Source organism: Glycomyces terrestris (assembly GCF_003933745.1).
Classification (GTDB): domain Bacteria; phylum Actinomycetota; class Actinomycetes; order Mycobacteriales; family Micromonosporaceae; genus Glycomyces; species Glycomyces terrestris.
This window is the reverse complement of record NZ_RSEB01000001.1, coordinates 671,503-726,821: the sequence shown is the minus strand read 5'-3', so window position 1 is coordinate 726,821 and position 55,319 is coordinate 671,503. Positions and strand designations below refer to the sequence as shown.

The following is a 55,319-nucleotide window of genomic DNA, read 5'->3' as shown; positions in this document are numbered from 1 at the left end:
AGACGTCGAGCGGGTTGTCCCCGCCGGGGACCCGCAGGAACCCGGCGGCCTGCTCGAACGCCTTGGGCCCCAAGCGGGGCACCTTCAGGAGCGCCTTGCGGTCGGGGAAGCGGCCGTGCTCGTCGCGGTAGGCCACGATGTTCGCGGCCACGGACTCGCTCAGGCCCGACACCTGGGACAGCAGCGGCACGGACGCGGTGTTCAGGTCGACGCCGACGGCGTTCACGGCGTCCTCGACGACCGCTTCGAGCGAGCGGGTGAGCTTGGACTCGGTGAGGTCGTGCTGGTACTGGCCGACGCCGATGTGCTTGGGCTCGATCTTGACGAGCTCGGCGAGCGGGTCCTGGAGGCGCCGGGCGATCGAGACGGCGCCGCGCAGCGACACGTCGAGCCCGGGGAGCTCCTTCGTGGCGTACGCGGATGCGGAGTAGATCGAGGCGCCGGCCTCGGAGACGACGATCTTCGCGATCTCGGCCACTCCCGCGAACGCCTTGACGAGGTCGGTCGCGAGCCGGTCGGTCTCGCGCGAGGCGGTGCCGTTGCCGATGGCGATGAGCTGCACGCCGTGCTTCTTGACCAGGGCCCCGAGGACGGCGAGCGCGTCGTCCCAGCGGTTCTGCGGCTGGTGCGGGTAGATCGCGGTGGTGTCGAGGACCTTCCCGGTGGCGTCGACGACGGCGACCTTGACGCCGGTGCGGTAGCCCGGGTCCAGGCCCATGACGGCCTTCGGTCCGGCCGGGGCCGCGAGCAGGAGGTCCTTGAGGTTCGCGGCGAAGACCTTGACGGCCTCGTCCTCGGCGTGCTGCCACAGGCGCATCCGCAGGTCGACGCCGAGTTTGACGAGGATGCGGGTGCGCCAGGCCCACGAGACGGTCTTGGCCAGCCACGCGTCGGCGGGCCGGCCCTCGTTCCTGATCCCGAACTTCGCGGCGATCGCGGCCTCGCAGTCGGCGCCCTCGACCTCGGTCTCGCCCGGTTCGAGCGCGAGCGAGAGGGACTCCTCCTTCTCCCCGCGGAAGAGCGCGAGCACCCGGTGGGACGGAAGCGTGGTGAACGTCTCGGCGAAGTCGAAGTAGTCGGAGAACTTCGCGCCCTTCTCCTCTGCCCCCTCGCGGACCCTGGAGACGATCCGGCCCTTGCGCCACATGCGTTCGCGCAGGTCGCCGATGAGGTCGGCGTCCTCGGAGAACCGCTCGGTGAGGATCGCGCGGGCCCCGGCGAGCGCGGCGGCCGCGTCGGCGACCTCCTTGGCGGGGTCGACGAACGCCGCGGCGGCGGTCTCCGGGTCCTGTGAGGGATCACTCAGCAGGAGGTCGGCGAGCGGCTCCAGGCCGGCCTCGCGGGCGATCTGGGCCTTGGTGCGGCGCTTGACCTTGAAGGGCGCGTAGAGGTCCTCGAGCCGGGCCTTGGTGTCGGCCGCGTCGATCTGCGCCGCCAGCTCGTCGGTGAGCTTCCCCTGCTCGGCGATGGATTCGAGCACCGCCTTGCGGCGGGCCTCCAGCTCCCGCAGGTACCCGAGGCGCTCCTCGAGCGCGCGCAGCTGCTCGTCGGAGAGGCCGCCGGTGGCCTCCTTGCGGTACCGGGCGATGAACGGGACGGTGGAGCCGTCGTCGAGGAGCGCGACGGCCGAGCGGACTTGGTGGGCGCCGACCGAGAGTTCTTCGGCGATGCGTTGATCGATAGCTTGAGCCACGGGAGGATTCTGCCAGAGCGCTGCGACAACGCGCCCCGAAGCCGGAAGGCCCGACCCCCCGGTGGACGCTCCTGTCGGGGTTGGGTAAAGTTCTATCCCGTCGCCGGGGGAACGGAAGAACTCCTGGAAGACATGCGGACGTAGCGCAGTTGGTAGCGCGACACCTTGCCAAGGTGTAGGTCGCCGGTTCGATCCCGGTCGTCCGCTCGGAGCTCGAAAGAGCGCCTCCCGGACGATTAGCTCAGCGGGAGAGCACTCCCCTGACACGGGAGAGGTCACTGGTTCAATCCCAGTATCGTCCACCGAAGTGCGCGAGCCCAGGCTCATAAGGCCTGGGCTTTCGTCACATCAGGGTGGGTTGGCCGAGTGGCGAGGCAGCGGCCTGCAAAGCCGTATACACGGGTTCGACTCCCGTACCCACCTCAATTCGATGGTTCAGCGAAGAAGCCCGGGCGACCGGGCTTCTTCCGTTTCCCCGGGGAATAGCCGCGCGCCCGGCCGCGTTGGGGCCGCTGACCGACACGTCGTCGATCCGGGCCGAAGGAGGGACCGATGACCGACTTCAACGACTTCCTGCCGAGCGGCGAGGCCGCCCCGGACCGCTGGGTGGCCGCGACGCACCTGTTCGACGGGGTCGCGCCCGGCGGCGTCCCGGCGCCCCGCGAGGAGGGGCCCTTCGAGCGCTGGGAGCGCGCGAACGCCCGCTTCGACGCCCGGGACTACATCGGCGCCGCGAACCTCCTGGCCGCGATCGTCGCCGAGGACCCCGGGCCGACCGGGCCCCGGCTCCTGCTCGCCCGCGCCTACTACCACTCCGCGCAGCTGCGCCGCGCCGAGGAGCAGCTGCGCGAGGTCATCGACCGCGACCCGGTCGAGCACTACGCGCACCTCCTGCTGGCCCGCACCCTGGAGCGCCAGGGCCGCCACGACGAGGCCGCGTCCTGGAAGCGCATGGCCGCCGCCTTCGGCGTCACGGCCGCCGAGTAGGGCACGGCGCCCGGCCCGCCCGGGCGCCATGTTCGCCGCCCCGCGACGCGGGTATCCCGCCCCGGACACCGATCGGGGGCGAGGACATGGCACGACGGGCGCCCGGCGCCGAGCACTGGGTGCCGGAGGGCGCCGGGATCGCGGAGCTGCGCCGGGCGGCCCGCGACTGCGAAGGCTGCGACCTGTACCAGGACGCCACCCAGACCGTGTTCGGCGAGGGCCCCGCCGACGCCCGCCTGTTCATGGTCGGCGAGCAGCCCGGCGACGTCGAGGACCGCGAAGGCGAGCCGTTCGTCGGCCCCGCCGGGCGCCTCCTCGACCAGGCCCTCGCGGACGCCGGCATCGACCGCGACCGCATCTACCTCACCAACGCCGTGAAGCACTTCAAGTTCACGTGGTCCGAGCGCAGCGGCCGCCGCCTCCACAAGAAGCCCGGCCGCACCGAGACGGTCGCGTGCCGCCCGTGGCTCACCGCCGAGCTCGCCGCCGTCGCGCCCGCGCTCGTCGTCGCCCTCGGCGCGACCGCCGCCCAGTCGCTCATGGGACCCGACTTCCGCGTCAGCGCCCAGCGCGGCGAATGCTTCGACCTCGACCTCGGCGGCGAGCCGTGCGCGTTCCTGGCGACCGTCCACCCCTCCTCGGTCATCCGCCTCCAGGGCGCCGACCGGGACGAGGCGCTGGCCGCGTTCACCGCCGACCTGCGCAAAGCGGCCGCGAAGGCCGGAGACTGAGGACGCGCGAACGGCCCCGGGGCGACCCGGGGCCGTTCACTGTCGATACGGGCTACTCGGCGTCCGAGGCCTCGATCTCGACCGGCGCGCCCTTGACGGGAATCCGCTGCGCCTCCGGGGCGGGCGTGACCGCTCCGGCGACGCGGACGGTCAGGATGCCGTCGGCGACCTCGGCGCTCAGCTGCTCGGCGGTCGTGCCCTCCGGGAGGGTGAACTCGCGGCGGAACGAACCGGAGGCGAGGCCGCGCACGAGGTAGCGGTCGCCCTCGGCGGACTCGCGGGCCTTGCGCTCGGCGGTGACCGACAGGCGCCGGCCTTCGAGCTCGACCGTCACGTCCTCGGCGCTGACGCCGGGGACCGCGGCGCGGACGACCAGGTCCTCGCCTTCGGTGTAGACGTCGGCGCGCAGCGAGTACTGCACGGCGCGCTGGCCGAAGCCGAGTCGGACGAGGCGCTCGAACTCGCGGTCGAACTGCCGGAACGCCGCATAGGGGTGCTGGTAGCGAACGATCATGGTGGTCTCCTTGTCCCTCACGATTAGCACTCTCGGGTGTTGAGTGCTAACGACTCTAAAGACGCCGGAGCCGCGGCGAATATTTCGGCCGTGACCGGCGTCACTGCTCTATCGGGGTCGCCTCGCGGCCCGAGGAATCCGCAGAAAGCGCCTTACCTGCGACGACGCGCTCCTAGACTGACTTCGTTTCCGATCGGACGGGGTGCGGTCAGCGATGAATCGAACCGGCAGCACGGCCAGGCGCGCCGCCGCGGCACTGATCGCGGCGGCGTTCGCCGCCGTCCTCCTCCCGCCGTCCGCCGCACCCGCCGCCGCCCCGGTGGCCCTGTCCGGCCCCGTCACCGACCAGGTCGACGCGCTCGGCGACCGCCGCGGCGAGGTCGAGGAGGCGATCGCCGACCTCCGCTCCGCCACCGGCATCGGCCTGTACGTCGCCTACGTGGACGGCTTCGACCCGTACTCGCCGCAGACCTGGGCCGACACCAGCGCCGTCGACTCCGGACTCGGCTCCCAGGACCTCCTCCTCGCCGTCGCCACCGGCGAGCGCCGCTACACCTGGTCGGTCGACGCCGCGTTCCCGCTCACCGACGCCCAGCTGAACGAGGTCGCCGCGAGCGTCGTCGAACCGCGGCTCGAGGACGGCGACTGGGCCCAGGCCGCGATCGACGCCGCCGCCGGGTACGAGGCCGCGTACGAAGGCGGCGACGTCGCCGGCTCCGGCTCGGGCGGCGCCAACTGGTTCGGCGTCGTCCTGTGCCTCCTCGTCGTGGCCGCGCTCGCCGTCGGCGCCGTCCTCTGGATGCGCCGCCGCAGGCGGCGGCCCGCCGCGGCCGGCGGCGGGGGAGGAGGAGGCGCCCCGCAGCGGTCCACCGAGGACCTCAACAGCGAGGCCAACCGACTCCTGGTCGAGACCGACGACGCGATCCGCACCAGCGAGCAGGAGCTCGGCTTCGCCGTCGCCGAGTTCGGCGACGAGGCCACCGGCCGGTTCACCGCGGCCCTCGCGGGTGCCAAGGAGCAGCTGACGGCGTCGTTCCGCACCAGGCAGCTCCTCGACGACGACCGGCCCGAGTCCGAGGACGAGCGCCGCCGGATGCTCGCCGACGTCATCGACCGCCTCACCAAGGCCAACGCCGACCTCGACGCCGTCGCCGACGACTTCGACGCGCTCCGCGACCTCGGCCGCCGGGCCCCCGAGGCCGTCGCCGCCCTCAAGCGGCGCGCCGCCGAGGTCGACCTCGACGCGGCCCGGAACGCCTTGGCCGCCATGGGCACCGCCTATCCTGCCTCCGCGGCCGCGCCCGTCAAGGACTTCCCCGGCAACGCCGCCGACCGCCTCCGCTTCGCCGCGGAGCAGCTCGCCGCGGCCGACGAGGCCGTGGCCGCCGACGACGGCGGGAAGGCCGCAGTGCTCCTGCGCGCCGCCGAGGAGGCCGTGGGCCAGGCCGAGCAGATGGCCGCCGCCGTCGTGCGCCGCGCGGGCGAGCTCGACCAGGCCGCCGCCCAGCTTCCCGGCGTCCTCGCCGAGGCCGAGCAGGACGCCGCCGACGCCGAGCGCCTCGCCGCCGCCCAGGGCGGACAGGCCGTCGCCGCGAAGGCCGCGGACCTCAGGTCCGCCATCGCCGGCGTCAGGGCCCAGGCCCACCCGGTCGACCCCCTCGCCGCCACCGGCCGCGTCGAGCAGGCCTCCCTCGACCTCGACCGGGAGGTCCGCGCCCTCGAAGGGGCCGTGGCGAACGCGCAGAAGGCGAAGGCCCAGCTCCAGCAGATGCTCCTGTCCGCGCAGAGCACCGCGGCCGCCGTCGAGGACTACGTGACCACCAACCGCGGCGCGGTCGGCCCCGAGGCCCGCACCCGCCTGAACGAGGCCAAGCAGCAGCTCGCGCAGGCCCGCGCGCTCGCCGACTCGGACCCGGTGCAGGCGCTCGCGCTCGCGCAGCGCGCCGACCAGCTCGCGAACACCGCGTCCCAGCTCGCCCAGCAGGACGTCCAGGGCTACCTGGCCCCCTCGAACCCGAACAAGGGCGGCTCGCCCATGGGCGGCAACGCGGGCGCGATGCTCGGGGGCATCCTGCTCGGCCAGATCCTCGGCGGGGGCGGCGGCCGGGGCCCGGGCGGCTTCGGCGGCGGGTTCAGCGGCGGCGGAGGCCGCCGCGGGCCCGGCTCGTTCGGCGGCGCGGGCACCCGCGGCAGGCGAGGGGGTGGGGGCCGGTTCTGAACCCGGGGCGCAGCCCTCTGACCCAACGCAGCCAGTCTCGAGACAGGAGTGGACCAATGTCGAAGAAGCAGTCGATCTTCGGGCGCATCTCGCAGCTCGTCAAGGCCAACGTCAACGACGCCATCGACAACGCCGAGGACCCCGCGAAGATGCTCGCCCAGATCGAGCGCGACTACAAGAACAGCATCGTGGACGCCGAGAACGCCATCGCCGAGACCATCGGCAACCTGCGGCTGATGGAGGAGGACTACGCCGCCGACCGGCGGGCCGCCGAGGAGTGGGGCGCGAAGGCCAAGAGCGCCAGTCAGAAGGCCGACCGGCTCCGCGCCGAGGGAAGCACCGCCGAGGCCGACCGGTTCGACGACCTCGCCAAGGTCGCCCTCGGCAAGCAGATCGCCGTCGAGAAGGAGATGGCCGGCGAGGAGCCGCTCATCAAGAGCCAGCAGGAGGTCGTCGACCGGCTCAAGACCGGCCTGGGCCAGATGAAGGACAAGCTCGCCGAGCTCCAGTCCAAGCGCACCAGCCTCGCCGCGCGCGCCAAGACCGCCGAGGCCCAGCAGAAGGTCAACGAGGCGATCGGCAGCATCGACGTCATGGACCCGCTCAGCGAGGTCAGCCGCTTCGAGGACAAGGTCCGCCGCGAGGAGGCGAAGGTCCGCGGCCACCAGGAGCTCGCGATGTCCTCCCTCGACAAGCAGTTCGAGGACCTCGAGAGCGTCGGCGACGAGGCCGACATCGAGGCCCGCCTCGCGGCCCTCAAGGCCGGCTGAGCACCCTGCTCCGGTGCGGCGCGGGCCCGCGGGCCCGCGCCGCACCGCGTAAGAACGCGGTTGCGGGAGCGCTCGCCCTGCGGTGAGAATGTCGCCATGTATGAAGTCGCGATCCGCCCCCGCCTCACCCGCGCCGACGTCGAGGCCCTCGTCCGCGCCCACCTCGGCGCCGACCTCGAGTTCACCGCCCACGAGGAGTTCAAGGACGGGTTCTTCAACGCCGCCCACGCCCTCGAGATCGCCGACGGCCGCCACGTCGTCGTCAAGGTCGCCCCCGACAAGGACCTCAAGTTCCTGCGCTACGAGGTCGACCTCATGGCCACCGAGATCGAGTGCTTCGAGCGCGGCCTCGCGGCGGGCGTGCCGATGCCGAAGCTGTGGGCCGCCGACCCCGACGCCGGCGTCATGATCATCGACCGCCTCGCCGGCGTCCCGCTCCCGAAGGTCCGCGCCGAGATCCCCGCGGACCAGCTCCTGGCCCTGCGCAAGGAGATCGGCGCCGCGGCCGCCAAGTACGCGACCGTGACCGGCGAGCACTTCGGCTACCCGCGCCGGAGCGGCCGCACCATGGCCGCCACCTGGTCCGAGTCGTTCCTGGCGATGACCGGCGACGTGCTCGACGACATCGAGGAGAACGGCTCCCCGCTGCCGCGCCCCGCCGCCGAGTTCCGCGCCCTCTTCGCCGCCGAGCGCGACCTCCTCGACGAGGTCACCCGGCCCGCGCTCGTCCACTTCGACCTGTGGGACGGCAACATCTTCGTCAAGCGCGACGGCGCCCGCTGGGCCCTGGAGGCGTTCATCGACGGCGAGCGCGCCTTCTACGGCGACCCGATCGCCGAGCTCGTGTCGCTCCAGATGGTCCCCGAGGAGGAGTTCCCCGCGGCCGTCGACGGGTTCCTGGGCCGGCCCCTGACCGCGGCCGAGGAGCGCCGGCTCGCGCTCTACCGGACGTACATCATGCTCATCCTCGCCGCCGAGTGCAAGGTGCGCGGCTTCGACCCCCAGCAGGAGGCGAACCAGATGAAGTGGGCCACCGACACCCTCGAACGGGACTTCACGGCCCTGCGCGGCTAGGCGCCGCCTACACCGGCTCGTGGCGGTGGTCGTGGTCGTCCGGGTCGGTGCGCGCCGCGTCCTTCTCCCGGGTGGCGCGCGCCAGCCCGTACGGCGGCATGTTGACGTACGACGTCTCGTGCGCCCCCGCCGGCACCTTGTACAGCTCGTGCCACAGGCCCACGTCGCCGTTGCTCTTCACGTTGCGGTTGAACCACTTCCAGAAGCCGCGGTGGGCGTGGGCCTGCGAGTGCGCGTACCGCTCCAGGTGCTCCTCGCTGCGCCAGTACTGGACGACCATGATCACCCTGCCGCCGACCATGGTCCGCGAGTCCAGCAGGCCCAGCTCGGGGTCCCGGAGCTCGCGGAGCATCCGCGGCATCGACGCGAAGACCGGCACCCACTTGCCGAACTTCCAGAACTTGTTGACGCGCATGCCGACCGTGAAGACCACGAGGTCCTCGTCGTAGTCGACCACGACGCGTCCGGGCCTGACCTTCGCCACGTGAGGACCTCCAAGGGGTGAGCGGGAATGCCTCTCCCCCCAGGTTAACGAAGCGTGTTCACGCCGTGTCAAGCCGCCGCGGTCGCGTCTTCCACCATTCGCGTTGCGCGGCAAGCTAACCCGGCCAGCTCCAATCCGAGACCTCGGGAAGGTCCTCGCCGTGCGCGCGCGTGTGCTCGCGGGCCGCGTGGCGGGTGTCGACCATGCGCTGGCGCAGGCCCGCCGCGTTCGCCCCCAGCCCCGGGACGCGGTCGATCACGTCGATCACCAGCCGGTACCGGTCGAGGTCGTTGAGCATGACCATGTCGAACGGCGTCGTCGTGGTGCCCTCCTCCTTGTAGCCGCGCACGTGGAGGTTCGCGTGGTTGGCGCGCCGGTACGTGAGCCGGTGGATGAGCGTCGGGTAGCCGTGGAAGGCGAACAGGACCGGCCGGTCCGCGGTGAACACCGTGTCGAACTCGCGGTCGCTCAGGCCGTGCGGGTGCTCGGAATCGGGCTGGAGCCGCATCAGGTCCACCACGTTCACCACCCGCACCCGCAGGTCGGGCAGCTCGCGTCGCAGCAGGTCCGCCGCGGCCAGGACCTCCAGCGTCGGCACGTCCCCGGCGCACGCCAGGACCACGTCCGGCTCCCGGCCCCCGTCGGTCGAGGCCCACTCCCAGATCCCCAGGCCCCGTTCGCAGTGGCGCACCGCCTCCTCCATGCTCGTGTACTGGAGCGCCGGCTGCTTCCCGGCGACCACCACGTTCACGTACTGGCGGCTCCGCAGGCAGTGGTCCATCGTGGACAACAGGGTGTTGGCGTCCGGAGGCAGGTACACCCGCACGACGTCGGCCTTCTTGGTCATCACGTGGTCGAGGAACCCCGGGTCCTGGTGCGAGAACCCGTTGTGGTCCTGGCGCCACACGTGGCTCGACAGCAGGTAGTTCAGCGACGCCACCGGCCGCCGCCACGGGATGCGGCGCGCGGCGTCGAGCCACTTCGCGTGCTGGTTGAACATCGAGTCGACGATGTGGATGAACGCCTCGTAGCTCGTGAACACCCCGTGCCGGCCCGTCAGCAGGTAGCCCTCCAGCCACCCCTCGCACAGGTGCTCCGAGAGGACCTCCATCACCCGCCCGTGCGGCGCCTGGTGCTCGTCGGTCGGCAGGATCGCCGCCTCCCACTGCCGGTCGGTCGTCTCGAACACCGCGCCCAGCCGGTTCGACGCCACCTCGTCGGGCCCGAACAGCCGGAACCGGTCCGGGTTCGCGTCCATGACGTCCCGCAGCCACGCCCCGAGCGTCCGCGTCGCCTCGGCCACCGTCGCCCCGTGCCCCTCGACCTCGACCCCGTAGTCCCGGTAGTCCGGCAGCACCAGGTCCCGCAGCAGCAGGCCGCCGTTCGCGTGCGGGTTCGCGCTCATCCGCGCCTCGCCCTCCGGCGGCAGGCCCAGCAGCTCCGGCACCGGCGCGCCCGTCGCGTCGAACAGCTCCTCGGGACGGTACGAGCGCATCCACTCCTCCAGCAGCGCCAGGTGCTCCGCGCTCGTGCGCACCTCCGCCAGCGGCACCTGATGCGCCCGCCACGTCCCCTCCACCGGCACCCCGTCCACCTCGGACGGACCCGTCCAGCCCTTCGGCGTGCGCAGCACCACCATCGGCCACCGCGGCCGCACCGGCGCGCCGTTCGCGCGCCCGCGCGCGTCGGCCCGGATCTCCGCGATCCGGTCGAAGCACCGGTCCAGCGCCGCCGCCAGCGCCCGGTGCACCTCCGCCGGATCGTCCCCCTCGACCAGCACCGGGTCGTACCCCGCGCCCCGGAAGAAGTGCTCCCGGTCCTCGTCGGAGATCCGCGCGAACACCGTCTGGTTCGCGATCTTGTACCCGTTCAGATGCAGGATCGGCAGCACCGTGCCGTCCGAGACCGGGTTGAGGAACACGTTCGAGAACCACGACCCCGCCAGCGGCCCCGACTCCGCCTCGCCGTCGCCCACCACGCACGCCACTGTCAGCCCCGGGTTGTCGAACGCCGCCCCGTACGCGTGCGCGAGCGAGTACCCCAGCTCGCCGCCCTCGTGGATCGACCCCGGCACCTCCGCCGCCACATGGGACGGAATCCCGCCGGGGAACGAGAACTGCCGGAACAGCCGCCGCATCCCCTCCTCCGAGTGGTCCACCGACGGGTGCAGCTCCGGGTACGTCCCCTCCAGCCACGTGTTCGCGACCATCGCCGGACCCCCGTGCCCCGGCCCGCACACGTAGATCATGTCGAGCCCCCGCGCCTTGACGCACCGGTTCAGGTGCGCGTAGATCAGGCTCAGACCCGGGCTCGTGCCCCAGTGGCCCAGCAGCCGCGGCTTCACGTGCTCGGGCCGCAGCGGCTCGCGCAGCAGCGGATTGTCCAGCAGGTAGATCTGACCCACCGTCAGGTAGTTCGCGGCCCGCCAGTAGGCGTCGAGGCGCGCGAGCTCCTCATCGGAGAGCGGGTGGGCAGGGCGTTCGGTCTTCGCGGAGTCCATGCGTCAGAGCGTGCCCCATCACGCGCGGATTGACCGCGATTCAAGAGAATTCTTCGCGCCCGCCCGATTCGGCGTCCTTCGCCCGCCGCTCCAGCGACGCCAGCCGCGACTTGATCTCGATCAGCGACGCCTGGATCTCCGTCGCGTCCGTGCTCGCCTTCTCCGCCAGCTCCCGGTACCGCGCCTCCTGCGCCGCCGCCGCCCGCGCCTTCGCCGCCGCCGCCGCGAAGTAGATCCCCGCGATGATGATCGCGGTGACGAGCAGGAACATCCCGAAGACGAACAGCATCCCCGACTGACCCATGTTCATGCCGCGACTCCCTCATCCAAACGCGTCACCGGAAGTCTAAGCGCCCCAGCGCACCGATAACCGATTGCCGTCCGCCCCCGGCCCCCGGAGAATCGGACCATGCTCGCCGACCACCTGCCGATCCACCGGCTCCGCCTGCGCACCGACCGCCTCGAACTGCGCCTGCCGGCCTCCTTCGACGAGATCGCCGCCCTCGCGGACGCCGCCGCCGCGGGCGTCCACGACCCGGACTTCATGCCCTTCTCCATCCCCTGGACCGAAGGCGGACCCGCCAAGGCCGCCCGCAGCGTCGCCCTCTGGTACCACCGCGCCATCGGCCGCTGGGACGAGGACGACTGGGGCTTCCCCTTCACCGTCTTCCGCGACGGCGAGCCCATCGGCGTCCAGGTCATCGCCGGCAAGCGGTTCGCCGTCGTCCGCGAGGTCGACACCGGCTCCTGGATCGGTCGCGCCCATCAGGGCAACGGCTACGGCACCGAGATGCGCGCCGCCGTCCTCCACCTCGCCTTCGCCGAACTCGGCGCCGAGACCGCCCGCAGCGGCTCCTACGACGGCAACGACCCCTCCGAACGCGTCTCCCGCCGCCTCGGCTACCGCCCCGACGGCGAGGAGTTCCACGAGGTCCAAGGGAAGCGCCGCCACCTCCACCGCTGGCGCCTGAGCCGCGACGACTGGGACGCCAATCGCACCCACGACGTCGCCGTCGAGGGCCTCGATGGCGAGGTCCTCGCGATGCTCGGCCTCGGCGACCACGAAAGCGAATGACGATGCTTACCGACTACCTCCCGCACTACCGGATCCGCCTGCGCACCGAGCGCCTCGAACTGCGCCTGCCCGACCTCGACGACCTCGTCGCCCTCGCCGACCAGGCCGCCGGCGGCGTCCACGGACCCGACTTCATGCCCTTCGTCGTCCCCTGGACCGACGCCGAACCGGTCGAACGCGGCCGCGCCACGATCCTCTGGCAGCTGCGCGCCATCGCCTCCTCGACCCCCGAGAACTGGGCGATGCCGTTCGTCGTCGTCCACGACGGCCAGGTCATCGGCATGCAGGAGGTCACCGCCCGGGAGTTCAAGGTGACCCGCGAGGCCACCACCGGCTCCTGGCTCGGCCTCCCGCACCACGGGCAGGGCTTCGGCACCGAGATGCGCGCCGCCGTCCTCGCCCTCATATTCGACGGCCTCGGCGGCGACTACGCGCTCAGCGCCTCCTTCGACGGCAACGGCCCCTCGGCCGGCGTCTCGCGCAAACTCGGGTACCAGGCCGACGGCATCGAGCACAAGACCCTCGGCGACGTGCGCCGCATCGACCGGCGCTGGCGCCTCGACCGCGCCGGCTGGGAGGCGCACCGCACGCACGAGGTCGCCGTCGAAGGGCTCGACGCAGCCGCGCTGGCGATGCTCGGCCTGGACGCGCCGCCGGCGTGAGCTGAGCCCCAATCGGGCCCAAGGCCCGATGAAGCCCGGCTGAACGGTGCGCTACAGTATTGTTCGTTCGCAGGGCAAACCTGCGAGATGCGGACGTAGCGCAGTTGGTAGCGCGACACCTTGCCAAGGTGTAGGTCGCCGGTTCGATCCCGGTCGTCCGCTCAGGTAATGGAAAGGCCCGGCGACACCGCCGGGCTTTTTCGTTGCCCGGGTATTGGGGTTTCCTCGGGGCGGACGTAGCGCAGTTGGCTGTGCCTTCGGCAGCGCTTCGCGCTGGTGCGACACCTTGCCAAGGTGTAGGTCGCCGGTTCGATCCCGGTCGTCCGCTCAACTGAAGAAGGAAAGCCCGGCGGTTTCGCCGGGCATTCCACGTCGGGGCTAGGAAGCCCTCACTGTTCCCAGTTGGCGCCCTTGGGGATCCAGCGGGCGCCCATCTCCTCGTCGGTGACGGGGGTGCCCGGGAGCGGGGCCGAGCCGGGGGCGCGGAGGGCCTGGAGGTACAGCTCCAGGGCCCGCAGGCGGGTCTCGCGGGTGCGGTCGGCGTCGCCGATGGTGATCGAGGAGAGCGACTCGGTGACCATCTGGAGGTCCCCGTTGTCGACGTCCTCGCGGAGCACTCCGGCGGCCTTGAAGCGGGCCAGCATGGCCTTGTTCACCGCGTCGCCCTCCATGGCCGCCTGGAACATCTCCGGGCTCGGCGTGAACGTCCCCGCGAGGCGCACCGTTATCGAGGGCGTGTCGGCGACCACGACCGCGCGCATGAACGCCCGGAACGCCTCCCACGGGTCTCCTTCGGACTCGACCGCTTCGCGCGCGAGCTCGATGTACCGGGCCAGGCCGTCCCCGGCGAGCTTGCGGAGCAGGTCCTCCTTGCTCGGGTAGCGCCGGTACAGGGCGCTGATGCCGACGCCGGCGCGCTTGGCGACCTCGGCGATCGGCGCCTCCGGGTCGTTCACGAACACCTCGTGGGCGGCTTCCAAGATCAGCTTGTCGTTGCGGGCGGCCTGCGCCTTGCGCCCGCTGAGCGGCTTGTCGGTCATGGCACGCATCCTATCTGGAACAGAGCGGTTCATTCTGATGTGCTGTTGTCGGAAGCGCCGCTGCCGGCCGTGCCCGAGGGGCACGACCGGCGCGGCGGTTCACGGCGGATCAGTGCTCGGCCTTCGCCTGCTTCGGCAGGCCGAACGCGACCAGGAAGGCCACCAGGGTCAGGAGGACCGTCAGGCCGGTGACCAGCTGCGCGGCGTGCATCGCCTCGGCCGCGCCGGAGCCGATCGCGAACTGCGCGAAGAACACCGTGCCGAGTCCGGCGACGCCCAGGGCCGAGGCGCCCTGCTGGAAGGATTCGAGCAGGCCCGAGGCCGAGCCGACCTCGTGGTCTTCGAGCTCGCCGGTGATGATCCCGAAGAGCGGCACGAAGATCATGCCCATCCCGATGCCGAAGACCGCGAACGCGGGGGACAGGGCCCAGGTGCCCGGCAGGGTGTCGGCGCCGAACTGGAACCAGATGACGACCAGGCCGGCGGCCATGGTCCCGAGGCCGACGTGCAGGATGCCGCGGCCGAGCTTCGGGGCGAGGGCCGCGCTGGAGCCCGAGCCGACGAAGGCGCCGACGGCCCACGCGGCCATCGCCAGGCTCGCCTGGAGCGGGCCGAAGCCGAGGCCGAGCTGGAGGAACAGGCCCACCGCGAGCGAGAAGCCGGTGACCGCGCCGAAGAAGACGACCACGAAGGCGATGCCGGAGGTGTACGAGCGCTTCTTGAAGACGCTCAGCTCGACCAGGGCGCTGCGACCGGCGCGGGCGCGGCGGGCCTGGGTCCAGGCGAACAGGCCCAGGACCGGGACGGAGGAGACGAGCATCGCGATCGACCACACCGGCCAGCCGAGCTCCTGGCCCTCGACCAGCGGGACCAGCAGGAGGCACATCCCGGCCGCGGCGAGGAGCGCGCCGCCGAGGTCGAGCTTCAGGCCCTTGACGGCCGGGGCGCCGGCGGGCAGGATCTTCGCGCCGAGGGCGATCGCGGCGGCGCCGAGCGGCAGGTTGATCAGGAAGATCGAGCGCCAGCCGGTGCCGAGCAGGTCGGCGTCGACCAGGAGGCCGGCCACGACGGGCCCGGCGATCGTCGCGAGGCCGATGGCCGGGCCGAAGAGCGCGTACGCCTTGCCCATGTCGCGGCCGAACATGTCGCGGATGAGCCCGAAACACTGCGGGACCATCACCGCGGCGAAGACGCCCTGCACGACGCGGGCGGCGAGGAGGACCTCGATCGTCCCGGCGGCGCCGCAGGCGAGCGAGGCGGCGAGGAACCCGACCAGGCCGACCATGAGGACCTTCTTGCGGCCGAACATGTCGCCGAGGCGGCCGCCGGTCAGCAGGCCGATCGCGAGCGCGAGGGTGTAGCCGGCCGAGAGCCACTGGAGGGTCGCGGCGGTGCCGCCGAGCTCGCTGCGGATCGCGGGGGCGGCGACGTTGACGATCGAGGCGTCGAGCAGGTTGAGGAGGGTCGCGGAGAGGATAGCGACGAGGCCGAGCCAGCGGTGCGGGAAGGTCCGCGGCCCGGCCGCGGTCGGTGCGGGGTGCGCCTGCGCGTCGCGGGCGGGGGTCTCGAGAATGGCGGTCACGGTAGCCTCCGGCTGATCCGAGTTCTGTGGAACGGAACGTTTGATTCCACTATAGCAGACCGGAATGATCTGTTCCAGTATCGGGGTAGAAAAAATCCCGCAGCCTCGCTGAGCTGCGGGAATGTACGGAACTCGGGTCCTCAGGCCTCCTGGCCGGCGTTCAGGTAGCCGAAGATGATGATCATCGCGACCGCGACGATCACCAGCCACAGCGTCGCCTTGCGGAACTTGTGGCGCGCGCCGGGGGAGAACCACATGACCGCCGCGATGATGAGCAGGACCCCGACGACCACGCCGGGAGCGGCGCCCAGATTATCTTCCATCTTCTGACCAATCGCTTCAGGTGGTGACCGTTCAGGCACTGTTGTACCGGTCGCCCGCTCCATCATTCAGGGCGGGGCCGCGGCGGTCAACCCGCACCGTCCACTTCACCACCCCGGCTCACGTCACCACCGCGGGGTCACCACTCGCAGGAGGTGCCGCCGCCGTTGTGCTCGTCCTCGTAGTTGTACGTCAGCGTGATCTGGCTCCCGTAGTCCGCGGTCGAGCCGGCCTGCGGGTTCTGGATCCCCACGTCGCAGTGCACCACCGCGTGCTCGCCCACGAAGTACCCCTGGCTCGGCACCACGTTCGTGAAGCCCAGGCCGTACAGGTGGTCGCGGGCCGCGAACGTGGTCATGCCCGTCACATCCGGGACCGTGCCGCTGCCGCTCACCGGCCGCTCCGTCTCGGTGTCCTCGTCCCCGCCGGTGTCGCCGGAGTCCCCTTCGGACCCGCCGCCGTCGTCCTGCCCGCCGTCCTCGCCGTCCCCTCCGCCCTCGGCGGCCGACTCGCCCTCCTGCGCCGCAGCGGACTCCGACGCCGAAGGCGACGCCGGGCCGGTCGTCCCTTCCTCCCCGGGTTCACCGGCCGCGTTCTCGGCGCTGTCCAGTGAGGACTCGCCGTCGGCCTCCGCGCCCGTCGTGCCGTCGCCGCTCCACGGGCTCCACACCACGAACCCGAACACCGCGGCCGCGAGCACCGTCGCGACCACCAAGAGCGCCAAGCGCTTCCGGCTCCGCCGCTCCCCGTCCGGCGCGGCACCGGGCGGCACCGACCCGGGTGCCACCTCGGGCGGCACCGACTCGGCCGGCCCGGGCTCGGCCGGGACGGCGATCTCGCCGGTCGCCGCCGACCGGCACGCCGCCGCGAACGCCTCGCCCGACTCCCAGCGCTCGTCCGGGTCCTTGCGCAGCGACCTGGCGACCACCGCGGCGATCGGCGGCGGCACCGAGCCCGGTAGCGCCGGCGGCTCCTCGTACAGGTGGCTGTGGATGACGGCCATCGGGTCCTGCGCCGGGAACGGCGGCGTCCCGGCCAGGCACTCGTACGCGACCGCGCCGAGCGAGTACAGATCGGACTTCCCGGTCACGTCCTGGTTGCGCAGGCGCTCGGGCGAGACGTACGGGACGGTGCCGAGCACCTCCCTGCTGTCGGTCAGCCGGGTCCGGTCCGCGAGCAGCGAGATCCCGAAGTCCACCACCCGCACCCGGTCCTCGGCGTCCACGAGGAGGTTCGCGGGCTTCACGTCCCGGTGCACGACCCCCTTGCGGTGCGCCGCGTCCAGCGCGTCGGCGGCGTCGGCGACGATCCGCATCGCGCGGGCCGGGTCGAGCCGCTCCTCGCGCGCGAGCAGCCGCGCCAGCGAGACGCCCTCGACCAGCTCCATCACCAGGAACGGGACGGTCCGGTCGCCGTCGACCTCCTCGCCGAAGTCGTAGACCTCGACGTAGTTCGGGCCCTTGAGGCTCGCGAGCGTCTTCGCCTCCCGCTCGAAGCGCTCGCCGTCGTCCTCGACCCCGGGGAGGAGGATCTTCACGGCGACCTCGCGGTCGAGCCGCTCGTCCCGCGCGCTCCAGACCGCGCCCATGGCGCCGGAGTCGATGGGCCGGTCCAGCCGGTAGCGGCCGGAGAGGAGGGTCCCGGAATCCACGTGCAAACCTCGTTCAGCGCGTCCTGCGAAGCCCTGGACCGGAAACGGGCCGAGGGCCGCTCGGGGGAAGCAGTTCCGCTCCAGTCTGACCGCCGCGCGTCCGGCGCGGGTCCCCGGGTCCGCGTTCGGACCCCTCGGGCCCGAAATCCCGTAGGCTGTCAAGCGAACCGAGCGGAGGAGGACCCAATGCCCGAATTCATCGAAGTCCCCAAGGGCCTCGACCGCGTCATCGTCGCCGACACCGAGATCGGCGACGTCCGCGGCGAGGAGGGCTTCTACCACTACCGGCAGTACAACGCCGTCGAACTCGCGAAGCACTGCTCCTTCGAGCAGGTCTGGTACCTCATGACCCACGCCGAGCTGCCCACCCGCGAGCAGCTCGACGCCTTCAAGGCCCAGGTCGCCCCCTACCGCACCCTCACTCCGGAGCTGCGCGCACTGCTCCCGCACCTGGCCGCGGCCTCCCCGCTCGACGGCCTGCGCACCGCGCTCTCGGCCGCGTGCGCGGCCCGCCCCATGCAGCCCGTCCTCGACATCGACGAGGCCGCCCGCGCCGACGACGCCCTGTTCGCCTGCGCCGTCACCCCCGCGATCCTCACCGCCATGTGGCGCCTCAAGCAGGGCCAGGAGCCGCTGGACCCGCGCCCCGACCTCGGCTACGCGGCGAACTACCTGTACATGATGACCGGCGAGGTGCCCTCCGAGGCGGCCGCGCGGGCCGTCGAGCGCTACCTGATCCTCACGATCGACCACGGCTTCAACGCCTCCACGTTCACCGCCCGCGTCATCGCCTCCACCGGGGCCGACCTCGGCGCGGCCCTCGTCGGCGCCGTCGGGGCGCTCTCGGGGCCCCTCCACGGCGGCGCGCCCGCCCGCGCCCTCGACGCGCTCGACGCCATCGGCGGACCGGACAACATCGACGCCTGGATCCGCGGCGAGCTCGAGGCCGGGCGGCGGATCATGGGCTTCGGGCACGCCGTCTACAAGACCGACGACCCGCGCTCGCTGCACCTGCGGTCGGTCGCGGAGTCGCTCGACGGCGAGATCGTGGACTTCGCGAAGACCGTGGAGCGCCGCGTGGTCGAGATCCTCGCCGAGGTCAAGCCCGGCCGCAAGCTGTACACGAACGTCGAGTTCTACGCCGGCGTGGTGATGGAGCTCGCGGGCGTGCCGCGCCCGATGTTCACGCCGACGTTCACCACGAGCCGCGTGGTCGGCTGGAGCGCCAACATCCTCGAACAGGCCCGCGACTCCAAGATCATCCGCCCGCGGGCGCGCTACGTCGGCACGCCGCCGCCCGTCGACGTGCCCGGGGACGGCTTCGCCGGCTGAGCGACTCCGCACGTCACCGGCGGTTCCTTGACTCGTTCGGGTGACAGCGCGGCCGCGGGCCGCCGTTCTTGTCGGACCCGAGGGGGAGGATCGACGCCTATCCTCTTCCCCGGGCGGGTGGGGGTTAGGGATGGCCTTCCCACCCGCCCACCCCGCTCGCGCCGGGCCGACCGCCTGCTCCCGGCCGACCACGGCGAGGCTCACAGGTGTTCCGGGGCGCAGATCCGCTGCGGGGCGCGCACGGGGTGGTTAGCGTTGGAGCCGTGGCTCAAAGTCTCTACCTCGCCAGTCTGGACCCCGGCAGCGGCAAGTCGACGGTGGCGGTCGGCGTCATGGACCTGCTCACCAGGCGCGCCGGCTCGGTCGCCGTCTTCCGCCCCATCGTCCGCGACGACCACACGGTCGCGGGCGACCCGATCATCACGCTCCTGCGCGGCCAGTACCGCCTCCCCGCCTCCTACGAGTCGTCCGTCGGCGTGACCTATTCGGACGTCCGCGCCGACGCCGACGCCGCGCTCACCCGGATCGTCGAGCGCTACCACGAACTCGCCGACGGGCACGAGGTCGTCCTCGTCGTCGGCTCCGACTTCTCCGACGTCTCCTCGCCGGTCGAGTTCGCCTACAACACCCGCGTCGCCGTCAACCTCGCCTCGCCGATGCTCCTCATCGTCACCGGCCACCGCAAGAGCCCGGCCGACATCGCCGCCGCGCTCCGCTTCGGCACCGCGCAGGCCGAGGCCGACCACGCGACGGTCCTGGGCGCCATCGTCAACCGCGTCGACGCGGCCGACGCCGGCCTCGTCGAGGACGCCCACCCGGGCGCGGGCGTCGTCGTCGAGGACCCCGAGCTCGTCGCCCCCACGGTCGGCGAGCTCATCGAGGCCGCCGACGCGACCCTGGTCTCCGGCGACCCCGACGTCTTCACCCGCACCGTCGGCGACGTCGTCGTCGCGGCCATGACCCTCCCCAACCTCCTCACGCGCCTCGCCGACGACAAGGCCGTGATCCTCCCCGGCGACCGCTCCGAGGTCCTCCTCGGCCTCATCGCCGCCCACCTCGCCGAAGGCACCCCGAGCCTGTCCGCGGTGTTCCTCACCGGCGGCATCCGGCCCGAGCCGCAGATCCTCGACATCGTCGCCGGCCTCGACTCGCGCCTGCCGATCGCGATGGTCCAGCACGACACGTTCGACATGGCCAACCTCGTCGGCGACGTCACCGGCTCCCTCGCCGCCGGCGGGCAGCGCAAGATCACGCGCGCCCTGGAGGACTTCGCGAAGGGCGTCGACGGCGACGACCTGCTCGACCGGCTCGCGCTCTCCAAGCCGACCGTGGTCACCCCGATCATGTTCGAGCACTCCATGCTCGGGCGCGCCAAGGCCCTCGACAAGCACATCGTGCTCCCCGAAGGCGCCGAGCCGCGCATCCTCAAGGCCGCCGAGATCCTCATGCGCCGCGACGTCGCGCGCCTGACGCTCCTGGGCTCCGAGGCCGAGATCCGCTCCCAGGCCGCGCAGCTCGGCGTCGACATCACCGGGGCCGCGATCCTCAACCCCGGCGACCACGAGATCCGCGAGCGCTTCGCGAAGGAGTACGCGCGGCTGCGCGCCCACAAGGGCGTCACCGTCGACCAGGCCTACGACACCGTCGCCGACGTCTCCTACTTCGGCACCATGATGGTCCACACCGGCATGGCCGACGGCATGGTCTCCGGCGCGGTCCACACCACCGCGCACACCATCCGGCCCTCGTTCGAGATCATCAAGACCAAGCCCGAGGTCGCCGTCGTCTCCTCCGTGTTCTTCATGTGCCTCGAAGACCGCGTGCTCGTCTACGGCGACTGCGCCGTCAACCCGAACCCCGATGCCGAGCAGCTGGCCGACATCGCGCTATCCTCGGCAGGCACCGCCGCCGAGTTCGGCGTGGAACCGCGCGTGGCGATGCTCTCCTACTCGACCGGCACCTCGGGCCGCGGCGAGGCCGTGGACAAGGTCCGGGCGGCGACCGAGATCGTCCGGTCCCGCCGGCCCGACCTCCCGGTGGAGGGGCCGATCCAGTACGACGCCGCCGCCGACGCCGGCGTCGCGGGCACGAAGCTCCCGGACTCGCAGGTCGCCGGGAAGGCCACGGTCTTCATCGTGCCCGACCTGAACACCGGGAACAACCTGTACAAGGCCGTGCAGCGCTCGGCGAACGCGGTCGCGGTCGGCCCGGTGCTCCAGGGCCTGCGCAAGCCGGTCAACGACCTGTCGCGGGGCGCCACGGTGCCGGACATCGTCAACACGGTCGCGCTCACCGCGATCCAAGCGAGCCAGACCGCCTGAGCGGGCGGGCGCTCTAGAGGGGAAGTGCCATGAGCGCACCGGTCCTGGTGATCAACTCCGGTTCCTCGTCGATCAAGTACCAGCTGGTCGACGGGGAGACCATGGAGGCGTCGACCTCAGGGCTCATCGAGCGCATCGGACAGTCCGACTCGGTCCTCACGCACAAGCACGACGGGGCCAAGACCGTCCGCGAAGACCGCTTCGGCGACTACGCCGCCGGCCTGGAGGCGATGGTCGCGGCCTTCGAGGAGCACGGCACGCCGCTGGCGGAGGCCGGGCTCATCGCGGTCGCGCACCGCGTCGTCCACGGCGGCGAGCGGTTCGTGCAGCCGGTCGTCGTCGACGACGAGGTCGAGCGCGCCATCGACGAGCTCTCGGCGCTCGCGCCCCTGCACAACCCGGCGAACCTCGAGGGCATCCGGACCGCCCGCAAGCTCTTCCCGAAGCTGCCGCAGGTGGCCGTGTTCGACACCGCGTTCCACGCCACGGTGCCCGAACGCGCCCACCTGTACGCCGTGCCCGCCGAGTGGCGCGAGGAGCACGGGGTGCGCCGGTACGGCTTCCACGGCACCTCGCACGCGTACGTCTCCCGCAAGGCCGCCGAGATGCTCGGCAAGAGCCCCAAGGAGGTCAACGTCATCGTGGCCCACCTCGGCAACGGCGCGTCCGTCACCGCCGTGGAGCGCGGCCGCTCGATCGACACGTCGATGGGCCTGACCCCGCTCGAAGGACTCGTCATGGGCACCCGCTCGGGCGACATCGACCCGGCGATCGTCTTCCACATGCACCGGCAGACCGGCGCGTCCTTCGCCGAACTGGACGCGGCCCTGAACAAGCGCTCCGGGATGCTCGCGCTCAGCGGGCACGCCGACAACCGCGAGATCGAGCGGGCCGCCGCGGCGGGGGACCGCGCCGCGCAGACCGCGCTCGAGATCTACTGCTACCGGATCCGCAAGTACATCGGCGCCTACATCGCCGCGCTCGGCGGCGCGGACGCGATCGCGTTCACCGCCGGCATCGGCGAGAACAGCGCCGAGGTTCGGGCCCGGGCCCTGTCCTCGCTCGTGGCCCTGGGGGTCGACCTCGACGAGGCCGCGAACGCCGCCGGAGGCCCGGTCGTCTCCACGCCGCACTCGCCGATCACCGTCATGGTGATCCCGACGAACGAGGAAGGCGAGATCGCGGCGCAGACGGCCGCGCTGCTGCGGTCCTAGACGCGCGAAGGGCGGACCGGGGAGGCCCGGTCCGCCCTCTCGTCACCGGCAGCGGCTACACGCCGCCCGCCAGGAGCTTCGTGAGGGTCGAGTCCATGTCGACATAGCCCGACTCGCGGCCGCGGGGGACCAGGCTGTAGGCCCGGCGGAGGAAGCGCTGCACGACGCCGCGGTTGATCTCGAAGAGGGCGTTCCCGTCCGGCGAGGAGAGCGCGAGCGCCACCGACTCGCCGCGCGGCGTCGTCCAGGGCCACACGCGCACGTCGCCGATGCCGGTCGGCTCCTCCAGTCCCTTCGCGAGCAGTTCGCGGGAGAACGACCAGGCCACCTGGTCGGCGTCCGTCCCGTCCGGATGGAACATGACGCAGACCGCGTAAGGGTCGTCCGGGTCGTATCGCAGACTCGCGCGCACACTCACCGTCGCGAAATCGGGCGCGACGAGCCGCATGGTGGTGCCGATATCGACAGTCGCCGATCGTGCCATGCTCATAGCGTTACCCCCCAGTGTGCGGCCGGCTCCCCCGAAGCCGGCCGTCGTTCCAGTCCGCCGCCGCACCGGAGTCGCCGGTTCCGCGGCCGCGAACAAGTCGTGATTCAGGTCTATCATTCAAGCCGTTGCACCGTACGACGATCAGCAAGACCGAGCCCGGCGCGTTCCGCTGATTCAGGGGCAAAATCCGACAAAAGACCACCGTTAATCTTCCGTCAATGTCGTAATTACAACAACAGGCTTCACCCATTCGCGGTACCATTCCCGCCCTTCGCCGCGGGCCGGCCTGATAGCGCCTTCGGGCCCTTAGTCGGAAAAGTCCGAATTTAACGGAGCGAGCCCTGTGGGACCGCGGTGATAGCGTTTCATCGACGTTCTCGGACCCGTCGGAAGGGGCGAACAATGGGCCAGGGGCAATGGACCGAAGTCGACGCGTTCCTCGGATCGCTGCTGGTCGGTGAGGACGAGGCCCTCGCCGGGGCCACGGCCGCGGCCCAGCGGGCCGGGCTGCCGCCCATCTCGATCTCGCCCGCGCAGGGCAAGCTCCTCTACCTCCTCGCGAAGACCCTCGGCGCCAAGCGCATCCTCGAGATCGGCACCCTCGGCGGCTACAGCGCGATCTGGATGGCCCGGGCGCTGCCGGCCGACGGGCACCTGATCAGCCTCGAGTACAGCCCCCGGCACGCCGAGGTCGCCAGCGGCAACGTCGCGCGGGCCGGCCTCGTCGGGACCGTGGAGATCCGGGTCGGCGCCGCGGCCGAGACCCTGCCGAAGCTCGCGGACGAGGGCGCCGGGCCGTTCGACCTGGTGTTCATCGACGCCGACAAGGGCGGCTACCCCGGCTACCTCGACTGGGCGCTGAAGCTCACGCGCCCGGGCAGCCTCATCATCGCCGACAACGTCGTGCGCGGCGGGGCCGTCGCCGACGGGCTCAGCCGCGACCCGAACGTGCAGGGCGTGCGGTCCTATCTGGAGAAGGTCGCCGCGAACCCGAAGCTGGAGGGCACCGTGATGCAGACCGTGGGCGTCAAGGGCTACGACGGCCTCTCGATCGCGCGCGTCCTCGACTAGGCCCCGCTCCGAACGCGACACCGGCCTCCGGCCGGGACCCCCTGCACCGCAGCGGGACCCGACCGGAGGCCGGTCGCATGGGCGCGGCCGCTAGCCCTCGCGGGTGCGGCGCACGTCCTCGGCCGCGCGCTGCGACTCGTCCTTGACGTGCCCGCCCGCAGCCTGCGCCTCCGTCTTGACGTACTCGGCGGACTCCTTCGCGCGCTCGCCGAGATGGTGCGTGGACTCCTTGGCGGTCTCGCCGACGTGTGAGCCGAACTCGGCGCCGGCCTCCTTCACCTGCGCGACGGCCGGCCCCGCGTGCTCGGCGACCGCCTGGGCCGCCTCTCGGGAGGTCCGGTCCGAGGGCAGCAGCGCGGCCGCGAGCGCGCCCACGCCGAACGCGATGAGCCCCGCGGCGAGGGGGCTGCCCTCGATGCGGTCCTCGATGCGGTCGGCGTCGACGGTGCCCATCACCTTGTCGCGCACGGTGTGGACGCGGCGCTGCACGCGCTCCTTGCCGCGCTGCACGATGCGCTTCGGGTTCACCCGGTCGTTGATCTCGTCGATCGTCTCCCCGAGCTCCTCGCGCGTGTGCTCGATCTCCTGCCTCAGCTCATCCGCTCGCGAGCCCATTCGACATCCTCCTTCAACGTCTCGCCGGTCTGCCGCGGCAGCGGCGAGACCTCTCGGAACTGCTTGCGGCCCGCGGCGAACAGCCCGGCCGCGACGGCCGCGGCGAGCACCGCCACGACCAGGAACGCCCACCCGGCCGGCATGACCTCGGCGAGCCCCCACGCTGCGGCGAACGCGGCCAGCAGGAGTGCCAGGTTGCCCAGCAGCGCCGCGGCGCCCAGCTTCGCGCCCGCCTTCGACGCCTTGGCGGCCTCTTCCCGGATCTCGACCTTCGCGAGCTCGACCTCCTTGCGGATCAGCTCGCTGACGTCGCGCGCGACTTCGCTCAGGAGGTTGCCGAGCGACTGGTCCTCGGGGTCGGCGCCGCGCACCTCCGGGTCCGTTCGCTGCTCATCGGTCATCGCCACGTCGCCTCCTCGTCGCGGGGCCCGGGAGCCGGGCGCTCGTACTGCGGCGGGCCCGTGTACAGGCCCGCGCCGGCGCCGGACGAAGCCTCGTCGGTGACGCTGGTGTCGCCGGTTCCGCCGCTGCCGCGGTGCTCGTCGTGCGCGTCCTTGCCGCCGCGCAGCAGCCGCCCGGCGGCGAAGCCGGCGACGACCGCGGCGGTGAGGAACAGGGCGGGGCGGCGGCGCGCGAAGCGCCTGGTGTCGTCCAGGACGCCGTCCAGTCCGCCGTCGCGCACGCGCTCGGCGGCGCGGCGGAGCTCGTCGGCGGCGGCGCCGGCGTAGCCCGCGAGCGGGCCGGCGTCCTCGGTGCGGCCGTCGGCGAGCGCGCCGAGCTGGTCGCCGAAGCGGCGCATCGACTCGGTCACGCGCTCGGTCTGGGCCTCGGCCTGGGCGCGCAGCTGCGCCCTCGCGTCGTCGGCGATGTGCCGGACCTCGGCCTTGGCCTCCTCGGACAGCTGTCGGGCCTCCTCGCGCGCCGTGCGGGCGACGTGCTTGACCTCGTCGGCGGCGCTGTGCGCGACCTCGGAGCCGCGCTCGCGCGCGACGGCGGCCGTCTCCTCGACGTCGGCGGGCCCGCGGTCGGCGGTGTCGGAATCGCGGTACTCGACGGCGGCTTCGGTGGACGCGTCCTCCAGCGAGCGCCGCTCGGCCCCGGCGAGGCCGGGTTCGCGGTCGGCGGAGCCGGGCTCGCGCCCGATCGGCTCGCCGCCGGGGGCGCCCTCGTAGGTCACCGCCTCGCGGCCGATCGCGGGTTCGTGGTCGGCCGCGGGGTCGTAGTGCCCGCCATCGGGTCCGGCGACGTCGCGGTCGAGGGCGGGGTCGTAGCCGACGTGATCGCGGTCGGCGTCGGGGTCGACGCCGCTCGGCTCGGGGGCGAAGGCCGGTTCGGCGCCGCCGCGGTCCGACTCGGGGCCGACGCCGCCGGGCGTCGGGTCGAGGGCGGGGTCGGAGCCGCCCCGATCGCGGTCGGGGACGCCGCCGCTCGGTTCGCGGCCGAAGGCCGGGTCGGCGCCGCCGCGCTCGGCGGCTCCGTCACCGGTGCGCTCCCGCCCGGTCCCGTAGGCGGCCGCCCCGGGGCTGACGGTGCGGTCGTGACCCGGGCTGCGGTCCGGGACCGCGGGTTCGCGGTCGGCGGGGACGTACACGCCGGGTTCGTACCCGGTGGCGTCGGAGCCCCCGGTCCTCCGGTCCTGGTCGACCGGAGGGGGCGTTGGTGTCTCAGACTCCGGCCCGGGCCTGGCGGCGCCGTGCCGTTCTGCATCGCTCATGTCTTCCTCCTCTGCCCCGTCCTCCTGACGGGTCCTCGGCGGGCGGTTTCCGCCCCTTGAGGAGCTACCCGAGGCCGCGAGGTCCATTCGCGATCCCGGGTGGACAGTCGCAGAACTCCGCCCGCGCGGGCCCCTGGGCAGGGAGCCGCCTGAGGACCCTCACCGCTCCTGGTAGTCCGAGAACCGCTTGAGGACCAGGCCGATCAGGCGCGCCATGAGCTTGCGGGGCCGGCGCGGCAGCAGGTGCGCCTGCGGCCAGTTCAGCACGTCGGGCACGACGTAGCCGCGGTCGCGGTCCAGCGCCCGCAGGGACTGGCGCACGATCCGCTCCGGGTCGGCCAGGAGCCAGCCGAGGCGGCGCCGGTCGTACTTGATGCCGTTCGCGATCGGGAAGCCGGTGTCCACGGGGCCGGGGCAGACCGCGAGGACCTTCACGCCGGTGCCGCGCGTCTCGACCCACAGGCCGAGGCTGTAGTTGACGACGAACGCCTTCGTGGCCGCGTACAGCGCCATGTACGGCTGCGCCTGGAACCCGGCCATCGACGCGACGTTCACGACCGCGCCGGAGCCGCGCGCGCACATCGCGGGCAGGAACCGCTTGACCAGGCCAGCGACCGCGACCACGTTCACCATCGCGGTGTCGCGGCCGTAGTCGGCGGCGACGGCCACGTCCCGCCCGAACGTGCCGATGCCGGCGTTGTTCACCAGGACCTCGACTTCGACGCCGGCCGCGTCGACGGCTTCGCCGACCCGCTCGGCCGCGTCCGGTTCGGCCAGGTCCTGCACGATCACCAGCGCCGCGACGCCGTGCGCCTCCCGCAGCTCGGCGGCGAGCGCCTCCAGCTTCGCGCCCGACCGCGCCACGAGCGCCACGTCCATGCCCCGCCCGGCGAGCTGCCGCGCGAACGCCGCCCCGATCCCCGACGACGCGCCCGTCACCAGCGCCCACGACCCCATGTGCCCTCCCTCCAATCCCTCGGCACAGCGTAGCGGCGGCTGCGCCGCAGGTCGCGGCCCGTGCGCGGGTACGCTTGCCGCACCATGTCGATGCTGGCCAATCAGATCACCAGGCGGCTGGCCCTGCCGGGCTGGTCGGTCCTGCGCTTCGGGCTCACGCTCGTCGCCGCCGCGCTCCTGCTCGCCGCCGTCCTCACCGGCGTCCTCGTCGTCTTCTGGATCGGCATCCCCGTCGCCGTCGCGCTCTTCCTCGCGATCCGGCTGTGGGCGAACTCGCAGCGGCGCGTCATCGGCGAGCAGCTCGGCGTCCACATCCCCGCGCCCTACCGGGAGCGGCCCAAGCGGGCCCGCCTGGACCAGCAGGCGCTCCTGCTCGTGCGCGAGGCCGCGACCTGGCGGGACTTCGCGTGGCTCGCGATCGACGCGACCCTCGGGTTCCTCGTCAACCTCCTCTACCTCGGCGTGTTCGCCGTCGCCGTCTACTACCTGGTGCAGCCGCTGCTCCTGGTCACCGTCTTCCACACCGCCCCGAACCCGGTCGTGAACGACTTCGGGTTCTACGACTTCGACACGCCCGCGAAGACCCTCATGCTCGTCCCGCTCGCGCTCGGCGCCGGCGTCGCCTGGTGGCGCTGGGGCGAGCTGTTCCTGCGCTGGTACTCCCATCTCGGGGTGCTCCTGCTCGGTCCGACCGCGAACGCGGTGCTCACGGCCCGCGTCTCCGAGCTGCGGCAGGCCCGCGACCAGACCGTCGACCACGCCGCCGCCGAGCTGCGCCGCATCGAACGCGACCTGCACGACGGCGCGCAGGCGCGCATCGCGGCCCTGAGCCTGACCCTCGGCATGGCCGAGGAGCTCCTTCGCCAGGACCGGCCCGAGCAGGCCGCGGGCCTCGTCGCCGAGGCCCGCCAGACCTGCTCGGATGTGCTCGTGGAGATCCGCCACCTCGTGCGCGGCATCCACCCGCCCGTCCTCGCCGACCGCGGCCTCAGCGGCGCGCTCCAGGCCATGGCCCTCGACCACCCGCTCCCGGTCTCGGTCGTCGACCGGCTCGGCGAGAAGCTGCCCGCGCCCCTGGAGGCGGCCGCGTACTTCGCGACGAACGAGGTCCTCGCGAACATCACCAAGCACGCGGGCGCCACCCAGGTGCAGGTCGTCGTCACCCACGAGGGCGGCCTGGTGCGGATCGAGGTCCGCGACGACGGCTGCGGCGGCGCCGCCGTCGTCCCCGGCGGCGGCCTCGACGGCGTCGCCCGGCGCCTCGCCGCGTTCGACGGCACCTTCGACCTCGACAGCCCCGAGGGCGGCCCCACCGCGGTCACGATGACGCTCCCCGCCTTCCAGGTCGGCGCGGCCGCCACCGACAATAAGCGCGCGTCCGGCCGCTGAGGCCGGACCAGGAGAGCAGGGAGCCCCGATGGACGTCGTCCTCGCCGAAGACCACTCGCTGTTGCGCGACGGCCTCACCCGGGTGCTCGAAGCGCACGACTTCAAGGTCGTCGAGGCCGTCGACAACGGCCCCGCGCTCACCGCCGCGCTCCTGGCGCACCGCCCCGACGTCGCCGTCGTCGACATCCGGCTCCCGCCCACGTTCAAGGACGAGGGCCTGCGCGCCGCCATCGAGGCCCGCCGCCACATCCCGGCCCTGCCGATCCTCGTCCTCTCCCAGTACGTCGAGCAGCTGTACGCGCGCGAACTCCTCGGCGACCGCCGCGGCGGCGTCGGCTACCTGCTCAAGGACCGCGTCTCGAACGTCGGCGAGTTCATCGAGGCGCTCCGCCGCGTCGCCGCCGGGGGCACCGCCATGGACCCCGAGGTCGTCGCCCGGCTCCTCGGCAAGCAGCAGAACCGCCTCGACGCGCTCACCCCGCGCGAGCTGGAGGTCCTGGGGCTCATGGCCGAGGGCCGCACGAACGCCGCGATCGCCGCGTCCCTGTTCGTCACCGAGAAGGCCGTGGGCAAGCACTCGGCGAACGTGTTCCGCAAGCTCGGCCTGGGCCAGTCCGAGGACGACAACCGCCGCGTGCTCGCCGTCCTCGCCTACCTCGAAGGGAACTAGCGCCTGGCGCGGCGTCGGGGGCCTGTGCGATCGTTGGGGCGTGGAACTGGAGGACCTCGTCCGGCTGCGCCGGGCCCGCGACATGATGGACCGCGACTACGCGAAGCCGCTGGACGTGCCGGCGCTCGCGAAGGCCGCGCTCATGTCGTCGGGGCACTTCTCGCGGAGCTTCCGGGCCGCGTACGGCGAGACGCCGTACTCCTATCTCATGACCCGCCGCATCGAGCGGGCGAAGGCGCTGCTCAGGCGCGGCGACCTGTCGGTGACCGAGGTGTGCTTCGCGGTGGGCTGCACCTCGCTGGGGACGTTCTCGACGCGGTTCACCGAGCTGGTGGGGGAGTCGCCGAGCGCGTACCGGGCCCGCGACCACGGCGACGGGGCGTCGATCCCGGCGTGCATCGCGAAGGCGTACACGAGACCGGTCAGGAATCGAGAAGCGAAGCCCTCCGGGGCCTCGTAAGTTGGTCGCATGAGCATCAACCTTTCCCAGTGCTTCATCGCCGTCGACGACCACGACAAGGCCATCGCCTTCTACCGTGACGTCCTGGGCATGGAGGTCCGCAACGACGTCGGCTTCGAGGGGATGCGGTGGGTCACCGTCGGCTCCCCGGACCAGCCGGACGTGAACATCGTCCTCGAACCGCCGCTCGCCGACCCGAACGCGTCGGAGGCCGACCGGCAGGCCATGAACGAGTTCCTCGCCAAGGGCCTGCTGCGCGGCGTCATCTTCGAGACCGACGACGTGGACGCGACGTTCGAGCGGATCAGCTCCGCGGGCGCCGACGTCCTCCAGGAGCCGATGGACCAGCCGTACGGCGTCCGCGACTGCGCGTTCCGCGACCCCGCGGGCAACATGCTCCGGTTCAACCAGCCTCGTAAGTAGGACGCGCCGAACCGTAAGCCCTGCGCGACTGTCGCCCGCCGCCGGTAGTCTCGGCGGCGGGCCGTCCCGGCCCCGGAACCAGATGGAGACCTCACCACCATGGCCACCAGCAAGAACACACCCAATCCGGCCGACGCGCACGACCTCATCCGGGTGCAGGGCGCCCGCGAGAACAACCTGAAGGACGTCAGCGTCGACCTCCCCAAGCGCCGCCTCACCGCGTTCACCGGCGTCTCCGGCTCGGGCAAGAGCTCGCTCGTGTTCGCCACGATCGCGGCCGAGTCGCAGCGGCTCATCAACGAGACGTACTCGGCGTTCGTGCAGGGCTTCATGCCGACCCTGGCGCGGCCCGACGTCGACGTCCTCGACGGGCTCACCACCGCGATCATCGTCGACCAGGAGCGCATGGGCGCGAACATCCGCTCCACCGTCGGCACCGTCACCGACGCGAACGCGCTCCTGCGCATCCTGTTCAGCCGCCTGGGCGACCCGCACATCGGCGGGCCCGGCGCGTTCTCGTTCAACGTCCCCTCCGTGTCGGCCTCCGGCGCGATCACGGTCGAGCGCGGCGGCAAGACCATCGCCGAGAAGGCCACGTTCAACCGGCTCGGCGGCATGTGCGCCCGCTGCGAGGGCGTCGGCTCGGTCAACGACTTCGACCTGACCGCGCTCTACGACGGCGAGAAGTCCCTGAACGAGGGCGCGATCCTCATCCCCGGGTACAGCATGGACGGCTGGTACGGGCGGATCTACCGCGCCTCGGGCTTCTTCGACCCCGACAAGCCGATCAAGCGGTACGGCAAGCGCGAGCTCCACGACCTGCTCTACAAGGAGCCCACCAAGATCAAGGCCGAGGGCATCAACGTCACGTTCGAGGGCCTCATCCCCAAGATCCAGAAGTCGATGCTGTCCAAGGACGTCGAGGCGATGCAGCCGCACATCCGCGCGTTCGTGGAGCGGGCCGTCACCTTCCAGACCTGCCCCGAATGCGAGGGCACCCGCCTCGGCCCGGAGGCCCGCTCCTCCAAGATCAAGGGCGTCTCGATCGCCGACGCGTGCAAGATGCAGATCTCCGACCTCGCCGAATGGGTCGCCGGCATCGAGGACGCCTCGGTCGAGCCGCTCCTGAAGTCCCTGCGGGAGCTCCTCGCGTCCTTCGTGGAGATCGGCCTGGGCTACCTCTCGCTCGACCGGCCCTCCGGCACCCTCTCGGGCGGCGAGGCCCAGCGCACCAAGATGATCCGCCACCTCGGCTCCTCGCTCACCGACGTCACGTACGTCTTCGACGAGCCCACCGTGGGCCTCCACCCGCACGACATCGAGCGGATGAACAACCTCCTGCTCCAGCTGCGCGACAAGGGCAACACCGTCCTCGTCGTCGAGCACAAGCCCGAGGCGATCGCCATCGCCGACCACGTGGTCGACCTCGGCCCCGGCGCGGGCACCGACGGCGGCACCGTCCAGTTCGAGGGCACCGTCGAGGGCCTGCGCAAGTCCGGCACCCTCACCGGCCGCCACCTCGACGACCGCGCCCGGCTCAAGGACGCGGTCCGCGAACCCACCGGAAAGCTCGCCGTGCGCGGCGCGAACGACAACAACCTCCAGGACGTCGACGTCGACATCCCCCTCGGCGTCCTCACCGTCGTCACCGGCGTCGCCGGGTCCGGCAAGTCCTCGCTCATCCACGGCTCGGTCGCCGGCCAGGAGGGCGTGGTCGCGATCGACCAGGGCGCCATCAAGGGCTCGCGCCGGTCCAACCCGGCGACCTACACGGGCCTGCTCGAACCGATCCGCAAGGCATTCGCGAAGGCCAACGGCGTCAAGCCGGCCCTGTTCAGCGCCAACTCCGAGGGCGCGTGCCCCACCTGCAACGGCGCCGGCGTCGTCTACATGGACCTCGGCATCATGGCCTCCGTGTCGACCACCTGCGAGGACTGCGAAGGGAAGCGGTTCCAGGCCGCGGTCCTCGAGTACAAGCTCGGCGGCAAGGACATCAGCGAAGTCCTCGGCATGTCCGTGGCCCAGGCCGAGGCGTACTTCGCCGACGGCGAGTCGAAGATCCCCGCCGCGCACAAGATCGCGCAGCGCCTCCACGACGTCGGCCTCGGCTACATCAAGATCGGGCAGCCGCTCACCACCCTCTCCGGCGGCGAGCGCCAGCGCCTCAAGCTCGCCACCCACCTGGGCGACAAGGGCGGCGTGTTCATCCTCGACGAGCCGACCACCGGCCTCCACCTGGCCGACGTCGAGAACCTCCTCGGGCTCCTCGACCGCCTCGTCGAGTCCGGCAAGTCCGTGATCGTCATCGAGCACCACCAGGCCGTCATGGCCCACGCCGACTGGATCATCGACCTCGGCCCCGGCGCCGGCCACGACGGCGGCCGGATCGTCTTCGAAGGCACCCCGGCGGAACTCGTCAAGCGCAGGGACACCCTCACGGGCAAGCACCTCGCCGACTACGTGGGCGCCTAGCGTCCAGCGGGCGGGAAGGCCGGCCCCGGCCCTCCCGCCCCGTGCGGCGCCCGCGGCCGCCGCACGGGACCCGCGGCGGTGGGCCAGCCGTGGAGTGCGGGGCCAGCGCGCTCGGCGTCCGCTCGGGGCCGGACGGACGGCCCGACGGTAGGGGTACGCCCACCCCGGCGGTGGACTCTCCCCGCCCGAAAAGCACTGATCTGCCCCACTGCGTTCCCGTCCGGATCGGACGACGATGGAATCGTCAACGATGCGGAAGCGAGGACGCTATGGCGACACTGACCCACACCGGCCCGACCCCCGCGGCCCCCAAAGCCGCCCCCAAGCCGATCTTCGGCGAACCACGCGACGCCGGGCGGCAGTCCCTCGTCTACCTCTTCCTGCTCGTGCCGATGGCCGCGCTCGCGGCCGCCGTGCCGTTCGCCTGGAACACCGGGCTGCTGTCGTGGACCGACGTGGCGCTGACCGTCGGGTTCTACCTGCTCACCCTGCACGGCATCACCGTCGGCTACCACCGGCTCTTCACGCACGGCTCGTTCAAGCCGAACCGGCCCGTCAAGATCGCGCTCGCGATCCTCGGCAGCATGGCCGTCCAGGGCCCCATCATCACCTGGGTCGCCGACCACCGCCGCCACCACGCCTTCTCCGACAAGGAGGGCGACCCGCACTCGCCGTGGCTCTTCGGCACCTCCGCCTGGGCGCTCACCAAGGGCTTCTGGCACGCCCACATGGGCTGGATGTTCGAGCCGCGCAACACCACGAACGAGGAGCGCTTCGCCCCGGACCTGGTCAAGGACCGCGACATCGTCCTCATCGACAAGCTGTTCTGGCTGTGGACGATCATCACGTTCCTGGCCCCGGCGATCCTCGGCGGCCTCATCACGATGTCCTGGGCCGGCGCGCTCACCGCGTTCTTCTGGGCCAGCCTGGTGCGCGTCTCGGCGCTCCACCACGCCACCTGGTCCACCAACTCGATCTGCCACATGATCGGCGAGCGGCCCTTCAAGAGCCGCGACCGGGCCGCGAACTTCTGGCCCCTCGCGCTGCTCTCGGGCGGCGAGTCCTGGCACAACTCCCACCACGCCGACCAGTCCTGCGCCCGCCACGGCGTCAAGCGCGGCCAGATCGACACCTCGGCCCGCGTCATCTGGCTCCTCGAACGCGCCGGCTGGGTCACGAACGTCAAGTGGCCCAAGGCCGAGCGCTGGGCCAAACTCGCCGCCGACTAGCACGTCCCGACGAGGGCCGGACCGCCGAACGCGGCCCGGCCCTCGTCGTCTGTGATCCAGCTTACTGACGTTCACTGACGCGTTTTGTCAGTGAACCTGCCGCATGCTTTCCCGCATGACCATCACCGCGCCGACGGCGAAGCGCCCGCTTCCCGCCGTCCCGCCCGCCGACCGGGCCGAACGCCTCCTCCTGCCCGCCACGTTCATCACCAGCCTCGGCAACGGCTTCCAGCTCGTCGCCGCCGCCGTCCTGGTGTTCACCACCGGGAACAGCGCGCTCGCGGTCGGCTGGCTCTACATCCTCGTCTCCGTCCCGCCCGCGCTCCTGTCCCTGTGGTTCGGCACGGTCGCCGACCGCTTCGACCGCCGCACCCTCTGCCTCACCGCCGACCTCGCCAGCGCCGCGGCCGCCGCGTTCCTCCCCGTCTGGATCCTCACCGGCGGCGACCCCGGCCCGGTCGCGTACGGGACCGCGTTCGCCCTCTCGCTCCTGTCGGCCATGTTCATGCCCGCGAGCAACGCCCTCATCAAGGAGCGCGTGCACCCCTCGCGCACGGCCCGCTTCAGCGCCCACTACGAGATGGCGATGCAGCTCGGCCTGCTCCTGTCGGCCGCCGCGGGCGGCATTCTCATCCACTACGTCGGCACCACGCCCCTGTTCCTGTTCAACGGGGTCACGTTCCTCGCCTCCGCGGTCGCCTTGTGGGCCATGCGGAAAGCCCCCGCCCGCCCCGAGACCGCCGCGCACGCGGCCGAGACCGACGGCGCGGCCGGCGCGCCGCTGGCGCGCCTCGGCCTGCTCTACGCCTGCGGCCAGACGATGATCATGGTCAGCAACACGACCCTGATCGTCCTGGTCTACGACGCCTTCGACCGCGGCGCGGGCGTGTACGGGATCGTCGACGCGCTGGCGGGCCTCGGGTTCTGCGTGGCGGCCGCGCTGTACCCGCGGGTGAGCGCCCGCTTCGGCGAGTTCCGCACGGCGGTGGCCGGCGGGATCGGGTGCGCGCTGATGTCGTTCGTGCTGCCGCTGCACCTGGCGGTGCTGCTGATCGCGGTCCCGCCCGCGGCGTTCATGGTCGGGCTCTCGCGGGTCGGGATGCGCTCGATCCTCCTCCGCTCGGTCCCCGAACGCCGCGCCGGCCGCCTCTTCGGCGCCGTCAACGCGGCCGGCCTGGGCCTGAGCGCGGCGATGACGATCCTGGTCGCGGCAGTCGCCGACGCCACCCACATCCGCTACGGCTTCTACGTCCTGGGCGCCTTCTGCGCCCTGGCGACCGCTGCGACGGCATTGAGCCTGCGCGGCAGGATGACCGCGGCGGCTCCGGTCCCCGAGATCGGGCGCGTCACCCGGACCGGAGCCTGACTCAGGCGTGGAGGTCGAGGACGGCTCGGGCGCGTTGGCGCATCATGGCGCGCAAGGAGAGCGGCTCGACGACCTCGACGCCGGCGAGCTTCATGAGCTCTCCCGAGGCGTTCCATTCGGTCTCGATGGGGATCGTGGCGACGGCCCAGCCGTGCTCGTCGCGGTCGGCCTTGGCGATGGCGGCGACGATGTCGGCGTCGAGCTGGTCCGGGGCGCGTTCGACGGCCTCGGGGGAGAAGCGGACCACGGCCTCGCCGCGGTAGCGGCCCGCGTCGAAGGCGTCGAGGTTCTCGGCCCACCAGGCCGCGAGGTCGAAACCGTCGGGCCGCTCGAACACCTCCTCCGTCTTGGCCGCCGCGAGCAGGTTCGCGACCTTGTACGGCAGCACCGGGCCCTCCCCCTGCGAGGCCGCCAGATACCAGCGGCCGCCCTTGAGCACCAGGCCCAGCGGGCGCAGGTCGCGTTCGACCTCGCGCGGCTCCTTCCACCGCCAGTATCGGACCCGGATCGCGCGCTGCTCCCACGCCGCGTTCGCCACCAGCGCCAGGAGCGGCACCGGCTCCGACCGCTGGAACCACGCCACGACGTCGAGGTGGAACAGCGCCCGCGCCCGCTCGGCCCGGTCCCGCTGCTGCGGCGACAGCGCCGCCGAGAGCTTGAGCTCCAGCGCCGCCAGCTCGGTCTGGAGCCCCAGGTCGGTCGCGGCCTGCGGCACGCCCGTGAGCGCGAGCGCCTCCGCCTCGCCCTCGGTCACCCCGGTCAGCCGCGTCCGGTAGCCCTCGACGAGCCGGTACCCGCCCTCGCGTCCGCTCTCCCCGTAGATCGGGATGCCCGCAGCCGCAAGGGCTTCGGCGTCGCGATAGACGGTCCGCACGGACACGCCGAGCTCCGCCGCGAGCGCGTCGGCGGTCATCCGCCCGCGCTGTTGGAGCAGCAGCATCATCGACACCAGGCGGCCAGCACGCATACCGCCAGTATCCGCACCGGCCCGACACCGCCCCGCAGCAGCGCCCGACTCCGCCCGGCCGCCCCGCCCGCGCCCGGCCCGCCCGTCCGCCCCCCTCGGTTCCGAGTTCGGCGTGGAGGCCGTAAAGCGTTTGCGGCGCAGCCGCTTCCGCCCTACGCTCACCTCCACCACGATGAGACGGGAGCCCCTGTGACGGGAAGCGCGCGCAGCAGCGACTGGGGCTACGGGGAGCTCTCCGCCCGCGTCTACGAACTCGACAAACCCGTTGGGAGGTCGCTCAACGGCGACGTCGAGTTCTACACGCGCCGCCTCGCGGGCATCACCGGCGAGATCCTAGAACCGGCCGTCGGGACCGGGCGCATGCTCGTGCCCCTCCTCCAGCAAGGCCTGCGCGTCACCGGATTCGACACCTCCGAGCACATGCTCCGCATCTGCCGCGCCAACCTCGCAGCGGCCGGGCTCGAAGCCCGCGTGTTCACGGCCGACATGACCGAATACGCGAAACCCGGTGCGTACGAAGCGATCCTGGTACCGACCGGATCGATCATCCTGCTGCCCGACCGCGCCGCGACCGTGCGGGCACTGCGCCGCATGCACGAGAGCCTCCGGCCCGGTGGGCGCCTCTTCGTCGACGTGCCGCCGCCGCGGCTGCTCACCGGACCCGGCGGCCTCAGGCACTGGCAGGACGGCGAATCCGAGCTGCTCACCCTCCAGACCATGCACATCGACCTCGACGAGGTCGCCCAGCGCGTCGTGCGGTGGCTGCGCTACGAGCTGTGGCGCGACGGCCGGCTCGTCGACACCCAGCTCCAGAACAGCGGCATGCTCTGCTTCGGCGTCCAGGAGTTCCGCCACCTGCTCCGCGAAGCCGGATTCACCGACGCGGCCGTCTACGGCGACTACGACGAGACGGCGGCACTCGCCGCGAACGCATCGACCTGGAACTTCGAGGCCGTCAAGGCCTGACCGCCGCCGGCTCGCGGTCGCCGGCCCCGCCGCGGCAGACGTCGACCGCGCCACGGACCCGCCCGACCCGGAGGCGCTACCCGGCCCTGCCCGGGTCGTCCCCGATGAACGAGAGCATCGCTTCGAAGCGGTCCTTCGTGGCGGCGACCCGGCGGTACTCGGCCTCGATGCGGGCGTGCTCCTCGCGGATCACCGCCCGCTGCTCGGGCGTCACCTCGTCGGCGCTCCGGCACCGCCGCAGCTTCGCGATCGCCCGGCTCGGGAGGCCGTTCGCGAGCAGCATGCGCACCCAGCGGACCTGCTCGACCGCGTCGGGGGAGTAGACGCGCTGGCCGCTCGGGGAGCGCTCGGCGTGCAGGAGGCCCTGCTCCTCGTAGTACCTGAGCGCGCGTACGGTCGCGCCGGTCGCTTCGGCCAGCTCTCCGATGCGCATCCGCGTCCTCCTCGATTCGTGTGGCGTCAGCCACGCTCGCTTGCCCCTGACGCCGGCGTGAGGTCTTAGCTTCGACCACATGGAAATCCAAGGATCAATCGCAATCGTCACCGGCGCCAACCGCGGCCTGGGCCGCCATTTCGCGCGGCAACTCCTAGAACGCGGCGCGGCCAAGGTCTATGCCGGCGCGCGCCGGATCGAGACGGTCGACCTGCCCGGGGTCGAGCCCGTGCAGCTCGACATCACCGACCCGGCGTCGGTCGCGGCGGCCGCGAAGACCGCCTCCGACGCGACCCTCCTCGTCAACAACGCCGGCATCGCGACCTTCGTGAACCTCGTCGACGGCTCCGAGGACGCCATCCGGCGCGAGATGGAGACCAACTTCTTCGGGACCTTGAACATGGTGCGCGCCTTTGCACCCGTGCTCGGCGCCAACGGCGGCGGCGCGATCCTGAACATCCTGTCGGTGCTGTCGTGGCGCTCGGCGGGGATGGGCCACGCGTACTCCGCGGCCAAGGCCGCGTCGTGGAGCCTCACCAACGGGGCGCGGCTCGAACTCGCGGCGCAGGGGACGCAGGTGACCGGGCTGCACGTCGGCGGCATCGACACCGACATGCTCAAGGACATCCCGGCCGAGAAGGCCGACCCCGCCGACATCGCGCGGGCGGGACTGGACGGCATCGAGTCGGGCGCGCTGGAGGTCCTCGCCGACCAGGTCTCGCTGGAGCTCAAGGCGATCCTGCACGCCGACCCGAGCGTGCTCTACCCGGAGCTGGCCGCGGGTCGGCAGGCATAAGAGTCCTCTTTCGGGTGACGCGGGCGCTCGCGGGTGCGGTTTCTGTCGGACCCGCGAGCGAGGATCGCGGCAGACTCCCGGGTGGGTGGGGTAGGTAGGTAGCCGAACCGAGCCGGCCGGGTCAAGCCGGGCCAAGCCGACCGGGCCAAGCCGGACCGGGCTGAGCCACGCCAAGCCGAACCGGACCCACCCGGTCCGGACTGGGCCGGATCGAGCGGGCGCAGGTGGGGAGGCCGTTCGAGTCGGTCGTGTTGCGGACCACTTGCGAGGGGCCAATAAGATCCCAAGCGCACACCCGCCCCGCCCCTCGCCCCGTCCTTCGGAGAAAACCAGTGACCTATCCTCCGCCCAACCCGTACGACCCGAATCAGGCGCCCGCCCCCGGTCAGCCGTCGCAGCCGCCGTTCGGCCAGCCGGCCCAGCCCGGGTTCGGCGCGCCCGGCCAGCCCGGCGGCTACAGCGTCCCGCCGCAGCCCGGGGCGTACGGTCCGCCGCCCGGTGACGGCAGCATCCCGCCCCAGACCGGCGCATACGGCCAGCCGCAGCAGCCCGGCTTCCCGCCCCCGCCCGGGGCCCCCTACGGCGCACCGCCGATCCCGCCGCCCTCCGGCGGCGGTGGCAACGGCCTGCTCGCCAAGATCCTCGGCGGTGTCGGCGCGCTGGTCATCGGCATCATCATCGTCGTGGTCAGGGTCCTGGCCAACGGCTCCGACTCGAACGACTCCGCGAACGACCCGGTCACCGACGCCGCCACCGACACCACCGACACCTCCACCCTCTCCGAAGAGGCCGCGGAGCAGGCCGAGGCGGCCGAGGTCGGGGACTGCCTCACCGACTCGGTCGTCAACGTCGAGGACCTCGTCGTGCCCTGCGACGACCCGACCGCGTTCTGGACCATCACCAAGGTCTCCGACGACTCGGGCGCCGCGGTCACCATCATGGGCGACCTGGAGGACGTCTCGGTCGTCTCGACGGTCTGCGGATCGGAGTACCTGGGCTGGACCCCGGGCGAGCTCTGGCTGAACTACCAGGTCATCTACACCGAGTCCATCGAAGGCATCGGCGGCCCGGTCGACTACCTCTACTGCATCGAGGCGATCGACAAGGAGGACGCCGAAGGCGGCCGCCCGGTCACGCCCGACGTCGGCGACTGCACCGACGGCTCCACCCTGCGCACCTTCGACTGCTCGAACTCCTTGGCGCTGTACGTGGTCGACGCGATCGAGACCTACGACCCGCCGATCGACGAGCTCGAGTTCGACTACCAGACCGCCCTGGACGGCTGCCCGAACTCGGACTACTACGCCACCCCGGTCACCGGCGGCGACGCGATCCTGCCGCAGGTCTACCTGGCCTATTGCAGCAGCGACAACTGATCGGCGCGACCTGCGACTGAAAGCGGGCGTCGGGGCCTCGCCCCGACGCCCGCTCTCGCGTTTCTAGACCGCTCGCGCGTCTCAAGACCGCGCGCCGGCACCTGTGCCGGCCCGAGCCCTACGCCTGCGTCCAGGCGCCCGCCTTCGCGGCGTCGAATGCCCAGTCGGCGAACGCGATCGGGGCGCGGCCGAGGATGCGCTCGACGTTGTCGGTGGTCGGGGACATGTTGCCCTCGCGCATGAACTGGTACATGAGGTTCAGGAACCCGACGAGCTCCTCGGGCAGCTGGGCGGCGCGCAGCGCGGCGTCGTGCTCCTCCGGGGTCTCGGCCCGGTAGACGACGGTCTTCCCGGACGCGGCGGCGATGGCCGCGGCGGCCTCGCCCATCGTCAGCGACTCGGGGCCGGTGAGCTCGTAGACCTGGCCGTGGTGGCCGTCCTCGGTGAGCACGGCCGCCGCGACGGCCGCAATGTCGGCGACGGCGATCAGCGGCTCAGTGGTGTCGGCGAGCGGCAGCGCGATCTCGCCGGCCAGGATGCCCGGCAGGTAGTCGCCTTCGCTGAAGTTCTCATTGAAGTTGTTGGGCTGCAAGACGGTCCACTCGATGCCGGAACCCTGCACCGCGGCCTGGGCGGCGTACATGCCGATCGCCTCGGGCCCGACCCCGGCCGCTGCGGCGAGGTCCTGGACGCGGCGGCCCGACTGGGCGACCAGTCGCCGCACGCCCGCCTTCGCGGCGGCCGCGGCGAACTCCTCGGCGGGGAACGGGTGGTCCGGCGCGATGATGTAGACGGCGGTGACGCCCTCCAGCGCCTTGTCCCAAGTGGAGCTGTCGGTCCAGTCGAAGGGGATCTCGGTGCTGCGGGAGACCGCCCGGACCTCCCGGCCCGCGTCGCGCAGGATCTCGACCAGGCGGCGGCCGACTTTGCCGGTGGCGCCGGTGACGAGGATGGTGTCGTTCGCAATGTGTTCGCTCATGCCTTCAGTCAACCGCGGATCGCGGAGCGGATGAATGGCTGCGGAGCCACATTGGATGTGTGATCGTCTACCGATTCCGATTCGGCGCGGGTGCGAACCGGTCGGCGCGACTGGGATCGAGACCGGGCCGGGGGTGTCGATGCCCCCGGCCCGGCCGCGGTCCCCGAGGCGCAGGGGACCGCCGGTGCCGCGGGCAGGTCGGGGCCGGCCCGCGGCGGGTCGGGGCCGGGTCAGGTGGCCGCGAACTCGGTGAGCACGGTGTTCGCGTGCTCGAACTCCTTCATGGCCGCTTCGATCCAGGGGACGGGCTGCGGATCGAGGGCCGCTTGCTGCATGTACCGCAGGCCCTCCGCCATCGCCTTCGCGGCGATCGTCGGCGGCTCGGGCAGCGGACTGCCGTAGAGCTTGCCGCTCTCCGGGTCGATCCAGGCGAACTCCTTGAACGTGACCTCGCCGCCCTTGCCGATGAGCTTCGCGGCCGCGTAGAACGCGTCGGCGGCCTCGGCCCGGAGCCGGTCGGCGAGCTTCTCGTCCTTCGTGAGGCCCGCCTGGGCGAGGAGGACTTGGCCCTGCCCGAGCTGCCCGTAGAAGTCCGCGCGGTCGGCCGGGTTCACGGCGTGGTCCTCGAAGCGGAAGAGCGGCAGGCACACCCAGCACTCCGGGGGCCACCAGTAGCGCGGTCCCGCGACCGGGACCTCGATCGTCGGGCAGACCTGCTGCCAGACGCCCTTGTCGTCCTGGACCCAGAAGCAGTAGGTGAAGGTCCCGCCGCCGGCCTGGGCCGGCGCCTGGACGAGGAAGACCGCCGAGAGGGCGAGGACGAGGGCCGCGACGAGCGTCTTGGCGTATCGGACAGGGTGCTTCATGGTCGTGGCCTCCATCATTGCGCCGCGAGGTCGGAGAGGTGCTGGTACGCCTTGTCGAAGTGCCGCATGGCGGCGTCGCCGGGCGGGTCGGGCTGGGGGTCCCACAGGTCCGCTTGGAGGATGCCGATGCCGGCGGCGAGCTCCGCTCCGGCGTCGGCGATCCACGGCTGCGGGCTGGGGTCCGGGACGGGCTTCTGGTTCTTGTCGTCCCACAAACCGCTGTGCGACAACGCGATCGGGTACTTCTCGACTGCCGCGGCGGCGTCGCGGAAGTGCGCGAGGGCGTCCGCGCGGAGCTGGTCGGCGAGCTTCGCGTCGTCGGTGAGGTGGGACCGGGCGAGGGCGTCCACGCCCTGCCGGAGGAGGTCGTTGAACTTCTCGTGGGCGACCGGGTCGATGTCGAACTTCCAGAAGTCGATGAGGACGCCGCATTCGGGGCAGCCGTCCGGCGGCCACTTCGGACCGAGTTCGGGGACCGGGACCCAGTGGCAGTTGTACAGCAGGCCGGTGTCGGGGTCCTCGTCGCAGACGAAGAGCAGGCCGAACTTGGCCTGCGCCGGTGCGGCGGGGACGAGCGTGAGGGCCGCGGCGGCGAGCAGGACCGCCGCCGCGGTGAGGAGTCTTCGGAGGGTGAGGCGCATGGGCACTCCTTGGGGAAGGGTGGATCGCCGCCTCAGTATGGAGTCGCGACGCCCTGACGATGGGTCCACGGCACGGCGCTGACCTGGGACTCCGGAGTCCTATGAAGACTTAACGGCCGGTTCGGCGGCCTTTGCGGCGCCGGACCGGCCGGAAAGTTGGCACGCGGTGTGCCAGCGTCAGGGCCTCGCGACGGGGCCTTCGCGACGGGGCCTCGCGACGGGGCCTTCGCGACGGGGCCTCGTGACAGGGCTGCGGGCGCTAGGCGAGGCCCGCGAGGACGGCGGCGAAGCGCTCGGGGTGCACGAGGATGCCGACGTGGCTGGATTCGAGGGTGTGGACGTCGAACGGGTTGCCGGGGGTGAGGGCGTCGGCCTCCTTGATGAAGAGGTCCTGGAGCTCAATGGGGATCGAGGTGTCCTTCGTGAGGCGCACGTAGCTGCGCGGGATGCGGCCCCAGGTGTCGGCGTTCGCGCGGTCCTCGGGGCCGCCGGCGTCGAGGCTCTCGTCAGGGGTGAGGGTGCTCAGGAAGACGCGGAACTCGTCGTCGGTGCCGTCGGCGAGCATCGACTCCTTGAGGGCGTTGAGGAGCGCGGGGTCGGCGGTGCGCCAGTTCATGCGGACCGCGCCGAGGCGGGCCGGGTTCGCGGCGGCCACGCCGAAGACCTGGTCGAGGACGCTGCCGGCGTTCTCGGGGCGGGCGACGTACTCGAGGGGCGTGTGCTCGACGCAGCACCAGGCGGAGGCGTAGACGAGGCGGTCGAAGAGGTCGGGACGGCGGTTGGCGACGGCGGTGAGGGTGACGCCGCCGCGGCTGTGGGCCACGGCGATGACCGGCCCGTTCTCCCTGGCGCGCTCCAGGATCGCGATGAGGTGGTCGACGTTCGCCTGGAGGCCGACGCCGTCGAGGTGCGACGGCGCCACGGCCAGCTCCGCCGCGTCCTGGGTCTGGTACGCCGCCGGGATGCCCGCGGCGAAGCCGTGGCCCGGCAGGTCGACCGCGAGCGAGCGGTGCCCGAGGAGCGCGAGCTCGCGCTGGAGCGGGGCCCAGGAGAAGGAGTTGGCGTTGGAGCCGTGGATGAGGACAAACGTCGGTGTCATGGCGCTCATGATTGCAAAGACTTCGATGCTTCGCGGTCCCGGCCGACCGCGGTGTGCGGTGTGCCGGGTGCGGCGCGTGACGCGCCCGGCGCGAAACCGGGGCGGAACGTGCACGAGCGTGCAGCCGCGGGCAGGGGCTGGTGACGCGAAACGTGAACGGAGGGTCCCGGCAAATCGGACATCGATGGGCCCCCGGTCTCAACCCTGCCTCGGGGGTCCGACAGTGCCTGCGGGGTGTCGGCGGGGCGGCCGGCGGCGGTTCGCGGGCACGTCGGTCGGAGGGGAATGCGAGGTCCCCTGGTTCAACAATGGCGCGGGGGTACGACGGTGCGGACGGGGGTCGTAAGCCGGGTCCGGCGGATCGTTAGCGCCTCGAGTGGCGTTCCGGGAAGCGGATCGTCAGCGCCTCGAGTGGCGTTCCAGGAACTGGTAGACCTCGGTCTCGTCGACGCCGGGGAAGGAGCCCAGGGGCATCGCCGCGAGCTGGGAGCTCGCGGCGCGGGCGGTGGGCCAGACCTTGCCGGCCCAGGCGCGCGAGAGCTCCCGCGGCGGGTTGCGGCAGCAGTCCGGTTCGGGGCAGCGGGACACCGAGCGGGCCTTGGTCTCCTTGCCGCGGAACCACTTCGCCGACTCGTACGGCACCCCGATCGAGAGCGAGAACAGGCCGTCGGCGCTGCGCTCGGTGCGGGCCGTGCACCAGTACGTGCCCGTCGCCGTGTCCGTGTACTGGTTGAACGCGTTGAACTTGTCCGGCACGTCGAACACCTGCCGGCTCGTCCAGTAGCGGCAGATCGGCTGCCCCTCGATCGCGCCCGTCGGGTCCGCCGGGAACGCCACGTCGTCGTTCTCGTACGCCTTGAAGATCACCCCCGACTTGTGCACCTTCTGGAAGTGCGTGCGGATCCCGAGGTGGTGCGTCGCCAGGTTCGTGAACCGGTGCGCCGCCGCCTCGTACGAGACCGCGAAGTTGTCGCGCAGGTCCTCGACCGCGATCTCCTTGTCCTGCATCGCGCCCCGCAGGAACGCCACCGCGCTCGACTCGGGGATGAGCAGCGCCGCCGCGAGGTAGTTCGTGGACACCCGCTGCCCCAGGAACTCCAGGTACGTGCGCGGCACCTCGTGCTGGAGCACGTAGCTCGCCAGCGCCTGGAGCAGGACCGTGCGCGGGTCGTGCGAGCCGGTGCCGACCTGCGTCAGGTAGATCCGGCGGTGCTTCAGGTCCGTCACCGAGCGGGTCGAGTGCGGCAGGTCGTCGACGTGGTGCAGCGTGAACCGCAGGTGCGCGGCCAGGTCCGCGATCTGGTGCTGCGAGAGCGGCCCGCCCGCGTAGTCGACCTTCCCCAGCAGGGTGCGGGCCTCGGCCTCGATGTCCGCGAAGTAGTTGTCCTTGTCGCGCATCCGCCGCCGCAGCTCCGTGTTCGCGCGCCGCGCCTCCTCCGGCGTCGCCGTGTGCAGGTTGATCTGGCGGTCCACCTCCCGGTGCAGGCCCACCAGGGCCTCGAGCGCCTCGGTCGGGATGCGGCTCGACGGCTTCACCGACGGCAGCCCGAGCGACCGGTACTGCCCGCTGCGCTGCGCCCGCTCCAGCTCGATCTCCAGCGCCACCCGCCGGTTCGGCGGCTCCGCGCCCAGCAGCTCGTCGGAAGAAACGCCGAACGCCTTCGCGAGCGCCCGCAGCATCGAGAGCTTCGGCTCCTTCTTGCCGTTCTCGATCAGCGACAGCTGCGAGGGCGCCGCGCCGACGGCCGCGCCCAGGTCCTCCAGGCTCATCTCCCGCTGTTTGCGCAGGTGCCGGATCTGCTTCCCGAGGCTGATGAGGTCGACCGCGACGTCGTCGGCGGTGAGCCCGGCGGCCTCCGCGGCGCCCCACGGGCGGTGCGGGACGTCGGCGGGGCGCGGCGGCAGGTTCGTCATTTCCCCAGTATTGCGAAGAAACGCGATTCTTTCCACCGGGAACCGCCCCGCAGGCGTGCGGAAGCGGGAAAGATTTCAGTTACCTGCAAGTAACGACCGCTGCGGCGGTCCCGACACTCGGAGCCGACGATGTCCGACACGCACCGCGACCCTCAAGCGAACCTCGCCGCCGAGCGCCTCTCCGCCGAGTGGGCCTCGGACCCGCGCTGGGCGAACACCGTCCGCGACTACAGCGCCGCCGACGTGGTGCGCCTGCGCGGCCGCGTCACCGAGGAGCACACCCTCGCCCGCCGCGGCGCGGAGCGCCTCTGGACCCGGCTCACCGAGGACGCCGCCGGCGGCGGGTACGTCCACGCGCTCGGCGCGATGACCGGCGGCCAGGCCGTCGAGCAGGTCAAGGCCGGGCTCCACGCGATCTACCTCTCCGGCTGGCAGGTCGCCGCCGACGCCAACCTCGCCGGCCAGACCTACCCCGACCAGTCCCTGTACCCGGCGAACTCGGTCCCGCAGGTGGTGCGGCGCATCAACAACGCGCTCATGCGCGCCGACCAGATCGAGGCCGCCGAGGGCGTCCAGTCCGTCGAGGACTGGCTGGTGCCGATCGTCGCCGACGCCGAGGCCGGCTTCGGCGGGCCCCTGAACGCCTTCGAGCTCATGAAGGGCATGATCGCCGCCGGCGCCGCGGGCGTCCACTGGGAGGACCAGCTCGCCTCCGAGAAGAAGTGCGGCCACCTCGGCGGCAAGGTCCTCATCCCGACGAGCCAGCACATCCGGACGCTGAACGCCGCGCGCCTCGCCGCCGACGTCGAGGACGTCCCGACCGTGATCGTCGCCCGCACCGACGCCGAGGCCGCGACCCTGCTCACCTCCGACGTGGACGAGCGCGACCGCCGCTTCCTCACCGGCGACCGCACCGCCGAGGGCTACTACCGGGTCGAGAACGGCATCGAGCCGTGCATCGCCCGCGGCCTCGCCTACGCGCCCTACGCCGACCTGCTGTGGATGGAGACCGGCACGCCCGACCTCGAGGCCGCGCGCACGTTCGCCGAGGCGATCAAGGCCGAGCACCCCGACCAGATGCTCGCCTACAACTGCTCGCCGTCGTTCAACTGGAAGCGCCACCTCGACGACGACACGATCGCCAAGTTCCAGCGCGAGCTCGGGGCCATGGGCTTCACGTTCCAGTTCATCACCCTCGCCGGGTTCCACGCGCTCAACCACTCGATGTTCGACCTCGCCCACGGCTACGCCCGCGAAGGCATGACCGCCTACGTGGACCTCCAGGAGCGCGAGTTCGCCTCCGAGGAGCGCGGGTACACCGCGACCAAGCACCAGCGCGAGGTCGGCACCGGCTACTTCGACCTCGTCACGTCCGCGCTGAACCCGACATCCGCGACGCTCGCGCTCGCCGGGTCCACCGAGGCGGGACAATTCCACTAACCGCCCAGCGACCAAGTCCGCCAGGGCGGGGCCCGGCCCCGCCCCGCCACACAAGGAGTGTTTCAGTGGTCATCGCATCAGAGACCCGCACCGACCCGGGGATCACGGTCAACGGGCCCCGCGTCGAGCGCGAGGACGAGATCCTCACGCCCGAGGCGCTGTCGTTCGTCGCCGCCCTGCACCGGAAGTTCGCGCCCCGCCGCCAGGAGATCCTCCAGGCCAGGCAGCAGCGCCGCATCCGGATCGCCAACGGGGCCGACCCCGGCTTCCTGCCCGAGACCGCCGACGTGCGGGACGACTTCTCCTGGAGCGTCGCCACCCTCGCCCCCGGGCTGGAGGACCGGCGCGTCGAGATCACCGGCCCGTGCGACCGGAAGATGACGGTCAACGCCCTCAACTCCGGCGCGAAGTGCTGGATGGCCGACCTCGAGGACTCGTCCGCGCCGAACTGGCACAACGTCATCGACTCACAGGTGAACCTGCGCGACGCCATCGAGCGCCGCATCGACTTCACCTCCGAGCAGGGCAAGGAGTACAAGCTCAAGGGCGAGACGCTCACCGACCTGCCGACGATCATCGTCCGGCCGCGCGGCTGGCACCTCGCCGAGCTGCACCTGCGCGTCGACGGCCTGCCCGTCGCCGGGTCCCTCGTGGACTTCGGCCTGTACTTCTTCCACAACGCGCGCCGGCTGCTCGAACTGGGCCGCGGCCCCTACTTCTACCTGCCGAAGCTCGAGTCGCACCTCGAGGCGCGGCTGTGGAACGACGTGTTCGACACCGCGCAGGACCTCCTCGGCATCCCGCGCGGCACGATCCGGGCCACCGTCCTCATCGAGACGATCACCGCCGCGTTCGAGATGGAGGAGATCCTCTACGAGCTGCGCCGCCACTCCTCGGGCCTGAACGCCGGGCGCTGGGACTACATCTTCTCGGTCATCAAGAACTTCCGCGAGCGGGGGCCGCGCTTCGTGCTCCCCGACCGCGACCAGGTCACGATGACCGCGCCGTTCATGCGGGCCTACACCGAGCTGCTGGTGCGCACCTGCCACCGGCGCAGCGCCTCCGCGATCGGCGGCATGGCCGCGTTCATCCCCTCCCGCAAGGACCCGGAGGCGAACGCGGTCGCGCTCGAGAAGGTGCGGGCCGACAAGACCCGCGAGGCCGACGACGGCTTCGACGGCTCCTGGGTCGCCCACCCCGATCTCGTGCCGGTCGCCATGGCCGTGTTCGACGAGGCCCTCGGGGGCCTGCCGAACCAGCTCGACCGGCAGCGCGAGGACGTGGTGCCGAACGCCGCCGCGCTCCTGGACGTCGCCGCGACGCCGGGGGCGATCACCGAGGCCGGCATCCGCAAGAACCTCGCGGTGGGCGTCCGCTACATCGAGTCGTGGCTCCGCGGCGTCGGGGCCGCGGCGATCGACAACCTCATGGAGGACGCCGCCACCGCCGAGATCTCGCGCTCGCAGATCTGGCAGTGGATCAACGCCGGGTCGACCACCGACGAGGGCCGCACCGTGACCCGCGAGTGGGTCGAGCGGCTCCTCAAGGACGAGTTCGCCTCGCTCCAGCGCTTCGACGGCGACCGCTTCGACGACGCCCTGTCGGTCTTCACCGAGTGCGCGCTGGGCGAGGACTACCCGACGTTCCTCACACTGCCCGCGTACACCCGGTTCCTCATCTGAGGACCGGCCTCCTCGGCCGACCCCGCCTGCTGGCGCGCGGGGTCGGCCGCCCCCGGGAACATCAGAGTTATATCGGCAGCGAGGTAAGCGAGCGCTCAGGCGGGTCCGTCCTCGTCCATTAAGAAGGCCGCCGACTCCACCGCGAGCTCGGCCTCGGCGGTGGCCGCGGCGTATTGGAGGCGGCGCATCGAGCGGATCGCGGAGCGGATCTCCTGGAGGTAGCCGCTCGCGGTGTGGCGCTTCTGGAAGTGCGGCTCGGGGAGCGCGGCCGGGTCGACGCCGACGGTGTCGATCGCGCAGCCGTAGGGGAGTCCCATGTGGGCGATCGCGTCGCAGTGCTGGAACGCGGTGTACGGCGCGGAGGTCACCACCAGGACGCTGTCGCCGGGGGCGAGGTCGGCGACCTCGTCGGCCCAGAAGCGGCAGGTGTCGACGGTGTCGGCGCGGCGCCGGTCGGGCATGGAGGACGGCGCGGCGACGGCGCGCACGGTCACCGGCCCGGCGTCGTAGGTCGCGACCTTCCACGAGCGGCCCGGCTCGCGGTGCGGGTCGCCGCCCGCGTCGACGCGCGGTTCGCCCTCGATGCCGAAGGCGCGTTTGAGGCTCGCTTCGATCGCGTCGACCTCGAACGCGCCGCAGTGGAGCCCCGAGAGGGCCGCGGACTCGAGGTCGGCCTCGTTCAGCGGGCGGAAGCCGCCGACGCCGGTGACGTTGTCGGCGGTGATCCCGGAGGCGAGGAGCTCGGCGGCGAAGCGGGTGCGGAACAGGCACGAGCCGACGAGGCCGCCGAGGACGAGGACGTGCGTGTAGTGGTCGAGCCGCGGCTTGAGCTCGGGGCCGAGGCCGAGCGCGATCGCCGCCTCGATGACGGCGAGCTCCTGCTCGGGGTCGAGCGGCTGCGGCGCGGTCTCGTGGCGCTCGCGTCCGGCCCGGAAGTCCCAGTGGACGGCGGAGAACGCTTCGAGGTACGCGAGATCGGTGGCGGTGCCGGCCCCGGGGAGGGAGCCGCCGTAGCGGCGCAGCAGTGCCGCCATCGGCTCCGATCCGACCCAGGCGGCGACGTCGTCGAGGAGGGAGCGGGGGCCGGATTCACGGCCTTCGTAGTGCGGCAATCGCACGGGTGCGAACTCGGGCATGGCTCGTCCGATCTGCGGGTGGAGTCGCGGCCTTGTGAGCCGTGGTGGTGTTGGGGCTCATGCTAATCGGTTACTGCGTGTACTTCTCTGTTCAGACCAGGCGAAACGCCGTGTCGCGGCCCAAACACGCCCCGGCCCGCGGTGGTGTGGCCCCTGGCGCGGCCTGGGGTGGGAGGCCGCGCGTGTGGCCGTGGGTGTTCGGAGAGCGAACAGGTTGCGCCCCTTCCGACCTGAAGGCGCTCCCAGGGTTCTTGATAGTTGCCTCGAAATGATCTTCGGCAAACCTCAGCCGGGAAGCGTGGCGGTGCGCACTTCCGCGAGGAGCTCCCGCATGGCCTCCTCGGCGGCGGCCGCGCGCCCGGCGGCGACGGCGGCGGCGACGGCCTCGTGCAGGTCGAGGGCCGCTCGGACGGGCTGATGGGGCATGAGGCCGAGCCGGGTGCGCCCGCGCAGGACGGCGGCGACGGGGCCGGCGAGCGCGCCGAACATCTCGTTCCCGCTGGCGCGCAAGAGGAGTTCGTGGAACTCGACGTCGCGCTCCATGAACTCGGCGAGGTCGGCGGCCTCGCCGAGGCGGCGCAGCTCGGCGGCGAGCGCGGTGAGGCGGGCGCGCTCGGGCCCGGTGGCGGCGCGGGCGGCCGCGCCGGCGGCGAGGGGTTCGATGGCGAGGCGCAGCTCGGTGAGGGTGCGCAGCTGGGCGTCGCGGCCGGGCCCGGCCAGGCGCCACCAGATGACCTTGGGGTCGAAGACGTTCCAGTCGTCCATGGGCCGCACGGTGATGCCGACGCGGCGCCGGGAGGTGACCATGCCCATCGATTCGAGGACGCGCATGGCCTCGCGGGCGACGGTGCGGGAGACGCCGAAGCGCTCCTGGATGCCGTCGAGGGTGAGCACGCGGCCCTCGGGGAGGGCGCCGGAGGCGATCGCGAGCCCGAGCTCGTCCAGCACGGGGTCGTGGAGGCCCGTCGGGTTTCGCCGCTCGATCATTCCGGCATCCTAACGGGAGCGGGTGGCGCCGAGACATGAAATGGTGTTACCTTTCCGGTCTTCAAGTACTACCTTTCGATGAGGAGGGGCCATGGCGGCGACCAGCCTGGTGGTCATGGGCGTGTCCGGCTCGGGCAAGAGCACCGTCGCGAAGCTGCTCGCGGGCCGGCTCGGCTGGCCGTTCGCCGAGGGCGACGAGTTCCATCCGGAGGCCAACGTCGCCAAGATGCGCGCGGGCGTGCCCCTCACCGACGCCGACCGCGAGCCGTGGCTGCGGACGCTGCGCGACTGGATCGGCGAGCAGGCCGCGGCCGGGAAGTCCACGGTCGTCACCTGCTCGGCCCTGCGCCGCGCCTACCGCGACCTGCTGCGCGAGGCCGACGCCGACGTGCGCTTCGTCCACCTCGACGGCACCCGCGAGCTCATCGCCGAGCGCCTGGCCCACCGCAGCGGCCACTTCATGCCGCCGGCGCTCCTCGACTCCCAGTTCGCGGCCCTCGAACCGCTCGGGCCGGACGAGGCCGGCATCGTGGTCGACGTGGCCGACGCCCCCGAGGACATCGTGGACGCCGTCGTCGCCCGCCTCGACGACTAGCGCAGACGGCGAGGGGAGGCGGGCCCGGCCCGCCTCCCCCCGCCTTGTGCCGCTTTCAGCCGCGGTTCATGCGGCGCACGGCCAGCTCTGCGAGGAGCGCCGCGCCGTCGGCGAGCACCGAGTCGTCGAACGCCGCGCGCGGCGAGTGGTTCGAGGCCGCCTCGCTCGGGTCGTCCTTCACGGTGGCGCCGTAGAACATGTAGCTGCCGGGGACGGCCTCGAGGACCCGCGAGAAGTCCTCCGAGCCCATGACCGGCTCGGGCATCTCCGCGTAGCGGTCCTCGCCGAACAGGTCCTTGACGGTCTCGGCCACGAACGCGGCCTCGTCGGCGTCGTTCACCGTGGCCGGGTATTCGCGGTCGAACCGCACCTCGGCGGTGAGCCCGTGCGCGGCCGCGATGCTCTCGGCCAGCTGCACCGACTCGTTCTCGACCTGCGCGAGCGCCGCCTCCGAGAAGGTGCGCACCGTCGCCTCGAACTTGGCGTTGTCGGGGATGATGTTGTGCCGCGTGCCGGCGTGGAAGGTGCCGACGGTGATCACGATCGGCTCGAACACGCTGAAGCGGCGCGTGATCAGGTTCTGGAGGGCCGTGACGATCTCGGCCGCGACCGGGATCGGGTCGAGCGTGGTGTGCGGGCGCGAGCCGTGCCCGCCCTTGCCGACCACGGTCACGAACAGGCCCGAGGACGCGGCCATCATCGGGCCCGGCTTGGTGGTGAACACGCCGCGCGGCACCATGTCGGAGATGACGTGCAGCCCGTAGGCCGCGTCGACCTTGCGGCCCGCCGCCTCCAGGACGCCCTCGGCGATCATGTGCCCGGCGCCGTCCCAGCCCTCCTCGCCCGGCTGGAACATGAACACCACGTCCCCGGGCAGCTCGGCCTGGTGGGCCGCGAGCAGCTTCGCGGCGCCGACGAGGCCGGCGGTGTGCAGGTCGTGCCCGCAGGCGTGCATGGTGCCCACGTGCCTGGACACGTAGTCGGCGTCGTTCTCCTCGGTCACCGGGAGGGCGTCCATGTCGCCGCGCAGCAGCACCGCGGGGCCGGGCCTGCCGCCGCGGAGGACGGCGGTGACGGCCGTCGAGCTCTGCCCGAGCGTGATCTCGAGCGGGAGTCCCTCGAGCGCTGCGAGGACGGCCGCCTGCGTCTTGGGCAGGTCGAGCCCGATCTCGGGGATCTGGTGGAGTTCGCGGCGCAGCGCGATCAGGTCGCCTTCGATGGCGGCGGCCTCTTCCCGGAAGTCCATGTGCGCTCCTGGCATCTCGGATTCTCAGCTAGCCGGGCGGTCAGTTCGCCTGGTGGACGCAATACTGCCACGCCCCGGCCCGGAACGTGAAGGCGCCGCGGCCGTTCGGCCGCGGCGCCTGCGCACGGGAGCGCGCTAGAACACCGGCGCGCCGTCGCGGGTGAGCACCCAGTCGACCGAGGCGAACTCGGCCGGGTCGAGCGCGCCCTTGGCGGTCACCCACTCGATGATGCGGGTGCGGATCTCGATCGACTCGCTCCACAGCTCCTCGGCGGCCGCCACGTGCGGGAAGTTCCCGCCGCCGTTCGCGCGGTAGTTGTTGACCGCGAACACGAACCGCTGCGCGTCGTCCACGTCCGCGCCCGCGTGCTTCAGGTTCACGATGCGCGAGCCCGGCGCCTTGGCGATGTCGATCTCGTACGTGAAGCCCGAGACGTAGTCGTAGTTGTAGTCCGGGCGCCCGCCCGCGTTCGTGATCGCGTCCGGGGTCACCGCCGCGCCCGCGGCGGTCTGCACGAAGTACTGCGCCGAATACTCGAGGTACTCGCGGATCTGCGCGCCCGTCAGCAGCTTCGCCACCAGCGTGTTGTCGTAGATGTACAGGCCGGAGAGGTCCTTGATCCTGACGTCGCCCTGCGGGATGAGCGAGGTCCGGGAGAACGGCGACGCCTGCGAGACCACCGGCAGGTCCGCGTGCTCGGTCCCGGCCAGCGCCGCCTTCACCGTGTCCTCCTGGACCTTGGTGATGAGGTCGATGATCGGCGCGTCCTTGTAGCGGGCCTCGGCGGTGTCGAGGTCGATGGCGGCCTGGCCGACGACCTGGTTGACGTACGCGACGACCTCGTGGTGCTCATCGGCGAGGATCTCGGTGATGTGCGGGTCCTCCTCGACGGTGTTCGAGTTGCGGACCGAGGCCGAGACGGACTCGACCTTCCACTTGCCGCGCTCCAGGACCAGGTCGAAGTCGAAGAGGGTGAGGCGCTGGCCGTAGCACAGCGGCTCGGAGAGGACGACCTCGCGGCCGTCGGGGCCGGCCACGCGGCTCTCGGGGATCTCGATGTGGGCGTGGCCCACCAGGATCGCGTCGATGCCGGCGACCTGCTCGGCGACGAGCTTGGAGGCGTTCTCGACGCCGAGGCCGGTGGAGGTGTCGTACGCGGAGGTGCCGGAGGTGCCCGAGTGGGCCGAGACGATCACGACGTCGGCGCCGAGGCGCTTGAGCTCGGGCACCCAGTACGCGGCGGTGGACTCGAGGCTGGGGAACTCGAGGACGCCCTCGACGTACGCCTTGTCCCAGATGGTCACGCCGGGCGTGCACAGGCCGAGGATCGCGACCTTGACGTCCTTGCCGCAGGGGGTGCGCAGGCGCTGCATGTGGTAGGGCGGGAAGGCCGGGCGGCCGGTCTCGGCGTCGACGACGTTCGCGCCGAGGATGGGGAACTCGCACTGGGCGTCGAACTTGGCGAGGGTGTCGAGCCCGTAGTTGAACTCGTGGTTGCCCAGGGCCACGGCGTCGTACTCCATGGCGTTCATGGCCTGCGCCATGGGGTGGACGGGGCCGCCCTCGGCGGCGATGGGGTCGACGCGCGCGTAGTAGTAGGCGAGGGGCGTGCCCTGGATGGTGTCGCCGGCGTCGATGAGGATGGTGTTCTCGGCGCCGCGCTCGTCGCGGACCTGCTTGACGAGGGTGGCGACGCGGGCGAGGCCGCGGGTGTTGCCGGCGGCGTCGCTGTAGGCGGCGTCCTTGAAGTAGTCCCAGTTGAAGACGTTGCCGTGGAGGTCGGTCGTGCCCATCACGGTGAAGCTGTAGCGCTTGGCGCCCTTGGCCTCCGCGGGCGCGGCGGCGGTGACGGCGGCCGCGGCCCCGGCGGCCGAGGCGCCGAGGAGGGTTCTGCGGTTGACGTGCATTCGGGGTTCGCTCCTGTTCAAGCACCGGGACAAAACGCGAGGGATGTCTGGAGTATTGCACCTGACCTCGGGTGTCATCCCATGACCCCATCTTGAACGACGGGTGTCGATGCCGCAACGAAATCGGCGCGGCCGGGCGGCGAAGCGGACATTCGCCTGGGTTTCGCCGAAGCCGTTCGCGGCGATAGCATCCGGGGATGATCTGCGTATACGGCGCCGGGAGCGTCGGCTGCTACGTCGGCGGGCGGCTCGCGGCCGCCGGGGCCGAGGTCGTGTTCGTCGGGCGCGAGCGCATCGCCGCGGAGGTGCGCGCGCACGGGCTCGTCGTCACCGGCCTCGACGGCGCCGCCGCGCGCGTGGCGGCCCCGCAGTACGAGACCGATCCGGCCGCCGCGTCCGGGGCCGACCTCGTGCTCGTCACGGTGAAGTCGGCCGCGACCGCCGCGGCCGCGGCGCGGCTGGCGGTCCGGCTGCGGCCCGGCACGCCCGTGGTCAGCCTCCAGAACGGGCTGCGGAACGCCCGCGCGCTGGCGGCCGCCGGCCTCGACGCCGTCCCCGGCATGGTCGCCTTCAACGTCGTCCACCAGGGCGAGGGCCGCTTCCACCGCGGCACGACCGGCGGCCTCGAAGTGCAGGCCCATCCGGGGCTGGAGCCGCACCTGGGCGCGTTCGAGCGCGCCGGCCTGCCGCTCGCGCTGCACGAGGACCTGCTTGGCGTCCAGGCCGGGAAGCTCGTCCTCAACCTGAACAACGCCGTGAACGCCCTCTCGGGCCTGCCGCTGCGCACCGAGCTGTCGCAGCGGGCCTACCGGCGCGTCCTCGCCGCCGCGCAGCGCGAGGCCCTCGCGGTGTTCAAGGCCGCCGGGATCGAGCCGGCGAAGGCCGCCGGGGTCGCGCCGCGGCTCCTGCCGCTCCTCCTGGGCCTGCCCGACGCGCTCTTCGTCCGGGTCGCGGCCCGGATGCTCGCGATCGACCCGCACGCCCGCTCCTCCACTTGGGAGGACCTCGAGTCCGGTCGTCCCACCGAAGTGGACTACCTGAACGGCGAGATCGCTTCGCTCGCCGCCGAACACGGCCTCGCCGCGCCCGTGAACGAGCGCCTGACCGCCCTCGTGCACGAGGCCGAGGCCGGGGGCCGGCGCGACTGGAGCGGCCCCGAACTGCTCGCGGCCATCGCGCGCCCTGCTTGAGGGCACCCGTTCAAGGCAGCGCCATCTCCGGTTCACTCTCGTTGGCTAGCTTGACATCTGCACCAACGGCAAC

Annotated in this window: 50 protein-coding genes and 5 tRNA genes (1 of these 55 running past the window's edge); 30 read left to right on the top strand and 25 right to left on the bottom strand. The window is 72.1% G+C overall.

What is annotated here, in order from left to right; translation table 11 throughout:
• Positions 1-1,693, bottom strand: the 5' portion of a protein-coding gene (locus EIW28_RS03460; protein WP_125246296.1) for a Tex family protein. 644 nt of this gene lie to the left of the window's left edge; the window shows 1,693 of its 2,337 coding nt (coding positions 1-1,693); it begins with the start codon at positions 1,691-1,693; its stop codon lies beyond the left edge, outside the window.
• A 134-nt stretch (positions 1,694-1,827) separates the two neighbouring features.
• Here EIW28_RS03460 and EIW28_RS03455 point away from each other — a divergent pair.
• The 5 genes from EIW28_RS03455 (at position 1,828) to EIW28_RS03435 (ending at position 3,411) form a co-directional block, all read left to right on the top strand.
• A tRNA-Gly gene (locus EIW28_RS03455) sits at positions 1,828-1,900 on the top strand.
• 23 nt (positions 1,901-1,923) lie between these two features.
• Positions 1,924-1,995 (top strand) — tRNA-Val (locus EIW28_RS03450).
• Between the two features lie 50 nt (positions 1,996-2,045).
• Positions 2,046-2,116 (top strand) — tRNA-Cys (locus EIW28_RS03445).
• A 129-nt stretch (positions 2,117-2,245) separates the two neighbouring features.
• On the top strand, positions 2,246-2,680 hold the full coding sequence (locus tag EIW28_RS03440) for a tetratricopeptide repeat protein (RefSeq protein WP_125246295.1): 435 nt from the start codon (positions 2,246-2,248) through the stop codon (positions 2,678-2,680).
• A gap of 86 nt (positions 2,681-2,766) precedes the next feature.
• A complete protein-coding gene (locus EIW28_RS03435; RefSeq protein WP_125246294.1) occupies positions 2,767-3,411 on the top strand; it encodes a UdgX family uracil-DNA binding protein in 645 nt (214 codons plus the stop codon).
• A 52-nt stretch (positions 3,412-3,463) separates the two neighbouring features.
• On the opposite strand, the gene EIW28_RS03430 is transcribed toward EIW28_RS03435, so the two are convergent.
• The gene (locus tag EIW28_RS03430; RefSeq protein WP_125246293.1) at positions 3,464-3,925 is read right to left on the bottom strand and encodes an Hsp20/alpha crystallin family protein; all 462 of its coding nucleotides are present in this window, start codon (positions 3,923-3,925) and stop codon (positions 3,464-3,466) included.
• Positions 3,926-4,139: 214 nt separating this feature from the next.
• On the opposite strand from EIW28_RS03430, the gene EIW28_RS03425 reads away from it, so the two are divergent.
• The 3 genes from EIW28_RS03425 to EIW28_RS03415 all read left to right on the top strand — a co-directional run bounded on the left by EIW28_RS03425 (position 4,140) and on the right by EIW28_RS03415 (position 7,987).
• Entirely contained in the window at positions 4,140-6,143 is a 2,004-nt protein-coding gene (locus EIW28_RS03425) for a TPM domain-containing protein (protein WP_125246292.1), read from the top strand.
• A 56-nt stretch (positions 6,144-6,199) separates the two neighbouring features.
• Positions 6,200-6,913, top strand: a complete 714-nt coding sequence (locus EIW28_RS03420) for a PspA/IM30 family protein (RefSeq protein WP_125246291.1) — start codon at positions 6,200-6,202, stop codon at positions 6,911-6,913.
• A gap of 96 nt (positions 6,914-7,009) precedes the next feature.
• Positions 7,010-7,987, top strand: a complete 978-nt coding sequence (locus tag EIW28_RS03415) for a phosphotransferase family protein (protein ID WP_125246290.1) — start codon at positions 7,010-7,012, stop codon at positions 7,985-7,987.
• A 7-nt stretch (positions 7,988-7,994) separates the two neighbouring features.
• Here EIW28_RS03415 and EIW28_RS03410 read toward each other — a convergent pair whose 3' ends face one another.
• The 3 genes from EIW28_RS03410 to EIW28_RS24075 form a co-directional block, all read right to left on the bottom strand.
• Positions 7,995-8,471 (bottom strand): DUF4188 domain-containing protein, encoded by a 477-nt coding sequence (locus tag EIW28_RS03410; protein WP_197717041.1) that lies wholly within the window; start codon positions 8,469-8,471, stop codon positions 7,995-7,997.
• Between the two features lie 115 nt (positions 8,472-8,586).
• Positions 8,587-10,971, bottom strand: a complete 2,385-nt coding sequence (locus EIW28_RS03405) for a phosphoketolase family protein (protein WP_125246289.1) — start codon at positions 10,969-10,971, stop codon at positions 8,587-8,589.
• A 40-nt stretch (positions 10,972-11,011) separates the two neighbouring features.
• Positions 11,012-11,260 carry a hypothetical protein gene (locus EIW28_RS24075; RefSeq protein WP_158630275.1) on the bottom strand — a complete coding sequence of 83 codons (249 nt, stop codon included), beginning with the start codon at positions 11,258-11,260 and terminating at the stop codon, positions 11,012-11,014.
• Between the two features lie 120 nt (positions 11,261-11,380).
• Between EIW28_RS24075 and EIW28_RS03395 the strand changes: the two genes are divergently transcribed.
• The 4 genes from EIW28_RS03395 (at position 11,381) to EIW28_RS03380 (ending at position 13,036) form a co-directional block, all read left to right on the top strand.
• Positions 11,381-12,046, top strand: a complete 666-nt coding sequence (locus tag EIW28_RS03395) for a GNAT family N-acetyltransferase (protein ID WP_125246288.1) — start codon at positions 11,381-11,383, stop codon at positions 12,044-12,046.
• The gene (locus EIW28_RS03390) at positions 12,043-12,708 is read left to right on the top strand and encodes a GNAT family N-acetyltransferase (RefSeq protein WP_197717040.1); all 666 of its coding nucleotides are present in this window, start codon (positions 12,043-12,045) and stop codon (positions 12,706-12,708) included. The genes EIW28_RS03395 and EIW28_RS03390 overlap by 4 nt, the downstream gene beginning before the upstream one ends.
• 89 nt (positions 12,709-12,797) lie before the next feature.
• Positions 12,798-12,870 (top strand) — tRNA-Gly (locus EIW28_RS03385).
• Positions 12,871-12,938: 68 nt separating this feature from the next.
• Positions 12,939-13,036: transfer RNA gene (locus EIW28_RS03380), tRNA-Gly, on the top strand.
• Positions 13,037-13,097: 61 nt separating this feature from the next.
• Here the strand turns inward: EIW28_RS03380 and EIW28_RS03375 are convergent.
• The 4 genes from EIW28_RS03375 to EIW28_RS03360 form a co-directional block, all read right to left on the bottom strand.
• Positions 13,098-13,748 (bottom strand): TetR/AcrR family transcriptional regulator, encoded by a 651-nt coding sequence (locus EIW28_RS03375; protein WP_125246287.1) that lies wholly within the window; start codon positions 13,746-13,748, stop codon positions 13,098-13,100.
• Positions 13,749-13,857: 109 nt separating this feature from the next.
• A complete protein-coding gene (locus EIW28_RS03370) occupies positions 13,858-15,330 on the bottom strand; it encodes an MFS transporter (RefSeq protein ID WP_197717039.1) in 1,473 nt (490 codons plus the stop codon).
• Between the two features lie 140 nt (positions 15,331-15,470).
• A complete protein-coding gene (locus EIW28_RS03365) occupies positions 15,471-15,653 on the bottom strand; it encodes a hypothetical protein (RefSeq protein WP_125246286.1) in 183 nt (60 codons plus the stop codon).
• A 137-nt stretch (positions 15,654-15,790) separates the two neighbouring features.
• Entirely contained in the window at positions 15,791-17,302 is a 1,512-nt protein-coding gene (locus tag EIW28_RS03360) for a serine/threonine protein kinase (protein WP_125246285.1), read from the bottom strand.
• Between the two features lie 186 nt (positions 17,303-17,488).
• On the opposite strand from EIW28_RS03360, the gene EIW28_RS03355 reads away from it, so the two are divergent.
• The 3 genes from EIW28_RS03355 to EIW28_RS03345 all read left to right on the top strand — a co-directional run bounded on the left by EIW28_RS03355 (position 17,489) and on the right by EIW28_RS03345 (position 22,169).
• On the top strand, positions 17,489-18,634 hold the full coding sequence (locus EIW28_RS03355; protein WP_125246284.1) for a citrate synthase/methylcitrate synthase: 1,146 nt from the start codon (positions 17,489-17,491) through the stop codon (positions 18,632-18,634).
• Between the two features lie 263 nt (positions 18,635-18,897).
• Positions 18,898-20,955: a phosphate acetyltransferase gene (gene pta, locus EIW28_RS03350; RefSeq protein ID WP_125246283.1), complete on the top strand. Its 2,058-nt coding sequence runs from the start codon at positions 18,898-18,900 to the stop codon at positions 20,953-20,955.
• 29 nt (positions 20,956-20,984) lie between these two features.
• Positions 20,985-22,169, top strand: a complete 1,185-nt coding sequence (locus EIW28_RS03345; protein WP_125246282.1) for an acetate/propionate family kinase — start codon at positions 20,985-20,987, stop codon at positions 22,167-22,169.
• A gap of 55 nt (positions 22,170-22,224) precedes the next feature.
• Here the strand turns inward: EIW28_RS03345 and EIW28_RS03340 are convergent, their stop codons facing one another.
• The gene (locus EIW28_RS03340; RefSeq protein WP_125246281.1) at positions 22,225-22,659 is read right to left on the bottom strand and encodes an SsgA family sporulation/cell division regulator; all 435 of its coding nucleotides are present in this window, start codon (positions 22,657-22,659) and stop codon (positions 22,225-22,227) included.
• 402 nt (positions 22,660-23,061) lie between these two features.
• Here EIW28_RS03340 and EIW28_RS03335 point away from each other — a divergent pair, with 402 nt between their 5' ends.
• Positions 23,062-23,730: an O-methyltransferase gene (locus EIW28_RS03335; RefSeq protein ID WP_125246280.1), complete on the top strand. Its 669-nt coding sequence runs from the start codon at positions 23,062-23,064 to the stop codon at positions 23,728-23,730.
• A gap of 90 nt (positions 23,731-23,820) precedes the next feature.
• Here EIW28_RS03335 and EIW28_RS03330 read toward each other — a convergent pair whose 3' ends face one another.
• The 4 genes from EIW28_RS03330 to EIW28_RS03315 all read right to left on the bottom strand — a co-directional run bounded on the left by EIW28_RS03330 (position 23,821) and on the right by EIW28_RS03315 (position 27,016).
• Positions 23,821-24,345, bottom strand: a complete 525-nt coding sequence (locus tag EIW28_RS03330) for a DUF3618 domain-containing protein (protein WP_125246279.1) — start codon at positions 24,343-24,345, stop codon at positions 23,821-23,823.
• Positions 24,321-24,746, bottom strand: a complete 426-nt coding sequence (locus EIW28_RS03325) for a phage holin family protein (protein WP_125246714.1) — start codon at positions 24,744-24,746, stop codon at positions 24,321-24,323. Before EIW28_RS03325 ends, EIW28_RS03330 begins: the two co-directional genes overlap by 25 nt.
• Positions 24,743-26,059, bottom strand: coding sequence for a hypothetical protein (locus EIW28_RS03320; protein WP_125246278.1), 1,317 nt, complete (start codon positions 26,057-26,059; stop codon positions 24,743-24,745). The genes EIW28_RS03325 and EIW28_RS03320 overlap by 4 nt, the downstream gene beginning before the upstream one ends.
• A gap of 159 nt (positions 26,060-26,218) precedes the next feature.
• Entirely contained in the window at positions 26,219-27,016 is a 798-nt protein-coding gene (locus EIW28_RS03315) for an SDR family NAD(P)-dependent oxidoreductase (protein ID WP_125246277.1), read from the bottom strand.
• Positions 27,017-27,100: 84 nt separating this feature from the next.
• Between EIW28_RS03315 and EIW28_RS03310 the strand changes: the two genes are divergently transcribed.
• From EIW28_RS03310 to EIW28_RS03280, 7 genes are all read left to right on the top strand, one after another.
• Positions 27,101-28,405: a sensor histidine kinase gene (locus tag EIW28_RS03310; protein WP_125246276.1), complete on the top strand. Its 1,305-nt coding sequence runs from the start codon at positions 27,101-27,103 to the stop codon at positions 28,403-28,405.
• A gap of 28 nt (positions 28,406-28,433) precedes the next feature.
• The gene (locus EIW28_RS03305) at positions 28,434-29,075 is read left to right on the top strand and encodes a response regulator (protein WP_125246275.1); all 642 of its coding nucleotides are present in this window, start codon (positions 28,434-28,436) and stop codon (positions 29,073-29,075) included.
• A 40-nt stretch (positions 29,076-29,115) separates the two neighbouring features.
• Positions 29,116-29,535, top strand: coding sequence for a helix-turn-helix transcriptional regulator (locus EIW28_RS03300; RefSeq protein WP_187350563.1), 420 nt, complete (start codon positions 29,116-29,118; stop codon positions 29,533-29,535).
• A 9-nt stretch (positions 29,536-29,544) separates the two neighbouring features.
• On the top strand, positions 29,545-29,958 hold the full coding sequence (locus EIW28_RS03295) for a VOC family protein (protein ID WP_125246274.1): 414 nt from the start codon (positions 29,545-29,547) through the stop codon (positions 29,956-29,958).
• A 99-nt stretch (positions 29,959-30,057) separates the two neighbouring features.
• On the top strand, positions 30,058-32,430 hold the full coding sequence (locus EIW28_RS03290) for an ATP-binding cassette domain-containing protein (RefSeq protein ID WP_125246273.1): 2,373 nt from the start codon (positions 30,058-30,060) through the stop codon (positions 32,428-32,430).
• A gap of 269 nt (positions 32,431-32,699) precedes the next feature.
• Positions 32,700-33,659 (top strand): acyl-CoA desaturase, encoded by a 960-nt coding sequence (locus EIW28_RS03285; protein WP_125246272.1) that lies wholly within the window; start codon positions 32,700-32,702, stop codon positions 33,657-33,659.
• 115 nt (positions 33,660-33,774) lie between these two features.
• Complete coding sequence (locus tag EIW28_RS03280; protein ID WP_158630274.1) at positions 33,775-35,025, top strand: MFS transporter; 1,251 nt, start codon at positions 33,775-33,777, stop codon at positions 35,023-35,025.
• A gap of 1 nt (position 35,026) precedes the next feature.
• Here the strand turns inward: EIW28_RS03280 and EIW28_RS03275 are convergent, their stop codons facing one another.
• Positions 35,027-35,992, bottom strand: a complete 966-nt coding sequence (locus tag EIW28_RS03275; protein ID WP_125246270.1) for a helix-turn-helix transcriptional regulator — start codon at positions 35,990-35,992, stop codon at positions 35,027-35,029.
• 189 nt (positions 35,993-36,181) lie between these two features.
• Between EIW28_RS03275 and EIW28_RS03270 the strand changes: the two genes are divergently transcribed.
• Positions 36,182-36,958 carry a methyltransferase domain-containing protein gene (locus EIW28_RS03270; RefSeq protein ID WP_125246269.1) on the top strand — a complete coding sequence of 259 codons (777 nt, stop codon included), beginning with the start codon at positions 36,182-36,184 and terminating at the stop codon, positions 36,956-36,958.
• 76 nt (positions 36,959-37,034) lie between these two features.
• Here EIW28_RS03270 and EIW28_RS03265 read toward each other — a convergent pair whose 3' ends face one another.
• On the bottom strand, positions 37,035-37,391 hold the full coding sequence (locus EIW28_RS03265; RefSeq protein ID WP_125246268.1) for a MerR family transcriptional regulator: 357 nt from the start codon (positions 37,389-37,391) through the stop codon (positions 37,035-37,037).
• A 79-nt stretch (positions 37,392-37,470) separates the two neighbouring features.
• Here EIW28_RS03265 and EIW28_RS03260 point away from each other — a divergent pair, with 79 nt between their 5' ends.
• Entirely contained in the window at positions 37,471-38,187 is a 717-nt protein-coding gene (locus EIW28_RS03260) for an SDR family oxidoreductase (protein ID WP_125246267.1), read from the top strand.
• A gap of 332 nt (positions 38,188-38,519) precedes the next feature.
• Positions 38,520-39,563, top strand: coding sequence for a hypothetical protein (locus EIW28_RS03255; RefSeq protein WP_125246266.1), 1,044 nt, complete (start codon positions 38,520-38,522; stop codon positions 39,561-39,563).
• Between the two features lie 118 nt (positions 39,564-39,681).
• Here the strand turns inward: EIW28_RS03255 and EIW28_RS03250 are convergent, their stop codons facing one another.
• The 5 genes from EIW28_RS03250 to EIW28_RS03230 form a co-directional block, all read right to left on the bottom strand.
• Positions 39,682-40,542, bottom strand: a complete 861-nt coding sequence (locus tag EIW28_RS03250; protein WP_125246265.1) for an NAD(P)H-binding protein — start codon at positions 40,540-40,542, stop codon at positions 39,682-39,684.
• 230 nt (positions 40,543-40,772) lie between these two features.
• Complete coding sequence (locus EIW28_RS03245) at positions 40,773-41,408, bottom strand: hypothetical protein (protein ID WP_125246264.1); 636 nt, start codon at positions 41,406-41,408, stop codon at positions 40,773-40,775.
• A gap of 14 nt (positions 41,409-41,422) precedes the next feature.
• Complete coding sequence (locus tag EIW28_RS03240; protein ID WP_125246263.1) at positions 41,423-42,049, bottom strand: hypothetical protein; 627 nt, start codon at positions 42,047-42,049, stop codon at positions 41,423-41,425.
• A gap of 259 nt (positions 42,050-42,308) precedes the next feature.
• Positions 42,309-43,148 carry an alpha/beta hydrolase gene (locus EIW28_RS03235; protein WP_187350562.1) on the bottom strand — a complete coding sequence of 280 codons (840 nt, stop codon included), beginning with the start codon at positions 43,146-43,148 and terminating at the stop codon, positions 42,309-42,311.
• Positions 43,149-43,547: 399 nt separating this feature from the next.
• A complete protein-coding gene (locus EIW28_RS03230; RefSeq protein ID WP_125246261.1) occupies positions 43,548-45,062 on the bottom strand; it encodes a helix-turn-helix transcriptional regulator in 1,515 nt (504 codons plus the stop codon).
• Positions 45,063-45,191: 129 nt separating this feature from the next.
• Here EIW28_RS03230 and aceA point away from each other — a divergent pair, with 129 nt between their 5' ends.
• Together aceA and aceB are read left to right on the top strand one after the other, a co-directional pair.
• On the top strand, positions 45,192-46,502 hold the full coding sequence (gene aceA, locus EIW28_RS03225) for an isocitrate lyase (RefSeq protein WP_125246260.1): 1,311 nt from the start codon (positions 45,192-45,194) through the stop codon (positions 46,500-46,502).
• A gap of 65 nt (positions 46,503-46,567) precedes the next feature.
• A complete protein-coding gene (gene aceB, locus EIW28_RS03220) occupies positions 46,568-48,184 on the top strand; it encodes a malate synthase A (RefSeq protein ID WP_125246259.1) in 1,617 nt (538 codons plus the stop codon).
• Positions 48,185-48,279: 95 nt separating this feature from the next.
• Here aceB and EIW28_RS03215 read toward each other — a convergent pair whose 3' ends face one another.
• A complete protein-coding gene (locus EIW28_RS03215) occupies positions 48,280-49,320 on the bottom strand; it encodes a hypothetical protein (protein ID WP_197717037.1) in 1,041 nt (346 codons plus the stop codon).
• Positions 49,321-49,605: 285 nt separating this feature from the next.
• Positions 49,606-50,307, bottom strand: a complete 702-nt coding sequence (locus EIW28_RS03210) for a FadR/GntR family transcriptional regulator (protein ID WP_125246258.1) — start codon at positions 50,305-50,307, stop codon at positions 49,606-49,608.
• 91 nt (positions 50,308-50,398) lie between these two features.
• On the opposite strand from EIW28_RS03210, the gene EIW28_RS03205 reads away from it, so the two are divergent.
• On the top strand, positions 50,399-50,902 hold the full coding sequence (locus EIW28_RS03205; protein WP_125246257.1) for a gluconokinase: 504 nt from the start codon (positions 50,399-50,401) through the stop codon (positions 50,900-50,902).
• A gap of 55 nt (positions 50,903-50,957) precedes the next feature.
• Here the strand turns inward: EIW28_RS03205 and EIW28_RS03200 are convergent, their stop codons facing one another.
• A complete protein-coding gene (locus EIW28_RS03200; RefSeq protein WP_125246256.1) occupies positions 50,958-52,148 on the bottom strand; it encodes a M20 metallopeptidase family protein in 1,191 nt (396 codons plus the stop codon).
• Between the two features lie 135 nt (positions 52,149-52,283).
• The gene (locus EIW28_RS03195; RefSeq protein ID WP_125246255.1) at positions 52,284-54,056 is read right to left on the bottom strand and encodes a bifunctional metallophosphatase/5'-nucleotidase; all 1,773 of its coding nucleotides are present in this window, start codon (positions 54,054-54,056) and stop codon (positions 52,284-52,286) included.
• Between the two features lie 197 nt (positions 54,057-54,253).
• Here EIW28_RS03195 and EIW28_RS03190 point away from each other — a divergent pair, with 197 nt between their 5' ends.
• Entirely contained in the window at positions 54,254-55,246 is a 993-nt protein-coding gene (locus EIW28_RS03190; RefSeq protein WP_125246254.1) for a 2-dehydropantoate 2-reductase, read from the top strand.
• The last annotated feature ends 73 nt before the right edge of the window (positions 55,247-55,319 follow it).

What these genes read in the sequence shown, in the direction of transcription:
- EIW28_RS03425 (WP_125246292.1), top strand. Translation starts at nt 4,140, where the DNA reads ATGAATCGAACCGGCAGCACGGCCAGGCGCGCCGCCGCGGCACTGATC.
- EIW28_RS03340 (WP_125246281.1), bottom strand. Translation starts at nt 22,659, where the DNA reads ATGAGCATGGCACGATCGGCGACTGTCGATATCGGCACCACCATGCGG.
- EIW28_RS03320 (WP_125246278.1), bottom strand. Translation starts at nt 26,059, where the DNA reads ATGAGCGATGCAGAACGGCACGGCGCCGCCAGGCCCGGGCCGGAGTCT.
- EIW28_RS03315 (WP_125246277.1), bottom strand. Translation starts at nt 27,016, where the DNA reads ATGGGGTCGTGGGCGCTGGTGACGGGCGCGTCGTCGGGGATCGGGGCG.
- EIW28_RS03260 (WP_125246267.1), top strand. Translation starts at nt 37,471, where the DNA reads ATGGAAATCCAAGGATCAATCGCAATCGTCACCGGCGCCAACCGCGGC.
- EIW28_RS03290 (WP_125246273.1), top strand. Translation starts at nt 30,058, where the DNA reads ATGGCCACCAGCAAGAACACACCCAATCCGGCCGACGCGCACGACCTC.
- EIW28_RS03355 (WP_125246284.1), top strand. Translation starts at nt 17,489, where the DNA reads ATGCCCGAATTCATCGAAGTCCCCAAGGGCCTCGACCGCGTCATCGTC.
- EIW28_RS03405 (WP_125246289.1), bottom strand. Translation starts at nt 10,971, where the DNA reads ATGGACTCCGCGAAGACCGAACGCCCTGCCCACCCGCTCTCCGATGAG.
- EIW28_RS03235 (WP_187350562.1), bottom strand. Translation starts at nt 43,148, where the DNA reads ATGACACCGACGTTTGTCCTCATCCACGGCTCCAACGCCAACTCCTTC.
- aceA (WP_125246260.1), top strand. Translation starts at nt 45,192, where the DNA reads ATGTCCGACACGCACCGCGACCCTCAAGCGAACCTCGCCGCCGAGCGC.
- EIW28_RS03205 (WP_125246257.1), top strand. Translation starts at nt 50,399, where the DNA reads ATGGCGGCGACCAGCCTGGTGGTCATGGGCGTGTCCGGCTCGGGCAAG.
- EIW28_RS03330 (WP_125246279.1), bottom strand. Translation starts at nt 24,345, where the DNA reads ATGGGCTCGCGAGCGGATGAGCTGAGGCAGGAGATCGAGCACACGCGC.
- EIW28_RS03345 (WP_125246282.1), top strand. Translation starts at nt 20,985, where the DNA reads ATGAGCGCACCGGTCCTGGTGATCAACTCCGGTTCCTCGTCGATCAAG.
- EIW28_RS03390 (WP_197717040.1), top strand. Translation starts at nt 12,043, where the DNA reads ATGACGATGCTTACCGACTACCTCCCGCACTACCGGATCCGCCTGCGC.
- EIW28_RS03305 (WP_125246275.1), top strand. Translation starts at nt 28,434, where the DNA reads ATGGACGTCGTCCTCGCCGAAGACCACTCGCTGTTGCGCGACGGCCTC.
- EIW28_RS03325 (WP_125246714.1), bottom strand. Translation starts at nt 24,746, where the DNA reads ATGACCGATGAGCAGCGAACGGACCCGGAGGTGCGCGGCGCCGACCCC.
- EIW28_RS03440 (WP_125246295.1), top strand. Translation starts at nt 2,246, where the DNA reads ATGACCGACTTCAACGACTTCCTGCCGAGCGGCGAGGCCGCCCCGGAC.
- EIW28_RS03275 (WP_125246270.1), bottom strand. Translation starts at nt 35,992, where the DNA reads ATGCGTGCTGGCCGCCTGGTGTCGATGATGCTGCTGCTCCAACAGCGC.
- EIW28_RS03215 (WP_197717037.1), bottom strand. Translation starts at nt 49,320, where the DNA reads ATGCCCGAGTTCGCACCCGTGCGATTGCCGCACTACGAAGGCCGTGAA.
- EIW28_RS03230 (WP_125246261.1), bottom strand. Translation starts at nt 45,062, where the DNA reads ATGACGAACCTGCCGCCGCGCCCCGCCGACGTCCCGCACCGCCCGTGG.
- EIW28_RS03250 (WP_125246265.1), bottom strand. Translation starts at nt 40,542, where the DNA reads ATGAGCGAACACATTGCGAACGACACCATCCTCGTCACCGGCGCCACC.
- EIW28_RS03285 (WP_125246272.1), top strand. Translation starts at nt 32,700, where the DNA reads ATGGCGACACTGACCCACACCGGCCCGACCCCCGCGGCCCCCAAAGCC.
- EIW28_RS03190 (WP_125246254.1), top strand. Translation starts at nt 54,254, where the DNA reads ATGATCTGCGTATACGGCGCCGGGAGCGTCGGCTGCTACGTCGGCGGG.
- EIW28_RS03420 (WP_125246291.1), top strand. Translation starts at nt 6,200, where the DNA reads ATGTCGAAGAAGCAGTCGATCTTCGGGCGCATCTCGCAGCTCGTCAAG.
- EIW28_RS03415 (WP_125246290.1), top strand. Translation starts at nt 7,010, where the DNA reads ATGTATGAAGTCGCGATCCGCCCCCGCCTCACCCGCGCCGACGTCGAG.
- EIW28_RS03210 (WP_125246258.1), bottom strand. Translation starts at nt 50,307, where the DNA reads ATGATCGAGCGGCGAAACCCGACGGGCCTCCACGACCCCGTGCTGGAC.
- EIW28_RS03240 (WP_125246263.1), bottom strand. Translation starts at nt 42,049, where the DNA reads ATGCGCCTCACCCTCCGAAGACTCCTCACCGCGGCGGCGGTCCTGCTC.
- EIW28_RS03310 (WP_125246276.1), top strand. Translation starts at nt 27,101, where the DNA reads ATGTCGATGCTGGCCAATCAGATCACCAGGCGGCTGGCCCTGCCGGGC.
- EIW28_RS03195 (WP_125246255.1), bottom strand. Translation starts at nt 54,056, where the DNA reads ATGCACGTCAACCGCAGAACCCTCCTCGGCGCCTCGGCCGCCGGGGCC.
- EIW28_RS03395 (WP_125246288.1), top strand. Translation starts at nt 11,381, where the DNA reads ATGCTCGCCGACCACCTGCCGATCCACCGGCTCCGCCTGCGCACCGAC.
- EIW28_RS03245 (WP_125246264.1), bottom strand. Translation starts at nt 41,408, where the DNA reads ATGAAGCACCCTGTCCGATACGCCAAGACGCTCGTCGCGGCCCTCGTC.
- EIW28_RS03365 (WP_125246286.1), bottom strand. Translation starts at nt 15,653, where the DNA reads ATGGAAGATAATCTGGGCGCCGCTCCCGGCGTGGTCGTCGGGGTCCTG.
- EIW28_RS03435 (WP_125246294.1), top strand. Translation starts at nt 2,767, where the DNA reads ATGGCACGACGGGCGCCCGGCGCCGAGCACTGGGTGCCGGAGGGCGCC.
- EIW28_RS03335 (WP_125246280.1), top strand. Translation starts at nt 23,062, where the DNA reads ATGGGCCAGGGGCAATGGACCGAAGTCGACGCGTTCCTCGGATCGCTG.
- EIW28_RS03295 (WP_125246274.1), top strand. Translation starts at nt 29,545, where the DNA reads ATGAGCATCAACCTTTCCCAGTGCTTCATCGCCGTCGACGACCACGAC.
- EIW28_RS03280 (WP_158630274.1), top strand. Translation starts at nt 33,775, where the DNA reads ATGACCATCACCGCGCCGACGGCGAAGCGCCCGCTTCCCGCCGTCCCG.
- EIW28_RS03430 (WP_125246293.1), bottom strand. Translation starts at nt 3,925, where the DNA reads ATGATCGTTCGCTACCAGCACCCCTATGCGGCGTTCCGGCAGTTCGAC.
- EIW28_RS03200 (WP_125246256.1), bottom strand. Translation starts at nt 52,148, where the DNA reads ATGGACTTCCGGGAAGAGGCCGCCGCCATCGAAGGCGACCTGATCGCG.
- EIW28_RS03265 (WP_125246268.1), bottom strand. Translation starts at nt 37,391, where the DNA reads ATGCGCATCGGAGAGCTGGCCGAAGCGACCGGCGCGACCGTACGCGCG.
- EIW28_RS24075 (WP_158630275.1), bottom strand. Translation starts at nt 11,260, where the DNA reads ATGCTGTTCGTCTTCGGGATGTTCCTGCTCGTCACCGCGATCATCATC.
- EIW28_RS03375 (WP_125246287.1), bottom strand. Translation starts at nt 13,748, where the DNA reads ATGACCGACAAGCCGCTCAGCGGGCGCAAGGCGCAGGCCGCCCGCAAC.